Origin of the sequence: Rossellomorea sp. FS2 (assembly GCF_047915635.1) — a bacterium.
Classification (GTDB): Bacteria; Bacillota; Bacilli; order Bacillales; family Bacillaceae_B; genus Rossellomorea; species Rossellomorea marisflavi_A.
On sequence record NZ_JBLRVS010000004.1, the window covers coordinates 684561 to 740727 of the forward strand.

Here is a 56167-nt window from a genome sequence, read left to right on the forward strand (position 1 = left end):
GCAGTTCGCTTTCTTTCACCACATCCGGATTGTACGCCACTACGCGTGAGCGGGCAAGCAATCCGACCCATGTGCCGTCCGGATCTTCGTATTGGTCGTCCATGTTATCAAGTGCTTTGGAATCGATCTTCTCAAGAAGTCCCTTCTCGCTCAGCATGACGAGTGGAGCCGTTTCTTCCGTGAAGATGATATCGGCAGGAGACTTGTCCCCTTCTTCTGCCACCTGATGAGCCAATTCATTGCTGGAACCTTCACGAACATCGACCTTGATGCCGGTTTCCTTCGTGAATTCCTTCGTCAACGCTTCGGTCACTTCGGTGTGCTGACCGCTGTAGATGGTCAACGCTTTTTCCTTATCGCCGTCCTTCGCGTTATCGCCGCCGTTCCCACAAGCCGCCAACGCACCGACGACCATGACGGACGCTGCCGCCACTGCTGCCTTCTTCGCATATGTATGAAGCTTCATCATGTTGATTTCCTCCCCAAGACTGAATGGTTTGTCATATATGGTAGTTCATTTATTGACGATGCAAGTGATAATCATTATCACTACCTTAGTATAAGCAAGAGGACAAACAACGTCAATGTCTTTAGTGAAAAAAGTTCTCAATTAGCCGAAAATGTGAAAAAAGAATGACGTTTCCATCATTCTTTCACCAGTAAGGACCATATGAAGGATGTCACAAGGCCTCTCATGGATGCTATCAACATCATCATGGCAAGGGCACTGTACCCCATTCCCCTCCATCCCCCGATTGCAAATCCCACCACCCATCCTGCAGCTGACAGGAAAATCAGGATTAAAAACAGGATCAAGCCTTCATGGGAGTGTCGCTTTGTATAGCGGAGGATCACATGCAGGACGAGTGCGGCGACCACACCGAAGATAGCCATTGTCAGTGGGGGCAAACGGATCACCTCTTTGACTTTTATATATTCTGTTTATATACGTTCCTTTTGCTGTTACCCCTTTTCTTTCCAAAAAACCATTTACAAATTCCACCTGTACAGTATAATAGTTTTATGATTATTGAACAAAGAAACCTAGATGAAATCAGAGTAGATATTTTTAAGGCATTGGCTGATCCGACACGGCTGGAAATTCTGAGGTTGCTAAAAAACCATGGGGACGAAATGAGTTGTGGAGAGGTGGGTAATCGCATTCATTTAACAAAGTCCACGGCTTCCTATCACTTTAAGATTCTCAGGGAAGCGGGATTGACCACGACCCGTAAAGAAGCCAAGCACAAATACGTGCAGATTTATCCTGATACGTTCTCTACGTATTTACCTGGGTTCCTGGACTCACTATGAGGGTCCAGGAATATTTTTCATCTAACAGTTCAATAGTTTTAAAACTGACAAACAAAGGAGCACACACATGAAAATCATATCATTCTTATTCTTCTCTATTATGTTTGTGATTGGTACCGATACCTTCCTTATTTCGCCTTTGCTTCCCACCTTGACCAGTCTGTATGAAGTGTCTACGGACGTTTCGGGATTTATGGTTAGCTCTTATGCACTGGGCTATGCAGTTTTCGCCTTTCTCGCTGGGCCCCTTTCAGACCGTTTGGATCGTAAGAAGGTCATGCTGATGGGTTTCATTGGGTTTATTATTTCCACCTTCTTATGCGGTGTTGCCCCATCGTTTTCCTTCATGCTTCTGTTTCGGTTTGCTGCGGGAGTAAGTGCCGCGTTCGTCACTCCTCAGGTTTGGGCATCGATTCCAGTTCTTGTCCAACCACAACACATAGTGAAGACGATGGGTTTTGCAACGGCGGGACTTGCCATTTCCCAACTGATCGGAATCCCGATCGGCAGCTACCTTGCCCACATATCGTGGCATATGCCCTTTTACTTCCTATCTTTCTTGGCACTCATACTTCTTATCGTCATTCAACTCGTGTACCCATCATTGCCACCAGTAAAACAAAACGAATCAGCATCATTTTGGAAACCGTATAAAACATTGTTCATGGCAGTGAATGCAAAATCATACATACTTGCTTATTTCATCTTTCAGGTTGGGAACTTTGCTGCCTTTTCATTTATCGGCTCTTGGTTGAGTCAAGATTTCTCACTTGACGTGGCTTCAGTCGGAACGGCGATGATGGCGATTGGTCTGGGGAATGCCATCGGTTCCCTCTTTGGAAGTCATCTGATCCAAAAAATGGGGCAGTCCCGTTCCTTACTGCTCTCCTTCATCTTGTTTATCGGTCTCTACGGTATCCTGCCTTTATCAACCAACCTTTTAACAGCGGAAATCATTCTCGCTGTCGCCTTCCTTGTTGCAGGATTTGTTTTTCCCGTGTTCATGAGCATCTTCCAAAGCTTGACCACCTCTGCACGTGGAACGATTTCATCGGTGTCCAATGCGGCCATGTATATTGGAACGACAGTGGGTTCGATGACAGGCGGAGTTTTATTCGCCCGATTCGATGGCTTCTGGGGGGTGTCGATTTTTGCAGTAGGGATGTTCATTCTTTCTCTCCTTATCTATAGTAAGACTGGTGTATTTAAAAGACAGGAGGCTGTCATAACGAATGAAGCCTGATTGCGCCATTTGACAACGCTTCTATTTGTAACTATTATGGTTACGAAGGAGGGAGATCATGATTAACACCCGCTTATCGGTCGCAATTCATATCCTGTCTCTTGTGGCGATGGATCCGAAGCAATCGTCCGATCAGATCGCCCAGAGCGTCACCACGAATCCCGTCGTCATCAGGAGACTATCCGGTGACCTGAAGAAAGCCGGACTATTGACGTCCCAAGCCGGAGTACCAGGCTTCAACCTGACACGTGATCCCAAGGACATTACCTTGCTTGATATCTATAAAGCCGTGAATATGGAGAAAGAGTTATTCTCAATACACGATAAACCGAATCCGAAATGCCCCGTCGGCAAACGGATCCAAGGTACACTGGATGAAACATTCAAAAGCGTCCAGGCAGCCATGGAAAAAGAACTGAATGAACAAACGCTGAAGGACATCATGAATCATCTCTTCCAATAAGAGGTGATTTTTTCATGGTTGACAGACTCACCTGTAACATATATAGTTACATGTAGAACAACTCATTCACCCGACTCAATCGGGATTTATTTTTAAACAACCTGTAACAAAAATAGTTACAAAACAATAGGAGGAATACACTATGAACATCGCCATCATCGGAGCAACAGGAAAAGCAGGATCATTGATTACAGAGGAAGCCATTCAACGGGGCCATGACGTGACCGCCATCGTGCGCAGCGCATCAAAAGTGAACGCAAACGTAAACATCGTTGAAAAGGATCTCTTTGATCTGACAGGAGAAGACTTGAAAGGATTCGACGTCGTCGTGAACGCCTTCAATGCCCCCGAAGGAAAAGAGCATCTCCACATTGAAGCTGGCAGGGTTCTTACCAACGCCCTGAAAGACGCTCCGAAAACCAGACTCGTTGTCATCGGCGGAGCCGGAAGCCTGTTTGTAGACGAAGACAAAACCGTTCAGCTCTTGGAAACACCTGACTTCCCGAAAGCCTATTATGCCACTGCCTACAATGCGAGCCTCAGCCTGAAAGAGCTGCAAAACACCGAAGGCCTCAACTGGACGTACATCAGCCCAGCAGCCTTCTTCGACCCTGAAGGTCCCAAAACGGGAACCTACCAAACCGGCAAGGATCACTTCATCGTCAACGCAGAAGGTCAGAGCTACATCAGCTATGCCGACTATGCCGCAGCACTCCTTGACGAAGTGGAACAACCGAAACATAAGAACGAACGATTTGCCGTTGTATCGAAATAAGGAAAAAGAGAAGGCAGGGAGCCGATCCCTGCCTTCTTTTACTGTGCGTTATCATCGCCAAACACCCCGATGGTCTTTAGGTTATTCTTTTCTGAAAAACGATAGGTTACATATGTAACCAAAGAAGACAACTCCAATCAGGCTGACATGCACAACCTTTGGAGATTACTGCCTTACACGCCCTTGAATCTTCTCATGCCCTTCCTTTTCAATGAGATCTTTCAACTCCGTCAGGAAGCTGTCAAACTCCACATGCCTTCCCATGGCGTAGGTCATGTCCACCTCGACATCCAGCCACGTAGAAAGATCGGCCTCATTATGCTGGATCTGCACCTCGAGCTTGTCTAGGGCATTCGCCACCTTCGCCTCATACGTCTCTTTTGCCTCGAACTCATGCCACAGCGTGTATAGCTCAAGTCCTACTTCTCCCGGAATCATGTCCCGGATGTTCTCGATTGCCCGTTCCTCACGCTGCTGCTTCAATGCCTTCATCTCCGCATTCCCCATCGTATCAAATGCCGGGACATCCCCCGCTTCCGCCTCCACTAGGTCATGGATGATGATCATCTTCAACAGTTTTTCCATCTCCACTGATTTGTCTAAATACGGCTCTACGAGAATGGCAATGAGGGATACTCTCCACGTATGCTCCGCCACACTCTCCTGACGTCCATCCGACAGCCAGCTGTGTCGCATTTCCATTTTCAGCTTTTGGGATAGGTGGATGAGGTTCATGATGCCGTTTAAATGATTCATCTCTCTCACTTCCTTTCTTCTTAAAACAACATTATCGTTAAAGCGATAATAGAGTAAAGTGTTTTTATACTTTTGGAAATATTGGTTGTACGAGAGTAAAGGGCTCCAATCATAAAATGATTGGAGCCCTTTTCAGTTACTGAACAATGGCTTTTTTTATCGGGTATACTTTTAACGAGTTAAGAGTAGCGTTCCCATTCGATACGAATGTTGATAATCCATTACTGCTTAGTTGAGGGAAGATTTGATCAGTAAGAACCACTTGACCATCATTCCCATAAACCTCAATGGATGAACGATCTATGATCACCCTCATTTTGATTTTATTATCCTTAGGGTTCATCCTTGCCTCGTGCACAGACTCAAATGTAGTGCTAAAGCTACCATCTCCGGATTTTGTCCGGTCATGTACGAGTTTTTGATCAGTCTTATTGTATTTAATGGTGGTTTGTTCACCTTTTCCAGTACGCACATTAAATCCAAACTCCGTTGCTGTTGTTGTGTCCGTTTGGAATTCAGCTATAATCTCCACTGCTTCTCCTTTAACTTCAGACATTAGATTGGTACTAGGTGAGAGTGTTTGGTTTTCCCAATTCGTCACGCCATCACGTAATGTTTGAAACTCTTGAACAGGATTTTGTGTCAGGCGTATTCCTTGCCCAGGTAAATCCACTAGTTTTAACTCCCTCGGAAGAGTCATTTTACTTCGCCAAATAGAAGTTGGAATACTCTGTCCATAACTCCAATTGTTCATCCACCCCATCGCAATTCTTCTTCCGTCAGTTTCCGGTATGTTATTAAATGTTAAAGGCGCATAGTAATCAGCTCCGTAGTCTGCATATAAGACCTTATTCGGTTCATTTTCATTGGTAAAGGTCTCACCATTGAAATCACCTATAAAATATTGAACACCTGATCCTCCCGCAGGCATTCCATCGCTCAGACTAACCTGTAGCACCCAGCGCTTATTAGTAGGGTTCCCATCTACGGGAAGCTCAAATAGGTCAGGGACTTCCCAAACTCCAGCATGGGACCCTTCATTCTTTCCAAATTCACTTGCGAGAGACCACTGCTTCATATTGTTTGATGTATAAATTCTTACAAATTGTTCTCTTTGTGCATTTTCAGCAGCAATCACCATCACCCATTTATTGGACTGTTCATGCCAGAATACCTTGGGGTCTCTAAAAACAGGCAGGTTATCTTGATTTTCAATAACAGGATTCCCACTATGTTTTTTCCATGTCCGCCCTTTATCCAGACTGTAGGCCAAACTCTGAACTTGAGCTCCGCCTTTCTCATGTGTAAACATAGCGACCATGGCGTTGTTTCCGAAGCCCGCACTATTATTCTTGTCGATTACTACGCTACCAGACCAGATAAATCCAATTCCATCATTCTCCAGTGCAATAGGGAGTTCTTCCCAATGAATGAGGTCTTTGCTTACTGCATGACCCCAGTTCATAGGTCCCCATGTAGTACCAGTAGGATTATGTTGATAAAACAGGTGATATTCACCTTCAAAGAAGACTAACCCGTTCGGATCGTTCATCCAATTTTTCTTAGGAGTGTAGTGAAATTGAGAACGATATTGTTCATATCGATCACTTGTGGTGATGGTTTCCTCTGTATTGTAAACGTGGAAGTCGTCTACATTCACATGTCCCCACCCTCCAGTTGCCTTATCTACTATTTTGATATACACCTCTTCACCAACGTAAGAGGATGCATCCCAATAGACTCTCCTATATGTTTCATCATCCGCTCCTGTTGCTTTGAATAATTCCTTGCCATCTTTAGATCTAACTAACGCTGCATAAAGAGTGTCCTCATTCTTCCCACCACTAATGAGAAAATCAACCCATCCGCTTCCATGAAGAGTAAATGGTTCAGAATGGATTTCACCCACTTGGTCGTCCCCTCCATCTTTAAAGCTCCAGAGGTGGTACTGACCCTGCTGATTAAAGCAACATCCCCATGACCATTCTTCTTCATCCGTGACATCTCCCGGGCTAAATGCATTTCCGCTTTTTACATTCCACCCCGTAAGATCACCAGTTTCGAAATCGGGATTTGTAATCGTCATTTTCGCGGGCTTCTGAACTGGCGCATTGACATCATCAATATTGATGTGGCCCCATGGTCCAGTGTTGTCATCCACCACTTTTATATACAGCCGCTCCCCTATATAATCAGATGCATCCCACTTCACACGAGAATATCCCTCTTGGTTCCCTCCACTGGCTTTCATTAGCTCTTTCCCGTCTGACTCTCGGACGAGTGCCACATAAAGGTTATAAATATTGTTTCCACCGGATACTAAGAAGTCGATTTGGCCATTTCCTCCAAGGATAAACTTTTGGGAACGGATAACGCCTTTCTGACCATCGTTTCCTTCATTCACCCCGAACAAATGATAGTTCCCCTGATGATTGAAAGGTCCACCCCATCCCCAATCTTTCGCTGCCGTCACATCTAGATCGGTAAAGGCATCTCCACTCATGACGGTCCATCCCGATAGATTTGGAGTCTCGAAGTCATGGTTAACTAGTTCATCATGAGGCGGTTCGGCTTTTACTTCAATGCTTTTGGTTGCGGTAAATCCGCCTTCCCTTGTTACTGCTTTAATTGTGGCAGTACCAACAGATTTCCCAATGACTTTTCCATTTGTCACTGTTGCAACGGAAGGGTTACTCGAGGTCCATATCACGGATTTATTAGAGGCGTCTGCCGGTTTAATATCTGGTGTGATATACTCACTGCCCCCTTTGATTATTTCTAAGGTACCTGGATTAAATGAAATGTCCGTCGGTTTCACAGGAGTGTATGCCGATTTCATCTCCCATACCTTCAACGACTTCACTTTGACAGAACCGCTATTTTCATTTGCCCACAGTTTCACTCCAAGTGCATCATCCCGAGTTGGATAAGCTCTTGTTGTTAAGCTTTTCACACCATTTAGATATGCATTGATTTCAGATCGATCAACATACATATGGAGCTTCACGCTTTCATTTCCAATATCAACCTTTCCTCCTTGATACCACTTCTCCACATCAGGATCCAGGCTGGATTTAAGACGATTAACCCAAAACTCTTTTTCACTCGCCTTATAATATATCGACGTTTCTTCTTCCCCATTAGGAGACCTTCTAACGCTTAAGCCCAATTCATTGGCTTCACCTTTATCAAGTTCCACTTCAATCTCCAGCATGTCACCTTGTACAGATGATAATGTTTGGTTGGCGCTTTCAAATGATGTTTCATTTGTTATATTGACAAGTTGGTTTCCTCTTAATTCTTTAAGCTCTTCAATTGGCTCTACTCCAAGCTTTCCATCTTGCCGGTATGATACCTCAACAGGTAATCCGTAATTATGGGCGTATCCGGCAGCGTAATCGTCATCGGCTGGCCGTCTACCTTGAGTGATGCTATGAATGACTGTACGACCATCCTGGGTAACCATGCCTGCAGGACCGGTAAAGTGATCTCCTACATCAAGTAGTGTAGGCTTTTTCTCATCAGGTATAAATCTTGTGGTATCCGGATTCCATTCCCCTATCCAATAATACGTATATCTTGATTGGTACTCATCTCTTGAAGTTTTAGCGGGATTGATGAGGAAAATATATTTTCCACTTTCCCCTAACGGGAGTAAAATCGGAAGTTCCCAAACCCTTCCTGTTTTTGGGTATTGATCATAATCCCCGATAAAAAGCTCTCCACGATAGTCCCAATCTTTGAACGTTGAATCTTTCGTTGAATAAACCAAAGCCGTTCCACCAACCTGTTTTCCACTTCCATCTTCTTTTCCGGATGTAACAAGCATGAACCAGGTATCTCCATCCTTGAAAACAAATGGATCCCTGAATTCACCCTTAATTCCTTGCCCATTTTCTTGATCAAGCACGACCTCTGAATTCTTTTCCCATCGATTCAGGTCATTATCTCCATCCTTTTCATAGGTACTTCTAGCAATATTGATGCGTTGATTCGGCGAATCTCGATCGTCGCCCGCTGTGTAGAAAATAACTGGTACTCCATCATCCCCTACAACCGCTCCACCTGCCCATGCCCCTTCTGGATCTACATCATGCTTCCCTGGAATTACTGCGTCATCCACATCACGCCAATGAACCATATCATCGCTCACAAGATGCCCCCAACGGATGTGATTCCAGAAAGGTCCTCTCGGATTACTCTGATAAAAGGTGTGATACTGACCATTAAAATAGATTGGGCCTCCAGGTTCATTCCCCCAATGATTGGGAGGAGACATGTGAAACTGTGGTCTATGCTTATCCTGGGCCAGAATACTTCTATCTATCTGCATGTCGGGAGTTGGCAGGTTCCCTTCAAGAGAATCAATTGTTAATTGGTATGACTCTTTTATCGTTTCCGCGTCCATGGATTTGTTATAGATTTTCACTTCATCCATCAGGCCACTGAACATATTCATATTGAATCCATAAAGCCACATTCCATCGTTGTTTTTACCAATCATTAGATCCTTAACGCTCGGCTTTATCTTTTTCCCGGGAGTAAAATTACGTGAAGCCACTTTTTTACCGTTCTGATAAAGAACAGCTTCCCCCGTCTTACTATCATAGGTCGCTGCTATATGGGACCATTCATTTAAAGGGAGAACGGTGTCAGAGAGCACTTCATTCCATTCCGATCCAGTCCCAAAATTCATTCCCCATGTGCCATGTCGATAGTTACCCAGGATAAATCCTTCTTTCTTTTCTCGATCATGCTGATTCACGATGGCTGAAAGCCTTCCCTCGTCACCATGTTCGAAATTTCGCGGGGCCACCCAGGCTTCAATGGTGAGAGCGTCGGTAAGAGCCGGAGTCTGATCAGGTGACTGACTCACCCATGTCGAGTATCCATCAAATAAAAGCGTGCCATTTGATATCCCATCTTTTCTCCAAAGCGGGTCCTGTTTAGCTTGGAATTTCCCATCATTTAAATGGTACTCTACCAGATTCGTCTTACCGGTCACTTGATCTTTGGTTTCGCCTCCTTTTCCTTCATCAAAGCTCAGATGAGTAACTAAACTATCAGAATAAACAGAATTACCCACATGGAAATCATCCACATTTATATGGCCAAATCCACCCGTAGCTTGATCCACTACTTTGATATAAACGGATTCACCTAGATACGCAGATGCATCCCAAAAAACCCTTTGATATTTTTCTGAATTGCGACCGGTCTCTTTAAATAATTCTTTCCCATCTGATTCCCTTACAAGGGCCACATACAATTTATTCAGATCTTCACCGCCACCAATCAGGAAATCGATTCCTCCCGCTCCGCTCATGGTAAAGGATTCAGAATGCAACTCACCGGTTTGTCCATCCCCTCCCGATTTATGAGACCACAAGTGATAGTCACCTTGATGATCAAACTCATCCCCCTCACTCCAAAGATTCTCGTGTACAAGACTATTGGCACCAAACGCGTCTCCACTTACTACTTCCCATCCTTTGACTTCAGAGGGGACCAATGCAGTATACTCAAAATCATGATTATAAATGGAAGGTTCGGTATGTTCATGAAGAGACGCTGTTGGTGGGACATTGACATCATCTAAATTGATATTTCCTGTAGTCGATTTGTCTACTATTTTTATTCTGACAACTGAACCGATATGTTCTGAAGCATCCCATTCAACCTTAGAATACGTATCGGTACCTGTACCCGTAGCTTTCATCAGTTCCTTACCGTCTGTCTCACGCACTAATGATACATATAGATTTTCGAGATCCTCGTTCCCTCCTGTGAGGAAGTCGATTTTGCCGTCTCCCCCTAAAGTAAAAGTTTCTGACTGCATCACGCCAACCTTGGAATTGTCACCTCTACCACCCCAAATGTGCCAAAAATTACGTTGCTTAAATTCTTGTCTATTCCAAAACGTTGAATCCGTGGTAACATCTGATTGGCTGAAAGCGTCCCCGCTAATGACGTTCCATCCACTAAGGTCTCCTGTTTCAAAACCTGGATTGGAAAGGGTACTCGCTGCCTGAACGGATGTACTGAGAGGCGTATTCATAAAGCCGGACGAAATAAGCAATAGCAAAGACAGAAAGACGATCGTTCCTTTCCTATACAAATCTCTTTTTATCATTCCTTTTAGCTCCTCTACCTGATTATTGGATTAACAAAAAATAACATAAATAGCCCATGACAAAATCTCCAACGCTATAGAGGTTTTCATCATGGACTATCTGTTAATCTAATGAATTTTTACGATCTGTTGATGACTCCTATCGTACGATCTCCCACTTCGTCAGCCCCTCAACCAACACACTTCCTTCAGATGACAGTACCACCCCATCTGATTGGTCATGTGGATAGAACAAAGACGTGAAGACCCGCTCTCCATCATTCACAAAAACCTCCATGGACGAAACATCCAAGAAGATGGAAAGTTTAACTTTTCCGGCCAGGTCAACCGTGGCACTTCTGGTGTAATCATTCTTTGTTCCCATGTTTTCAATCCGGTTCTCAGAGTGGCTGCGGTCCAGAGTGAGCTCGTTTCGTTCTCGATCCAGGATCAGTTTCAGATTGTCTCTTAATCCTTTGAACAAGCTTACTGTTACACGCTTGCTCTCTCTCATATCAATCTGCACATCTATACGTTGGCTTTTGCCGTTCAAATATTCGATGGAATATTCTCCGTCCAGGGAAAAGCCACCTAGATCGACCCGATTTTTTTGATACGCCGTGATGGTTTGACTTGGGCTCTGGACTAAGTTGCCATTCCTTAGGGATAACTCCCTCGGCAACGTCATAGAGCCATTCCAGCCATGTCCCTGTTTATGCAGGGGATCATTCATATCCCACATTTTCATCCATGCCATCATGATCCTTTTCCCATCCGGGGTCAAAAGCGTCTGTGGTGCATAAAAATCGAATCCTTGATCCAATTCCTGTTCACTTTCAATTGAGAACGTCCCGCTTGAATGGTCGAATGACCCGATCAATGCCATAGAAGAGTGAATGTTTTCATATCGGTTACCGACACGATATTTTTCCTGGGGAGAAAACAACAGGACGTACTTTCCGTCCAGTTCAAAGAGATCAGGACACTCCCACACAGTGCCATACTCCCTGCCAAGGGTCAGCTTATTCAGATAGGTCCACGTCGCGCCATCATCTGATTCGTAGAATAATACATATCCGACATGCCCTTCACTTTTCGCCCCCACTACCATATAAAAGCGTCCATCATATTGCCAAACCTTTGGATCCCTGAAATCCTCCAGCCTGATACCCAATGGAACCTGATCGGTGTTTATGACAGGGTTGCCGCTATATTTGATATAGGTCAGTCCGTCGGAGGATTTTGCAAGGCATTGGACCTGTCTTATATGAGGTTCCCCCTCTACCTCATTGACCGGATCGATTTTTTTCAATTCTTTATCATAGTGGGCATCAAGATGGCTGTCCACGTGTCCGGTGTAATAGAGCCAATGCTCTTCTCCTACCTGCAGAGCCGATCCAGAGAACACGCCGTTACGGTCATAAGCCTCACTTGGTCTAAGCGCCACCGGAAGATGGTTCCATGTAATGAGGTCTGTGCTGACAGCATGTGCCCAGTGCATCGGCCCCCATTGGGTATCGTATGGATAGTGTTGATAGAATAGATGGTAGGACCCTTTAAAATATGAAAATCCATTCGGATCATTCATCCAGCCCCTTTCCGGCATAAGATGGTACTGATGTCGATACGTTTGGTTGATATCTATATCAATGGTCATTGTCTTCACCCGCTTCTTTTGGTTTCCAAATGGATTTGAGTTCATATACTTTTATGGAAGCAATACGTGTTTCATCCCTACCGATCAAAGAGATATGGTCACTCTCAGGTAAACTCGGATAAGCCCTGGTAGAGATCATTCTTTTATTCTGGATGAAACATTCAATGGCTGAGTGGTCGACAAAAAGGTGGACGCGCAGTCCTCCCTCAACCACCACTTCCCCTCCGTGCCAATCCCCGTCCTTATCCAGACATGTGTTGCGCCTATCCATACTCACCACTGCTGCGGATGGATCAAAGAGCAACCGGGTCACTTCTAACCCCTCGGGATCTTTTTTCAGCTCAACACCGACCTTTTCATCCGTTTCTTCAAATTCCACCAGTACTTCAATCATCTTATGACGGAGCGACTCAAGCTTCTGGTTAATGGACTTTATCGATTGATTCACTTCATCCACAAGAAGCCGCGCTCTGAGGGATTGGAGATTCTCAAGCGGTCTTACGATGAGCTCCCCTTCATGAAGGGAAAGTTCAATGGGAAGACCAGCATTATGTGCCCAGCCTGAATCGTATTCCTCCTGTTCCGTTCGATTACCTTGCAGTATGGAGAACACCACGGATTTCCCGCTTACAGGATCGACAAATCCACTGGGACCGCTGAACTTGAATCTCCCATAATCAAGGAGCCGGGGAGTAGGAGTATCTGGTATGAACGTATGTGAACCCCGATGGAACTCTCCAATGTAATAATACGTGTCCACTTGCTGACTTGGACCTGAGTGAAAATAACTCATGAAAAGAAACACGAACTTCCGATTGCCTTTTTCATCGGATATCGGCAGGAATACCGGAAGCTCCCAGTTCGTCCCCAGGTGAGGGTATTCCTTGTGGTCGACAGAGAAAAATTCGCCTTTAAACGTCCAATCTCTACAGTCATTGGATGTATATAGCCAGGCAACAGGTCCCTGATCCTCGATTCCACCACCATTAATGAGGTACCACTGATCCTCCTCTTCATCCTTCCACACGAAAGGGTCCCTGAACTGCGATGGGATCCCCTGATCAGCTGTCTGTTCTATGACCACGTTTTCCCCTAAATCCCACTCTAACAATCTTCCATCATGAACGTCTTTTGGGTTTGCCACGCCCACGCCTTGATTGTACGTCTTGGAAAAATCCGCTGACGTATAAAAAAGGAGGGGGCTGCCATCCGGACCGATTGTCGCCGATCCCGACCAAACGCCCGATGGAGAAACCTTTTTTTCAGGAATCAATGCGGTGGGTTCATTTTCCCAGAACACCATGTCGTCACTCGTCCAATGACCCCAATGGAGATGTGAGAAGTAGGGGCCCGATGCATTTTTCTGATAGAAAAGATGATACTTCCCCTGATAATAGAAAGGGGCATGAGGTTCATTCATCCAATGCTGAGGAGGAATCGCGTGAAATTGGGGGCGGTGGGGATCATCCAGGAGTCTGGCTTCATCCAGCTCAATATCCCTGCTCACAAGGGTCAGACTATTTACTGCACTCGCCTCTTTCCAGATCGCATCGTCTCCCAGTGCCTCACCCAGCATGCAGATGGAATCAATTACTCCTGAAAACATACCGCCGCTAAAATAGTTCCCAATCTTGAATGGCGCACTGCTTTTCCCGATGGATAAAGAGGTCTCGGAAGGTGCAAAGGTTGCCGTCATCTCTGTCTCTCTTACTCCATTTATAAAGATGGCTATTCGCTGTTGATCTTCATCGTAAACTGCTGACACCTGGGACCAAGCTGCTAATCGTAATGATTTATCCGTCCTGATCAGCTGAATCTCTTCTCCGTTCCCGATCTCAAGCTGCACAATTCCGTGCTCAAATAATCCAAGGGCGAACCCTGTTTTGGCATCACGATCCAACTGATCAATCAGTGCTGTTGCGACCTCCCCGTGGCATGCTTCAAAGCATCGTGGGGCCAGAATGATCGAAATCGTGAATGAGGCATTATGGATAATGCCTTCATCCTCAATCCAAGTAGAATATCCGTCAAAATCCAAGGCATACCTTAAAATGGATGAACGAATCCATCTTGGTGCTACACTTGCTTTATATTTAGCTTCGTTGAACACATAATGGACGTGAAGATTTTTCTCCCGTACACATTCCCACACCGTGTTTCCCTTTCCTTCACTAAAGTCAATCTGATAAAGTTGCTTCATCTTCCACCTCTATTGATGAATTATTTAATCCCTGAAGATGTGTTCTGCGGCATGATGTATTTCTGCCCGAATATATACACGAGAAGAATCGGGATGGTCGTAACCGTTAAGCCCGCCATGACTTGGTTCAGGAAGACCGGCTTCGTCTCATTCATGATATTGACCGCGACCGACAGAGGATACTTCTCCGTTTCCGTGAAAATCATGAGCGGCCATACGTAGTCATTCCAAGAACCCACGAATACGAGAATTCCAATCGTCATGAAAATCGGCTTGGAAATCGGCACGACGATTCTCGTGAAAATCTGCCACTCTGACGCTCCGTCCATAAAGGCCGATTCCCTCAGCTCATTCGGGATTTTTTTGAAGAACACCATAAACAAAAAGATATTAAAGGCGCTTCCGATATGCGGTAGGGCTAATCCCCATACGGTATTGATCAATTTCATTTCATTGATAATGATGAAGATCTGGATAAGGACGGATTGAAAAGGAAAAATGATCAAAATGATCAACAGTCCGGTGACATATTTCTTAAACGGTACATTGAAGCAGGCAAGGGCATATCCAGCCAATGAATTGACGAACAGGCTCCCTGCAACGATGACAAAACTGTAAAAGACGCTGTTTAAAAAATGAACCGAGAAATTAAATCTGCTGAACAATTCTTTATAAGGATCCAACCAAGTATCCACTTGCCCCAAATGGGGAAGAAAGCTTTGGATCGTGCCCAGTTCATTCGTGATATCAGCAACAGATTTTGTACTATTGACGAACATCCAAACGGTGGGGAATACAAATAGCAGTGTAAAACCCACCAGTAGGAGGATCTTCAACCCTTTCATAAATGCCTTCATACCTACTCCTCCTTGACCAGCTTACGTTGAATAAATGCGATCAGAATCAGGATCAGTGCAAATACGACGGTGATGGCGCTTGAGTATCCGATCTGCCTGTATCGCGTTCCCTGCTCGAACATATACAAAAGAATGCTGGACGTACTGCCCTGAGGGCCTCCATTGGTTAAAACGAGCGGTTCGATGATGATTTTAAATGTTCCCGTGGTCACAACGATCAACACAAACACCAGCTGACCCTTTATACTCGGAACGGTGATATATCTGAACTTTTGCCATCCATTTGCCCCTTCAAGGTCAGCCGCTTCATAAAGAGCGGACGGGATATCCTGCAATGCGGCCATGATGATGAGCATCTGAAAACTGATCCCCTGCCAGAGTATAATGAACGAAATCGTCGGAAGGGCAAGGGCAGGATCTGAAAAGAATTCCTGTTTAGCAAACCCAAGCTCAGCCAGTAGCATGTTGACAATCCCCGTCTTGGGATCGAGGATGTTTTTCCAAAGAAGGGATACGACAATGATGGATAAGATATAAGGTGAGAAGAAGGCCGTCCTGAAGAACGTATTCACTCTTGATTTCTTGGCAATCAAAATCGCCAGAAAAAGGGAAAGGGCAACCTGAAGAGGTACGATGTAAATGACATATTTTGTAGAGTTGAAGAATGCTTGCTTGGCATACTTATCATCTTTGATTTCCAAGTAATTATCGAGCCCTACAAAGGAAACATCATTTGGCTTTAAAAGATAATAGTCGGTGAAGGAGTACCATACCGCAAGACATAATGGATAAATAACAAATATGCTGATTAAAGCGAGGGCTGGCAATAAAAATAGGAACTTCCCGCTGAAGATGAATGGGAGTAATTGTTTAGTATCACTTCTCTTGACCATATCGCTGCTCCTTAATAGAACAGAAAGTGCACGATACTCCGTACACTTTCTATTTTATTATTTTTCAATTACTTGAATCTTGCACTCTCTCGATCTGCTTTTTCGATTGCATCGTCCACCAGATCTTCAACTGATCCGTTCTCCAGGGCGATCCCTTCAACGATATCCCCCAGGACATCCTCGAGAACCGGGAAAATTGGAGATTTCGGTTTGACATGATTCGTTTCGACCAGTTGATCAAGCATCAATTTCCTCGGATACTCATTGTAAAGCTTAGAAGATTCCAACAGTTCTTTATGACCTGGGATAAGGCCTGAAGCCTCTTCCATCGCTTTGGCACTCTCTTCATTGGTCATATGTGCGACCAACTCAGCAGCTAAATCCGGATATTCCGTGTTATTCGTTGCGGCAACGTACCAGCTTCCATGAGGAGCAGACTGCTCACCCTTCTTGCCATACGGGTAAGGCATCAGTGACCAATTCAGATCAGGATAATCCTTTTTGAACACATCGATCATCCACGGTCCTTCAAAACTGATGGCCGCTTTCTCAAGGGCAAATGCATTTTCTCTCGCAGTTGGGGATACATAGCCTTTCCTGAACATCGTTTCCATGAACTTGAAGGCGCCAATGGTTTCTTCACTGTCAAGATATCCTTTTGTTTCAAGGCCATCATCCCCTACAAGCTTTCCTCCATTAGAGAAAATGAGCGGGGAATGGGCATACATCTGCCAGCCGCTGTTGTCCGGGAACATATGAACAGGCTCTTCCTTCATATACTTCTTAAGCTTTTCCGCATTACTCAAAAACTCCTCAAAGCTCCACGCCTGGTCCAATGTCCAATTACCATTTTCATCTGCCGGAATGTCGATGCCAGCCTTCTTGAATAAATCGACATTATAGAAAACCGGTGATGAAAGGTCGAACGATTGAAGAGCATATAGATTATCCCCTACGCTTCCTGCTTCCACGATGGTGTCGAGATAGAAATCAATTGTCCCTTGATCCAAATGCTCATTTAAAGGAAGCAACAATTCCGAATCCGCATATGATGCAGCATATACACTTTCAAGTGTGATGACATCCGGGAGATCTCCAGTGGTGATGGCTGCGTTGAGACGATCATTATACCCGCTGCCTTCACCTGTCTTTACGATGTGTTCCACTGTTACCTTTACATCTTTGTGCTTTTCTTCAAATTCTTTAGCTCTCTCGTCGTAGTTTTTCCCCTCTTGCTCTTCAGCCGGGACATGAACCCACACTTTCAATTCTTTCTTTCCATCTTTTGCTTTTTGACCACCCGTAGAAGAAGAACATGCCGTACATACTAAAAGCAATACTGTAAAAACAATAAGACCGATCGATTTCTTCATCCCTATCCCTCCTCACAGTATGGAAATGTTTCCACAAAGATTAATAAGAAAAGGGCAAGGCCCCGTTCTGTCATATGGAAATGTTTCCATCTATACGTTTAGTATAGTAAACGCTTTCTTTTCAGTCAATCATTTTTTTTACGATTTTGTTGTCTCTCCGTTTAAGTATTCTACAGGATGGACGGCCGGCGTCACTTGAATTCCTTTCATCCGTTTGATGACAAGGTCTACAAGGCTCCTCCCCATCAGCTCTACAGGCTGTCTGATGGTTGATAAACGCGGCGTGAACGTAGCATAAGTCTGAAGTCCATCGTATCCGATGACTGAAAGTTCTTCTGGAATGTTGATCCCCTTCTCACGTGCAATTTGAACCAATTCCATAGCCATCATATCATTTTCTACCAGCACCCCGTCGACGTCCGGATGCTTCTTCAGGAATTGATGGAGAAAGGCTGTTTGATTCTTAATCGGATCCTGTTCGATGAATATAACAGGATCTATGCCACTTTCAGCCGCTCCATCCTGAAATCCACTCCTTCTTTTTTCCACTTCTGTCACAATGGTTTTAGAGTAAGTCCCGATGAAAGCTGGCTTGGTGCATCCGGAATCACGCAAGATCCGAAACGCCATTTTCCCACCACCATAGTTATCACTTGAAACATAAGGAATGTCACCAATATGCCGATCGACAAACACCAGCGGCATGGAACTCGTAATTTCTTCTTCGATGCGGTTATACGAAATCCCAATGATCCCCGAAACCTTATTTTGCTTCAACATATTGATGTACCTGATTTCTTTATCGATTTTACCCGTTGAATTACAGAGGACCAGTCGATATCCTCTCTTATCCAGCTCATCTTCGATATAGAAAGCAAGTTCTGAAAAAAATGCATGGTGGATGGACGGAAGGAATAATGCTACAAGCTTACTGTCCTGGGCAACAAACGCCCTGGCCGTTTCATTTGGAACATAACCAAGCTTCTGAATAGCATCTTCAACCTTTTTTACTGTCTCTTCACTGGCATATCCGGATTTATTGATCACACGCGAAGCTGTCCCGATGCCGACACCGGCCAATTTCGCTACATCTTTAATCGTTGCCAATTCTATCACCTCACCCACAAGCATATCATATGTGGAAACGTTTCTCTATAGATGTATATACTCAGGTAGTTCTGGGTAATTATTTTCATTATTCCAAAGTCGATGATATAAAGTGTGCTCACCGTCACGGAGTCATATGCCTTTAAAGATCTCATTGCCTGATGCTCATGTCAAAGAGATCTATGCTGTGCCGCACCTCCATTTTCTGCTTTTGGGGTAGGTGTAAGAGGCTCATGATGCCTTTCCTCCCCCTTTTCTATAAATCTTCATGTGTTTTTACCAAAATATGTTATAATCATTCCAACACACCCTCATGTAAAGGAAGTGACCACAATGGAAACACAAGCCCCTTCACCAAAAACGTATGGCTTCATCAGCTGGCTTTCCCTCATCATCGGCGTAACATCCTTCTTCCTCGTGTTCGTCACCCCGACACGGGTAGCCAATACCGGTTCTGCCATTGGGGATTCCATCACCCTCAGCCTGATGGTCATGGGCATTTTGATCTCGATTTTTGGACTCCTCAAAAAAACGGAGAAAAAAGCTCTCTCCGTCATCGGTTTACTTCTATCCCTATCCTTCATCTTCTTCTGGATCATGATTATCGTTCTTATGGTCACCGGGCAGATTCCTTTTGCACCTTAAGAATTACTGCGTCAGATTTTCCATCTCAACCACTTTACCGTCAGCCCGCTCGACCGTATAGCGGACAGAAGGATTTTGAGGATAGGACGCATTGCCGTTGTATTCCGTGATTTCAACACGATCGCCGTGGCTCACAAACTTGGTGAAGCTCCCCCCGGCTCCGCTGATATTGCTGAAATGCAGAAGCATGGTATCACCTGAGGTGCCTTCCTCCACCACTTCCCATAGATCACGCTCATAGTTCTCCCAGAAAATATTCTTGGAAACCTCATTTGCTTTGTTCTTATGAACCAATTCCCACAGGTCCACGGCTTCGTCCATACTATCCCAGGCAGCGCCGTCCCTCTGGAATTCGATCACCTGGCCATCAGGCACTGTGCCATCTGTAAAGTACTGATCGAACGAATCGTCCTCTAACGTCAGGGCTTCCAAGGAATCTCCCTCACCTTTCAACAGCAAAGCAGTCATATTGTTATCATCACGTATAATCTTCACCACCGTATAGCCATGGCGATCCTTATACTTCTCAACCTTATACACATAGTCGTACTTTTCGTTCACCGCGAGCTCGCCATTGTTAAAGAACCACTTACTCTTCACTCCATCGTCCTTCCCCTTTGCCACCCAGGAACCGGAGATGTCGAGGGTCGCTTCTTCTACTCCATCAGAAGTGGCTTCCTCTTCTTCACTTTTTTCCTCTTGTTCAGCCGTCGCACTCTCATCCGATGTGGTTTCTTCATCCTCAGCCTCAACCGGCTCCGACTGTTTCTCCTTCTGCTTTTGTTCCTCCTTCACTTCCGGTTTATCCTCGGTCTGAGCCTTTTCTTCCTTGCCGCAACCCGCTACCACCATGGCAGCAAGGATGGCGGATATCATCCAACTGTAGCTTTTCATAATGATTAAACACCCTTTACCCTCTAATGTTTGGAAGCAATATTCCATCCATGACTATTCGACAATTATTTCAAATAATCCTTTATATGGGAGGTTTTTTTAAATATTTTCCAATATGATATTTAGAAACCGCCATTATTCCCTCCTGATACTCTTTTGGCTTGGTCATACTTTTGCTCGTTTTGAACCAACTACTATAAGTATCAGACTTTCTTTGGAATAGGTTCATAGCACACACAAAAAGCAGAGAGTTCGGTATACTCATCTGCTTTTTGTGTGCTATGGATTTTTTCTATACACCAGTACAGATTCCACTAAGGCTACGAATGCTATGAACAGAAGCCCCCAGTGGATACTCCCCGGCCCCGTCAATCCCCTATAGGAGAACGCCAATGCCAATCAACAAAATAAATATCATGCAATTCTTCATCAAATCTACAACCCTTACTACATTACCCTGAACATCCCAGTCATGTTAGGCGAATGATTCATGAAATCATACTTCTCGTAAAATGATTCTTTTCCACCGGATGCAAACAATCCGACAAATGCTTTATCAGGGGCATGATCCTTCAAGTAGTCGACAAGGCTGCCCATGATCTCCTGCCCAAGGCCCTTCCCCTGATGATCAGGGTGCACGACGATATCCTGTATGTAAAAATAGATCGCTCCGTCCCCAATGATCCGCCCCATTCCGATTGCCTGTTCATGGTCCATGATGACAACAGAGAACAATGAGTTCTCCAGAGACGTTTCCGCTGCATCGTAATTCATAAAATCCGTCCAGCCGACGGAATCACACAGACGTATGTATTCTTGCAAGGTGGGTGTGCGTTGTTCCAATTTGTATGTCTTCACCATTCTTCCTCCTCACTTGCTCACCTATGTTATTCGACACATCCGCTCCGTATCCTTCTCACTCCCAAATGAGTCGATCAAATGCATACCCCAGGCTCATGCCTGTCACTTTATTATCGACATGCACGAAGGATAACAGGAGATTGTTCTCATGATCTACGTACCCGATCTCTTGCATTCCCTGGTTTGAATCTATATATGAAAAATAATCCTCCCCATAGGCCGAAGTGACTTCATCCAGTGTTGAACCTAGCACGATATGAGCTGTCGTTGAACCCGTACCGCTTTCGATCACCCCGACAGCAAGGATTTCATCCGTTTTCTTATCCACACTTACATCAAGCTTTCCGTTTGTATACTGATTGTAATTCCTGTCGTATTCACCGTTTGATTCATACCCCTTGAATCCCGGCTCTTCCCGGAGAAAAGTCCCCACTTTCAGTCCACCGATGGATTCGTCTGAAAGATTGGTAGAATCAACTTCCTTCATGGATTGCTCCAGGGTTTGGGTGCTGCAGGCTGACAGCATTAAGAGGAGGAACAAACATAAAGCTGATAACTTTTTCATATAGGAACTCCCCGATCAAATTCTTTTCCTTAAAGCTATCACAAAAGTAAGTATTTTACATTATAAAACGTCATTCTTTCTTTCCATCAAACAGATCCCTCAATCGGATCTCCTCTGTTCGACCGTCATAACGGACTGTGACCTTATCGTCATCCGTCAGTTTAATCTTCTTTCCGTCGTTGAGGATCAGGGTATCTTTGTCGGCGAATGTATACGTGACAGAAACCCCATCTCTGAATTGATCAGAAATCTCACCATATGGAAGCCAAGACGGTGGCGGGATAAGATCCCAGCTTTCATAGATGATGATCTCATCTGTATAAGGCTGATTCAGTTCATTTTGTATCGCAAGGAGGTAGCGGTCATCTTTTTTTGACTTAAAGGTCATGGTGATGCTTGATTGATCCTTCTGGATGGTGGTGTCAACATTCCCCTGATCCGCAATCCACATTGAGACAAACAGGATATGGTTCACCACTGCCAAAATCACGAACAAACCCAGCATGGATGCAATCACAACGATGATCCTCTTCTTATTCTTCGAACGTACCGTCTTGAGATAATCAATCTGCTTTCGTTCGGCGGTGCGCTGTTCCACCTGATGTTCCATGCCCTCTTCCTTCATGTCCTCCATATACTCCCTGCACTCAGGGCATGATTCCATATGGACCTCCATCAGTCGCCGGGTCTCATCGCTCGTCAAGTGTTCCAAATAGTTTGGCACAAGATCCTTGAATACCTCATGATTCATCTCGTTTCACTTCCTTTCTCATCTCTTGTTTCGCCCGATAAAAGGTGACGCGCGCCCAATTTTCCGATTCACCGAAGACGGTCCCGATTTCCTTGAACGATAACTCTCCCAGAAGTCTGAGATAGAGGATTTCACGCTTCTTCTCATCCAGCCCCCGTACCCGCTTGAAGAATTCGACCTTCGCCTCTCCCTTCAGGAGTTCCTCCTCCACATGATGGAAGCCGGCCTCCTCCACTTTCAGCCGGTCTGCCAAGCGTATCCGCTTCTTCTCCCGGTTGACTTCCTGAAGCCATACATTGCGGGCAATTGCGCATAACCAGGTCGACAACTTCGACTTGCTTTCATCAAACGAATCAAGCGACTTCATCGCTTGATAGAATGTTTCCTGGGTCAATTCCTCAGCTGCATGGCTATTATGTGTCAGCGTCATGATGTACCGATAAATAAAATCTGCGTAGTTTCCGTAAATGTCCTCCCGTTCCACCATGTCCCCCCTTTTTGCCTGCTCCTTCATGTATCCAAGATCACACCGATTCGTTACACATCTCGCTGAATTTTTTTCGCATATAAAAAGAATCACTCACTGGAGTGATCCTTCTCGGTCCCATTTATGTCACCCGGACCACGTAGTGCTCCATCCGGTGAACTACCTCAAACCCTGCTCTCCCATAAAGACGAATGGCTTGCTCATGCCCAGCATCCACCGTCATGCTGACCGTTTGGATTCCAAGCTCGTCTTGCAAAAATGCCAGGGCCGCCTTCGTCAGAGCCGTCCCGATCCCTTGTTGCCTTTCAGCCGGATCGACTGCGATGAATTCAATCGTTCCTTCATTATAAGTGGGTTTGCCCTTCACATAGGCGTATCCCTTTATTCCGGCTTCCGATTCCACTGCGAACACTTTATGCTCGTGATCAAGGCGTTTGAGAATATCGAGACCGCTCATGTACGTTTCCGGAAACGCTTCGTCATGCAGCTTGATGAAGGACATATGCCGTTCCGGACCCAATTCTCCGACCCGGGAATCAACCTTCACACCTTTTTGCTTTGAGGCATGCATGATCAAGTGCTGACTTCCCTTACAGGCTCCCACCCTACACAAGAAATTCCTCGCCAGGGTGTTCTGTTCATTATAGAACCCATAGTAGGTGTGGACCTTGTCACCTAACCGCATTGTAAGGTCCTCCCACAGTTCCAAAGCAAGCTCAACTGGCTGCCCTTCTTTTACAAACGGACCCCAAAGCTCTGCTGTTCCGTCCCCCAGATCAACATCCGCCCCCAGCACCCCGATGATGGTGCCGGCTTCATGTATGACAGCAAAGGATTCTCCTGCCGGCAGGTCAGAAAATTCATGAGAAAGCGTATGGAGGATCTCTTCCTGCATATCCCCACAATAACCTACGTGGTGTTCAGCTTTTTGGTTGGCAAGGGCAATGAAAGTTGAAATAGCTTCGAGGAACTTTTGCATCAGCACACACCCCTAAGGATTGGTTTCGTACACATGGGTAACCTCTTTTGATCCTATCTTAAAATGAAAATCAGCCTGTTCCAACTCACTGAACCCTTCCCCTTCCGATACTAGGACAATGGAGTAGCGCTCTCCGCTCTTGATGGTATACGGGAGGTCAGCAAGTTTTGTTCTTTCATAACTCTCAGGCCAGTTCTTTCCTTCATCGTTGATGATATAGGCTCTCGCCGTCTCCATATGATTCACCTGGACAGAATCCAGGGTGGCCTCCTTTTTAGGATGTTGGAGTTCGAAGTTGATCTTCATATAAGTAGGGTACGATGTTTCCTCGAATTGAACTGTTTCCCACACCCACAATTCTCCTTCACGATCACCGCAACCGCTCAGGATCCATGTGTTAAATAGGAAAAAGATGAGTATGAGCTTTTTCACCTCTCCACCCCGTTTCCGTTTTCAATAAAGATATGCTTCCAATCACCATTTTTTACTTAATTATACAGTTCGACACATTTCCTCACATTCCTTTGAAACTTGATCATATCTCTTTCCTAAATGAATAACTCCGCCTTGTATATCCCATTCTCTCTTCATAAAAGCGGTGAGCATCCTTCCTCTTCACCCCTGATTCCAACGCCACCAATGCTGCTCCCTGTTCACGCCCATAGTCATGGATGTACGTGAGCAGTCTCTCCCCGTAGCCGTGGGACCGGTGATCGGGACGGGTGACCAGGTCATAGATGAACACGTGACGACCATTGTAAAAATTGGTGCAAAGCTTGATTCCCGCAAGACAGACAAGCTCACCTTCTGCATAGAGACCGAATAGCTGATAGCCCTCCTGGGTCATGACCTGTCTAAGACTCAGATAGCTCTCTAGCGTCAGATCTGTCCTCAATGCCTTCATCACCTCAAATGAGTGCGTCCATTCTTCCACAGTGTGAAGTTCCCTTATGTTGATATCCATGTTTGTTCCTCCTTCATCTGTTTTTCTTTTAACGCCATAAAGGCACCTGCACATGACAAACTGCATCCGATCACAAGGTACGGGGTCAGGGGAGATTCACCGATTATGACCGATGCAATCCCTCCAATCGCAGGAAACAGGGCCACCATGTATCCGCTTCTCGCCCCGCCGATCTCCTTGACCAGTTTCAAATAAAACAGCCAGGCAAAGAATGACGCGCATACGGATAGGTACAGAAGGGCAGACCAATAGTGAATGGAGGGCGGCAGGGACACGGGGACCCCTTTGCCCCATACAAATCCTCCCATCACGACGCCTGCCACAAGGAACCCGAACGCATTGGCGTAGACCGGGTCGACTCCCCTGTCGGCATTGATGGCAGAGCACACATCGCCGATGGATGTAATGATGGTCCCTGCAAGAGCGAGCCCCAAGCCACTCATCGACAGGGATTCCGGATGGTGGACAAGCGTCGGATACAACAGGACGAACACCGACCCGATCCCCATTGCGCCACCCACGGCAATCCGACCCGATACAGATTCCCTCCCAACAATGGCAAGAGCCAGTGGAGTGAATACGACCTTCAGGGAGAAGATCATCGTCACTACGGCCGCGGAGCTTTGCAACGTTCCGTAGTAAAGACAAAGATAGCTCAGGGCAAAATTGCACACCCCGAACAGCAAGACCGTCACCCTGCGCCCACCTCCCAACGGTTTATCCGGCTGTCTCCATAGAAGAAGGGCTCCGAACATCAGACAGGTGAGCGCCAGCCGATAAAACAGCGATAGCTCCGGCGCGACAAGGTCCCCCTGGATCTTGACGGCGATGAAATTCACCCCCCACACCAACGTACAAAACCAATAATACATTCGAATCATAGATATCCTCCTCTTACACACCCATTATCCGAAACAACTGTCATTTCAAAAAGATACAGTTTACACTAAACGTAAATGACAGATTAGGAGACTCTTCATGGCCGAATTGATTTTTTCCATTGAACGAAATAGCCAGATCCCCATGTATCATCAGGTATATCAGTATATCCGCACGCAGATCGCCTCAGGAAAACTTCCGCACGGAACCAGGCTTCCTTCCATCAGGGAGCTTGCCCGTCAGCTTGATGTGAGCCGGAACACCACGCAGCTCGCTTATGAGCAGCTTCTTTCAGAGGGATACGTCCGCAGTGAACATAAAAAAGGCTTCTTTGTGGAAGCCAAAATGTCAGATAGCGTATTTGCCTATGAACGGATTCCGGATACTGCTGACCCTGTGGTTCCAACCAACAGGCACCACGTCGACTTCCGTACCGGGACGGTGGATCAGGACAGCTTCCCCCTCGCCAAGTGGCGGAGCTATTCCAATAAAATCATGAATGACCCTTCCCTGTACTCTTATGGCGACAAGGAGGGGGACACGGAGCTCAGACGCGAACTGGAGAACTATCTTTTTCAATCACGGGGCGTGCAGGCAGCTGCGGACCAGATCATCATAGGCGCAGGCACGAAGTCGTTGCTCCTCATGCTTCTCCTGATGTTGAGGTCCCAACATGCGATTGCCGTGGAGGATCCGGGGTACGACCTGTCCAGAAACCTCTTCTCCCTCATGGGGTTTGAGGTTCATCCGATCCCAGTCACATCGTCAGGCATCCATACAGGGGAACTCAGGCAGTCACCGGCCACCCTTCTCTATACCACGCCGACTCACCACTACCCGACAGGCGTGACCATGCCCGTGAATCAGAGGCTCGATCTCCTTCGCTGGGCACATGAGGTCGACGGCTACATCATCGAGGATGACTATGACAGCGAATTCCGCTACATCCACCAGCCTGTCCCCTCTCTTCAAAGCATGGACCATAGCGGACGCACCATCTTCATGGGAACCTTCTCAAAAGCCCTTCTTCCTTCGATCAGGATCAGCTATATGGTCCTACCGCCAAGCTTGCTGGCGCTGTACCGGGAAAACGCAGGGCTATTTGAACAATCCGCTTCCCCCATCCACCAGAAGACGCTGGCCCATTTCATGAAGGATGGCCACTGGTATCCACACCTCAGGAAATTGAAAGCTTTATATCGAAATCGGATGAACGTACTGGTGAGGGAGCTTCGACAGGCGTTCTACACCGATATTGACATCAAGGGCGAGCATTCGGGGATCTTTGTCATGGTTGAAGTGAAGACCGATCAGACCGAGAAGGAATTGATTGAAAGAGCACGCAAACATGATGTTGGCGTATATGGATGTTCGAAGTATTTTGTGGAGGCACAGCCCCGGTACCCTCACCTGCAGCTTGGGCTGGGGAAGCTGACGGAGGAGGAGATTGTGGAGGGAGTGGCGCGGTTGAGTCGGGCGTGGGAAAGGCCACCAGAATAAGAAGAACCGCTTTCGTTCTTGAGCTTTTTCTCCATACAAAGAGGTTCTATCTCTACTTTTAGAGATAGAACCTTTTTGTACTATGTCTCCGATTAGGAAATTAGTTCTTAAGATTTGGTCCTCCCGTGGGAGAGATTTCCTCTCCTTTTTCCCCGGCAACAAAGGGTCTGGGATCAATCGTTCCCCCACTCTCTTCATAGGTCATGAGGTCAGTATATTTCCGAATCACTATGATTTCTTGTTCCTCCTCTGTTACGGTATTCATCCCCCTACTATCTTTGATGCGTTCTCCAGATGAGCCAAGGAGCTCCTGCACTTTCTTATTTTGGTTACGTGGATCAATGATTGCTTCCAACCGGAACCTTTCATCGAGTTCAGGAACGCTTCGCAAAAAGACTACGGGGCCAAATTGCCCCTGACTATCCACTTCTACTTCTTCTTTTTCCTTTACTTCATCTGTAGGTTCCGCACCTCCATTCACAATACTCATATAATTGTCCTTAGGATCGAAAGGTCTCAGCTGTATAGTCACGATGGTCCCTTCCGGAAGTGTGGTTTCCCCCCGGATGATCATTCTTCGTTTAGACAGCATCAATGTAGGATTAAGGTCCACCATCACCGCTTTCGGCTTACGCACTTCATTGCTCTTAGGTCCCTTATCCTTCAGCCCCTCAAACGCCACCACCCTGCATCCTGCCAAAACAACAAGCATACACAGTATGAGAATCGTTAAAACCAGCCGTTTACTTCTCATCATTTCCCACCTTTTCGAGGAATCTGGAATCATTTATGAAAAAATATCTATAAACAATTTCCTAAATTACAATTTAATGGTAGTATGTTACCAAAAGATTGTCAATTAAATTCAGAATGTTTTGATTACAGAAAAAGATAAGGGGGAAATGATGAAAAAGATATCGTCAGGGCTTCTCTACACCTTTTTTATTTTCATAGGTTTCTTGTTGGTCAGCAGTGCGAGTGCCATTTTGCAGTATGACCATGAACTAGTGATCAATCTGGACAACTTCGTTTTGTCCATGAAGTCGACGCTCACGCAGATCGGGGACTTCTCGACTCTCCGCATCCCTTTGGGGGAATCCGATAGAACGTATCCTGTAACGGAAGTGTTTGCCGAGTCTTACGGGTACTCCTTCCTGATTTTGCTTGGTGCCTTTCTTTTGGCGATTGTCGTCGCCATTGTACTCAGCTACTGCTTCATGTTGCTTCCGCGGAAGGCGGGCCGGATCGTCAGCCGTTTTCTGGATGGACTTGATGCCTTGCCGGATGTGTTCATCGTCGTCCTGCTTCAGCTCTTCATTATCTGGCTCTTCAAGAATACCGGATTTCTTCTCTTCGATATCTACACCCTCGGGGAGGACAAGATTTATGTTTTGCCCATCGTCTGTCTCGCCGTTTTGCCTGTAACTTACCTCATCAAGAACTTCATCTTCCAGCTGCGGGAGGAAGAGTCCAAGCCGTATATCGAATTCTCGTATTCCAAAGGATTCTCAAAGTCTTATACGCTATGGGTTCATCTCTTCCGGAACGTATGGATCCATTTCTTCTATCACTCCAAGCCTGTGTTCCTGCTCATGCTCTCGAATCTATTGATCATCGAACTCATGTTCAACATCCATGGCTTCATGAAAGCCCTGCTGTTTGCTTCCACCGCTTCTCCCCCTGCCTTCCTGGTGGGGATGGTCCTGCTTGTCCTGCCGTTCTACGCAATTTATGCAATCGGCTCACTTTGTTTGAAAACCTGGTTAAAGGAGGGGACGACTGTTGAATAAAAAGTGGATATTCGGTCTCTACCTTCCCCTTTCCTTTATCGCCATTCTCATACTGGCCAGTTTCCTCCTGCCCGTCCTCAATCCAGGGTTCGACGAGGACACGGTGAAATACTTGAAGGACGCTTCAGGAAAGATTTATGCTGCTCCACCCTACTCACCGCTTGAAATGCCACCGCTCGGAAGTGAAAAAACCGGTCTGAACCTGTTCTGGCTCCTCATTGCCGGTGCAAAATACACCATCCTGGCGACCATCGCCATCGCATTCCTCAGGATGGTATTCGGGTTCATCTCGGGTCTGATCTATACCTTCCTTCCAAAGCTCTTGGTGAAACATGTGAAAGGACTTGCCGAAGTGTTCCAATTCATCCCGCTCGTCATCATCGTGTACGCCCTTTTGCACTACGTGGATCAGGCGTATCAGTCGGCGGCACTTGAGTCCAACACCTATATCATCATCCAGGTCATCGCCATCGCGATCGTCATCATCCCCTCCCTCGGCATCTATATGGGGGAAGAAATGAAGCTGTTCATGCACAACGAATTCATCGAGGCGTCCCGGACACTCGGAGGGACCAACCGGCACCTGATCCGGACCCATCTGTGGCCTCAGTTCCTGCGTCACTCCATCGTTCTGTTCTCGGAGCAGATCTCCCAGACCCTTGCCCTGCTCATCCAGCTCGGCATTCTGACCCTGACCCTGGGCGGCCTCCGGTATCTACCGGGAGGAGAAGACTCCGAACCGCTCTACTTCAACGTCAATTATGAATGGGCATCCATGATCAGCATGAACACCAACGCCATCTTCGTCACCCCGTGGCTCCTGGTGGCACCACTCCTCTTCTTTGCGATCCTGATCTTCCTATTCAACACGATCAGCTCGAACCTGAAAAGGATGCTTCTCGAAACGAATGAAGAAGGCCAAGGAAGGAAGAAGAAAGTAGACAAACGTGTCAAACCAGGCAAAACCTATTCTCAGCAGGACTTTGATATGATCAGGCTTGAAAAAAAGAGCGGGTAAAAACAGAACCCCTGAGGCTCCAATGCCCTAGGGGTTCCTTTCATTTCATACCTTCTCAATCACAATAAAGCACGTACTATCCGGCAAGCCCTCTATCCCGTCTTCATCCCGCACCGTCACCTTCGGAGCGAGGAACTCCTCATACCCGTCCTGAAGATAATGCTTGAACGCAACGATTTTCGCCTTATCTCCCAAGGCTTCCTTGATGGCCCCCTTGAACTCGGATGGCGTGTAGTAGCCGAATTGCTCCTGCACTTCATGGGGATAGGCTTCTTCGCCCCACGTATACGTGTAGAGGAATTCCATGGCATCATTGACCGGGAGCTTGATCCTTCCGTCTTGGAGGAATTCGTAATCCAGCTTCCTTCCCTTGAAATCATGGGCGTACCTCTTGAAGAATGCGTGCCCGTTTCCGTCCTTGAATTCGATGGTGCGGTAAATATCCTTCGGCTCCGTCATGATCCCATCCCTGATGATGATTCGTCCGCCTTCGCCGAGCACTTCGAACGAACTTCTCAGCGCCTGGATGATCACGTCATGATTGAACTTCTTCCCCTCGTACGGGATATACGAGAACATTTCATGGAGGATCGAGGAGAAGACGATGGTGTCGACGGACCCCGGCTCGTAATGGGCCCTCAGCTCAAGGGCATCGGCCTGCTGCACGGTCCATCGCTTGTTCTCACGGTTTTTCCGTCTCGTCAGTTCTTCGATGACGTTGGTGGAGACATCGATTCCGACCACATCTGCTTCGGGATGATCGTCCGACAGCACATCAAGCATGACACCGCCACCCGCTCCGATGTCGAGCATCAGCGTTCCCGTGGCAAAATCGGAAATAATGCGCTTATGATCCTGACCGCTATTCATGTCGGACAGATAGGTGTGTTCGTTCTGCAGGCGATCGAAGGCATCCTTCCTGAAGCCGAAGAAATCATACAGGAGGATCGTCGCCCGCTCATAGTGAGGGGACTTTTCTGCTTCCTGACAGAATTCAATCAGCTTCTCCCCTGCTGCCGAATATCGGAATCGGACCCCGATGATCTGACCCAAGAGGTCCATGGGCTCAGCCTCTAGCTCCACATGCTCATTGACCGGCTTCTCCCCATGAAGGAGATCTTCAAGGGAGAATTCTTTCAGATACGATTCTATGATCCTCTTTTTATACAGATTGATGGTTTTCCGGCCTTTGTAATCATAGTAGATGTCTTTCATGAACGCCTCGAAGCTCACATGCTGTATGGAGAGGGGGTTCACCTTTTGATAGATCAAGAGGAAGATCTTCAGGAACTCTTCCAGCGTAAACTCCTTCAGGGCGGATTCGACGTACCACAGATCGGTCTTCTTGAAGAAGCTATCCACATAGCCGTTCAACCTGGCATCCGCCATATATCGGTCATACTCATGGTCAACATTCTCGCCATTTTCGATCGAAGACCGCCGAAGCCGCTCGATCCGTGCTTTCAGCGTCATTTCCACTGAACGTTCTCCGTCAATCAGGAAAGAAACAATCTGATCTGCTTCGTCCTTCACCACTTCCCAAATCTCATTCGATACCCCCTGGATGATGCACTGATTGAGTTTCTTCAGGACCACTTCCATATCCACACCGATTCCATTGTGCTCATCCATCCACTGAATGAGGGGGTGCAGCTGCTTGTAGCGCACCTCTCCTCGGATAAATTGACCGATCAGCCCATGGGTCAGGATCAGGGTGTAGAGGAGCTCCTCCCGCTCCAGATCCCGCAGGTGAAGAGGAAGACTCATCTGCTCCGCAGCATAGATCTGTGCTGATCCTATATTGTGGATATCGAGCTGGAAGCCCTTCTTCCCCCAGACGTTCCGCTGATGCTTCGTACCGCCCTTGGCCACTTCCGACCACACCAGCACTTCCTCGATGATTCCCTTCTCCTTCTCCGGCAGATCCATTTCATTCAGCACGAGCAAGGTACGTTCCACATAAGGAAGGACCGGGTTCACCGGCATCCTCTCAAGGGAGGTGATCTGCTCCAGATTGATGTGCTGCTCTCTCGTCAGGTAAAGGTACTGCAGCCACCTATGCTCCCTCAGGACAGTCCGGTCCCCCGACCTCGCTTTGTCGATAAGCTCCAATGATTTCATGATGGATCCTCCCTTTCGCTACCGTTCTTCATATGGAAAATTGTATCATAATTCATCCAGATGAAATGCCGCCGGCTCTCTGAAAAAACAAAAAAACCGAGGCGTCCTCCACCTCAGCTTGTACGTGGGACGGGATCCCACAACCTCTCTACCTCAATCAGCTCTTCCCCGTCAAAGGTCAGTTTGTAAATATCCGGCTTCGATGTCCCCTGCAGAAAGTCCAGTCCAACCCTCTCGTCGAAGTACTGCATCATGAGCGTCATCACTGCCCCGTGGGTACCGACGGCGATTTTGCCGCCCTGATGAAGGAGCAATAGCTCTCTGATAATTTCAACGGCCCGCACCTGACAACCGGCATTCGATTCTGCACCAGGCAGGGAGTAATGAGGATTCTTGAACGACTTCTCAAGAAGGGGATACAGCTCCGCATCAGCCATCCGGTTCACCCCGGAAGAAAACATCCTTTCTTTCAATTCCTCATAGAGCAGTACGTCCTTTCCAGACAGGGTAGCCAGCTCCTTGATCGTCAGGACGGCCCGCTTATACGGACTGGAGACGAATACATCGATCCCCTCGTCCTTCAGGAGCTCCGTCACCCGTTCGGCATCTGCCTGTCCTTTTTCGCTCAGCCCCCTGAGGCGTTCGACTTCTCCCGTCTTCGGGGAATCGCCATGTCTGATCAAATAGATAATGGTATTCATCGTGCACCTCGGATCTCTTTAGTCGAATTACGGCAACCACGCAATGATGTTCCAAAAAAGTCCTGCTATCCCCATGGAGAGCCCCAACCCACTCATCAAACCCGTTGCACTCCTAAGGGCATTGGTACTGGTTCTCCACCGTTTGAGCTGAGTCCACCCATCCAGCACCATGGGAACCTGCAGGACAAACCCGATGTAGATGGGCAGGGGGTAAATCAGGAAAAGGGGGAGAAACAGCATGCCGATCAGGATGAACAGGCATCTGGAACAGATCGGCATGGCTTCCCCTCCGATATGAAAACATCGCTCTTCCCTCCGATGACAGGGCACCGTGCGGAAGAACCCGTAGAGCGTGGATTTAAGGTGTGCAGTCAAATCCACAGCAATCGCCTCCACCCACATGCTTCCCTACTCCCCTTGGTACCGGCACACAGTCACCAAGATACGCACAATCCACGCAGTCCCAATAAGTAGAATCCTTTTTGGATGTTCTCTTAGAGTTTGAGTGATAACGCCGGACCGTCGCCCCCAGGATGATGATGGAGAATACCCCGAATATCGCACAGTACACCCATTCCCCTTGGTAGCCTGTATATCCGGTTAAAAGAGAGAATAATAGAAAGGACGAAATCAATACAAAATACATGCTATCACCTTCATCAAGGTCCTTTCCCTGAAGTTTCCTATGATATGAGATTTACTATTTTCCATGAGTGATCTTACCCTTTCTTAACTGAACATGATCATATGTTTATTCAATCTGCCCCTGCTTCTCCTATGGGAGAATATGCAATGGCATAATCCACGATGGTCGCCCCTGCGGGCAGCGTCAAAGTGTTCCAATCTGGCGTGTAGATGGTGATGGTCTCCTGGAACAGTGCATGGGAAACCACCGCTTCAAACTCGAATACATCTTCTGCAATCTCCGTGGCGTTGTGGATGTCCCCACCGAGACATTCATGGCTCAATCTCTGAATGGACACTGAAGACTTTTCCTCTCTCAGTAGGGCCAATACCCCTTGATCGGAGAGTGCTTTCCCTTCCCTCGTTTGCAGAATGATTCTCACCGTGTCGTTCCCGACCCATACCTTTGTTTGGAGTTTTTGATTGAAGGGGGAGACTGGCAGGGCAAGATGATCGACAAAGGCATTTGCCACCGGCTTGAACACCTGATGGACGCTCCCCATGACGGAGTAGCAGTCCAGCACTGAATCCGTGGTGATCCGGATGGAATAAAGATCGGATACTTCCACATCATCCTGCAGTAGGGAATAACTCTGATAGAGTGGCTCCCTTATTCCTTCAAAAGTGACGGTCCCCCCTACCTTTTCCCTGACCTGCTGGAATCCATGATCAAACTGCGCGGAATACGATTCCACTGCCCCTACCACTTCACTGCACCGCACCGGATTCAAAAATGGGAAACTGATTTCCTCCAGCTCCGCCCTCATCTTCCTCAGTCCGAGCTTTCCGGCAAGGGGGGCGAAGAAGATCAAGGCCTCATTCGCATACGGGATCTGTTTCTCTACCGGTTTGACGTCAAGGGTCCTCATATTATGGAGTCGGTCGGCAATCTTCACCACGGCGACCCTGACGTCATCCGCTGTAGCAGAGAGAAGCTTCTGCATATTGGTGGCGTGATGTTCTTCCTTGCTCATCATTCCCCTCTCCACCTTGGTCAAGCCATCCACGATCCTTGAGACTTCCTGTCCGAACTGCTTCTCCACTTCATCGATCGTCACGTCCGTATCTTCGACCACATCATGAAGCAGGGCAGACATAAGGGTAGGGAGGTCTGCTTGTTCCTTCATCAGGATCGAACAGACCGCTACCGGATGCGTCATATACGGTTCTCCTGTCGCCCGCTTCTGACCGTCGTGGGCCCGGGATGCAAATTCAAATGCCTTCTCTAAAGAAATCAAGTCACTTTGGCCCAGATAGTGTGCCCGCTTCCACCAAGCTTCCTTCATCTCACCCATCCCCCTACTCAATGTATGTACCGCTCATCAATCTCTCCAAAATACGATCTTCGCTTCTCCAATCCAGGTACCTTCTTCTGTTCCCGCTCGCTCAGCTTATAGGATTCCTGATCAATATAAGCAAGCCACTCTTCCTCAAGCTCTGCCGCGTCCTTCCCATAGACCTCTTTCATCTGCTGTAGCGAATCTTTTTCATTAAAGACCTTCTCGAACTCTTCCATCCCGTACTCATCGATGAGATAGGAAACAAAGGAAGCCGACTCGATATAGGAGATCCACTGCAGGGACCGAGATGCTCCATCACTTTCCAAGGAAGGTTGAAATAGCATCCGGCTCATGGACGTTCCGCAAAGCTTCGTCAGGGGAATCAGCATCCCTTCTTCTTTCACCACATTCATAATCGCGTGGGGGGAAACGTCATAATTCGGATACACCGGGTCACCGTATTCCGTTTGAAGATGGATGGCAAGTCCCTCAAGTGCCCAATAGCCCCGGTCATCCTGCTCTTCCTTCCCCCACAGAAGCGCATGGGAGAGCTCATGGACCGTCAGGAAATGGCCCTGATCCTTGAACAGCACCACCTCGTCCCGTGTGGAAAAAGAGATATCCTTCTGATTGTAAAACTCCAGGGAAATGGGAGAGGCAGGATCGTAGTCCCCCTTCACCGCTCCCATAATCGCTTCATAGGCATGGGTCACCTCGTCCTGGATGGAACTCCGGCTGGCAGTCGAATGGTTCTCTACGGCAAACTCCACCTGTCCGACCCGGAAGGTGAACCGATCTTCTTTAAAATAGAACCAATAGATCATCAGTCCAGCGATGAGAACACTAAGAGCACTAGCTATGATCATCACTGTCTTCTTGCTAGTAATCTCCCATCACCTGCCCTGCCAACTCCATTCTCAACCACTCCACAGGTGCCTTCTTCACAAAGTGCTTCTCTACAAACGCGAGCACCACATCGTTCCCGGGCAGCGTCGCCCGCTCCATAGCATCGGGGAAACGGAGCCACTCATACTCACTATGCTCCCTGTTCAGCATCACGTCCTGATCGTCCTCCACAAACCCGACGAACACCGGCGCCATGTAAATGTCATTCGTCGCGGGCGAGTAGAACTGATCGAATGTATTCCCTGTATACAACGTCCGGATGTCGATCCCCGTCTCTTCCCAGATCTCGCGCTTTGCCGCCTGCCATGCCTTTTCACCCGGCTCGATTCCGCCGCCGATGTAGCACCACGCTCCATTCAAGGTCCGGGATGCCCGCTTCAGGAGGAGAACGCGAGCTTCCCCATCCACTTTCTTTACTAAAACAGCCGCAATCCCACTGCGGCGTATAGGTAGCTCCGTCGTTTCACTCATCATCTACTGCACATCCCTACTATTTTGTTTGCCGGGAGAGTGAAGGATAGCTTGACTCTCCAAGAATAGCTAAAGATATTTTCCATCCACCATATTCGGATTTCCTCTTTGGGATTTTAATCCATTTTACCATTAGGATCAGAAATTTCAATCAAATCTATAAATCAAATAAACAGAAAAAGGGTGCGCCGTCTTCAATGGCACACCCCTGGAATTTAGTTGTTCACGCTAATATCAAAAGGCTTCAACTCTTTAGCCGAAACAAAACTGGAGAAATCAAACTGAAGGACCGTATTCTCCAGTGTAAAATCCTTGAACGGCTCTTCTCCATCCAACTCAAATGTGGATTGGAAGTGGACGGTCTCCCCATCGATCATTTTCACTGTGTTCTTGCGGATGCTGTTATGTTTAGGCGGTACAGGATTGTCAGGATCAATCTTATCAAGATAATCCTGATCCACTAACAGCAGCTCATATTGAAGATTGTTTTCCAGCAGTTCAAGTCGGTCTTTGCTCAAGTCTGCAGGAAGACCGAGCAGCTGATAATCCAAGATCACCTGATTACCGCGCTCTGTTATTTCGTTCACCTGCAGCTTCAGCCCAAGACGTTCACTCTCGAGTGTGAAGCCGTCTTGATCCAGCAGCTGCTCCACCTTCGGATCGGCTACATCCACCTGAGGATAGAACGTAAGGGACTCGATTGCCGAAGCCGGTTTCGTCATCTCCACGCGAAGCGTCCGGTGGTACCCGTCTTCTTCCTGGGACTCGCTCAGTACGGTCGGATTGCCGAAACCGTATACCTTACCGTCTTCATCCCTTGCCTTTTTAATCCGCACATCATCGTCTTTATATTTCTGAACCGTTTCATATACAAGGGACGAACTCGCCTTGCCCGTCAGGATTTCTTTCAGATGGAAGGTGACGCCATCCTGTTTGGACTCATGACTCTGGTCAAGTGCCGTCCGCGTAATCTCCTCCTGCTGAAGAGGCACGTCGAACGTCCACTCTCCTTTGACGCCATTGATGGAATGGATCGTGACGGGAAGAATCTCATTCTCGTCGATGGTTTCGTACGGATAGTTCATCTTCCACTGGAAGTCATACCCGCCCTTCACTTTCTTGACGGTACTGGAACGATCGCTCAACCACGCATCACGATCCCCCTGCCCGTCACCGTAGTTGACATCAAAGCTCACTTCCCCGGGCTCATTCTGCCCCTTCTCCACGCCATCATCCACAAATCCCGTAATCGATACCGCTACACCGTCAAAATAGGCGCTAGTCAGCTTCACTGTTACCCCGTTCTTCGTCATCGACTGATCAAGCTCCGTCACGGCCTGCTGATGAGCAAGTTCCATTCCAGTTTTATCATTGAACTGCTGGAAGATCCCCCCGATGAGCGGCGCACTGGCCAACACGCTATTCATCGTCGGATTCACGAACCCGGATCCCAGTGTGATCCCCACAAGAGCCACTGCAGCCGTCAACCCGGTCGCTACCTTTCGCTTCTTCTTTGGCCGGGCTTGGTTCAACCCTTCCGAAATGGCACTGAACACCTTCTCCTTCGGCACCGGAATCTGATCAATCGCTGATTTCACCTGCTTGTTATCCATGGCACTTGACCTCCTCATCCTGATAGAACTTCTTCAGTTCTGCTCGGCCCCTGCTCAGATTCGTCTTCACCGTATTCTCCGGAATGTCCATCATCTCGCTGATCAACTTGATCGGGTAATCGTGATAATAGAAAAGAATGATAGCTGTTCGATAACCCTCTCGTAAATGACCGATCGCATCAAGAAGCTGTTCGGACTCTTCAAGATCTGGGTCTGCGTGACCCGGCAGATTGGATAGAATCTCATCACTCAACGGAACCACTTTCTTCTTCCGCCGATGCAGATCACCGGCACACCGGATGACGATCCTCGTGAACCAGGTAAGGAAATACTCCGGCTGCTTCAAGGAATGAATCGACGTAAACGCCTTGAATGACGCCTCCTGCACCGCATCCAGCGCATCCTCTTCATTATTCACATACAAAAACGCCGTCCGGTAAATCCGTTCATAATGCTGCTGAAGCAGCCTCTCAAAGGCAGCCTTATTACCCTTGATCGCCTTCTTGACCAGCCGCTGGTCTTTTGCATCCATCTGGTTTGCCCCCTTTATACTTATTAGTGGGATGGTTGGGGGAGGAAAGTTTCAGGTTGGGGGAGTTTTTATTTATACGATATCATTTACGGGTTGAATTGGAGTAAAAAAATAACAAGAACCGGTTTGGGTTCTTGTTATTTAAAAAAGTTATTTTAATGTTAGTTTTGCTACTACCTCAACATGCGCCGTCTGCGGGAACATATCAACCGGCTGCAAATACTCAACGCGATAGTCACGCTTCAAATAGTCGATGTCCTTCGCAAGAGTAGACGGATTACACGACACATACACAAATCGCTTCGGTTTGACTTCCTTGATGGTATCAAGGAATTTGCGGTCGCAGCCGACCCTTGGGGGGTCGACGACGACGACGTCGGGGCGCCAGCCTTCTTGTTTCCATTTGGGCATTAGGTCTTCAGCGCTGCCCACGTAGTAGTCGGCGTGGTTAACGCGTGAGGCTTTGGCGTTCTTTTTGGCGTCGTCGATTCCTTCTTTGATGACGTCCATGCCGCGGATTTCTTTGGCGCCGTCTGCGAGCCAGAGGCCGATGGTGCCGACGCCGCAGTATGCATCGACGACTTTTTCGTTGCCGGTGAGGGCTGCGGCTTTCTTGGCTTCGCCGTAAAGCTTGCTCGTCTGGATCGGGTTGAGCTGGAAGAAGGCGCGGGCTGAGAGTTCATACGTGAACTCGTCCAGGCGTTCTTTGATGCTATCCTTACCTTGAAGGTTGATCGTCTGATCTCCGAAGATCAGGGACGTCTTCTTCGGATTGATATTTTGGACGATGGAGACGACTTCCGGCAGGCGCTTGCTGATTTCTTGGACGAGGAGATCCTTTTGCGGGACCTTCTTTTCTGTGGTAACAAGTACGACCTGAACCTGTCCCGTTTCGAATCCTACGCGTGTGACGATCGTCTTGATGATCTGGCGCTTCTGCTTTTCGTCATAGACGGGGATCTTGAAATCATTGATGATGCGGATGATTTCCGTTGTGACCTTATTCGTCAGCGGATGCTGAACGATGCACTCGTCGATGTCGATGAGCTTGTTGGAATTCATGCTGTAGAGGCCGGCGATGGCTTTGCCGTTTTGGGTGCCGACCTGGAACTGGCTTTTGTTGCGGTAGTGCCACGGATTATCCATCCCGATTGTCGGGCGGATATCGAGCTCATCGAGATTGAGCTTCGTGTAGCGCTCGAGGGACTGGATCAGGATATCGCGTTTGGCGTCCAGCTGTCCTTGATATTCAAGGTGCTGAAGCTGGCATCCACCGCACTGTTCATAGACTGGGCATGGTGCTTTCGTTCTCTGGGGTGACGCTTTGCGGATCTTTTTCACGCGGGCTTCGGTGAATTTCGGATGGACCTTGGTGACTTCCACCACAACTTCTTCGCCTGGCAGGGCACCGGGTACGAAGACGATCTTCCGTTTAAAGAAGCCGACCCCTTCCCCGTTGATCCCGATTCGTTTTATGGTCAGAGGAAACTGCTGTTTCAACTCGATGCGTACTTGGTTTGACTGTTGTTTATTCATCTATTCACGTCCGTTCTACTCAATACTTCTCCACAGATACAGGGAGGCATAGCTCAGGTAAGGGTCCCATGCGGCGCTCATGCGTTCCATTTCCTCGCGCGTCGGCTTCTGTTCCATCCCGAACAGCTTCTTGATGGCGTTCTGGATGCCGATATCCGCCATGGGGAACAGATTCGGCCGCCCGAGTCCAAAGAGGAGGAAGCTCTGGGCGGTCCACGGTCCGATGCCGCGGATCTTCGTAAGCTCCTTGATGATCACTTCATCGGACTCGCGGGCAAGTTCTTCGAGGTTGAGCTCACCGCTTGCCACCTTCTCCCCGACGCCGATCACATACTCCGCCTTCCGCTGGGAAAATTGGAGCTCCCGCAGTTCGTCCACGGTGAGGGTCGCGATCTTCTCCGGTGACGGATAGAACCAGACGCCGTCTTTCTCGGTCCCGTAGCGGGTAACGAAACGGTGGGTCAGGGTGAAGGCGAACTTCAGGTTGAGCTGCTGATGGATGATGCTCTTCACGATGGTGGCAAATGGGTTGAAATCAAGGACGATCGGCGTACCGACATGCTCCTCGAAGATCGGCTTCAGATCCGTTGCGAGAAAGTGGGCTTGGATCTCATGAAGTCCCGTGTGCCACTGGAAGATGCGGGCGATATGGGCCTGTTTTTCTTCCGATTTGTCGTCTTGCTCGAATGATAGGACGAACGCAGGCTCATCCTTTGTCCCAACGCCTTTGACCGTGATGACTTCCCCTGTCGGATAATACGGGACCTTTACAAGTCTCGCCTCTCGATCCACGGCATGGAGCGGGTCGATGGACAACCGCTCCAGCACGCGGTCGAAGTCATACGGCCCCGGTACCTCGATCCTCGTTTCACTCATTTGCCTCCCCCTTTCTACATATGCGTATTATAGCACACACCAGTATCCCCTCGCCTGCTCTGTGAAATACCTCTCAATCCCCACCTAAATTCATGTTATACTGTCAAACATAGGAATCTAGCAAGGAGGTCATCGCGTGAAGAAATCAACCTGGATCCTCGCTGTCGGTATCAGCGCCCTCATCATCCTGTCAGGATCTTTCCGAATCTACCAGATCAAAGAAAACTCCAAGCAAAATCAGAAAAAAGCAGCCGAATGCGTAGACGGAGGCGGTACCGTCCTTCTCTATGAAGGCTCCATCTTCTCCCTCAGCTCCGTGTCTTGTGAACAGTAAAAGGATCGCCCCATGGACGGGGCGATCCTTTTGTTATGATGTTTTCTTCAGTTGATGGGCATATTTCAAGGAAAAGCTGACGATCGCGATGATCCACGCAACGATGGCCAACCCGACCGGAACATAGGTCAGCGTGCGGATAAGGCTTTCCGGCATGAAATACGTTTCGCCCTGCGGCATGAAGAAGCTCGCAATCTCAACGTTGTACATACCGGCTGTCATGAGTGCGACACCGGCGAACCCCGACCAAATTGACAGGGGATACGGCTTGATTGTTTTCATGAACCGTGAAGCACTGTCGTTGACCTTCTCTGACAAGATCTTTTCCCCTGGTGGATAAGTGGTGCCGTCTTTCTTTCCACTCATCTAGTTATCTCCTTTTTTCAGCTGATGGGCATACTGGACGGTGCAGGTCGATATGGCAAGCAGGATACAAGCTAAGCCAAGGACCGATGGGATGTATGTATTGGTCAACAGGAAGCCCGCTCCCGGTAATGGTGAGGTGAACAGGGAATTCGCTATTTCAACTCCGTTTATGCTGATGATCAAGAGGAAAATTCCAATCAGAGCGCTCCAGATGGAAAAGCGATACGGCTTTAAGCGGATCATTGCTCCCTCGTTTTCGTCTTGGAGTACCTTTTCCTCAAGTTCTACCCGAACATCTTTCTCCATTTTCATCTCCCTTTCTCTATTTTTCTCCATGCAAGATCCAATATATCCTGATGCAACGGCATCCACCCTTTATAATGATCCGGTGCCTTCGCAGGTTCCATGAAAAGGCGCGCACCTGACTCATGCTCCCCTTCAAACGGATGGATGTTCGTGACATCCATGACGAAATACACCTGATAGCCGATCTTTGGATACGGTCCGTCTTCGGTCCATGAGTCGTTCTCACTATGATCCACCGTGATGTGACCGAGCATCGTGCAGTCGCCTTCCACATATCCTTCTTCCATGGCTTCACGCCTGAAGCATTCTTCCGGCGTCTCCCCCGCTTCCAAATGCCCTCCGGGAATATCCCACCCTCTTGAATGGAGATTAACGAGAAGCAGCTTCCCTTCGTAAAAGCAGAACCCGTGGGCGCTTGTAATGCGTTCGGGATCCGGCAAGGCATCCGATTCTGTCCATGACAGCTTGATCCGCGCACCGCCCCATGTGACATATGTCATAGCACGCCCCCCTTTCATTCTTTCTACTTATACTAATTCCATATTATTCTTTTAAATTCCTTTTTATCCCTTAAATTATGCTAGGATGAATATGTAGGAAAAACTCATGAAATGGGGAATGTGTATGATGGTCAACACGGGAATCCTAGGGATCGGTGTCGATATTCCCGACCGCGTGGTGAATAATGAAGAACTCGGTGCCCGCTTTGGCATGAAAGCCTCGGACATCGAACGAAAGACCGGCATCATCGAGCGCCGCTACCTAAGCAAGGAAGAAACGCTCACAGAGCTGTGCGAGCGGGCCGGGAAACGGGCCATTGAGAACGCCGGCGTCAATGCAGAAGAGATCGACCTTGTCATCATCGCCACGAATACCCACGACACCCATATCACCGCCGCCCTCGTCCAGGACCGGATCGGTGCCAGGAAATGCGCCGGACTCGACCTTCACTCGGGATGTTCAAGCTTCATCACAGGGCTCGCCACCGCCGTTCAGTTCGTGAAGACCGGCATGTATAAGAAATCACTCGTCGTCGCCGTGGACAAGTGCTCCTCCCTCCTCAATCCCGATGACTATAAAACCTCCCTTATCTTCGGGGACGGCGCTGCCGCCGTCATCGTAGGAGAAGTCCCGGAAGGCAGAGGGATCCTCGGCATCACCATGCAGATGGACGGAAGCGGCGGTCACCACCTCCACTTAGACGAGAACAAACATATCAAGATGAACGGCCGGGCCGTCTTCGATTTCGCCGTCGAGAAGTTCCCGGAAGCCGTGAACGAAATCCTTGCCCAGACTGGCCACACCTTAGACGACGTCCACTTCATCATCCCGCACCAGTCCAATCTCCGCATCATCGAAACGAGCATCGCGTCCCTCGGCTACCCGATGGAACAAGTCCACACTCACACGATCCGCTACTACGGCAATTCATCCGCACCCACGATTCCCATAGGACTTCACAAGGAAGTCACCGAAGGCAAAATAAAAGACGGCGACCTCGTCATCCTCGTCGGCTACGGAGCCGGACTCGGATGGGGGGCCGTCGCCATTCGCTGGGGGAGTTGATCACTCCCCGCGATACGCCTGATACCAATGATACGGCTGGATCTCATCCAGTCGCTTGAACTCTACATGCCCGTCTGCCGTATAGATCCCGGCCTTCACCTGGGGTCCCCAGTAAAACAAACGCTCCTGGCATACCCCGCATGGAGTCAGGATCTGATACGGTGCATGCTCATCCTCACGGGCCACACAGATCGTATGCGTCACCTCATCGGCAAACTTATGCGCTTCTAGGATTGCGCCCGTCTCCATGCAAAGCTCCGTCGACGCATTGATCACCTCAGGAGCCACGCTCGTCAACAAGCGCCCGCCCTTCGTCATCATCGCCGCTGCCCCGCCCCATCCGGTCGGGTAGCGGGTGTTGATGAGGTCGATGGCTGCTTCGTATAGTTGTTGTTCGGTTGTCATGATGGTAGCTCCTTTTCTCTTGGTGGTTTTTTAAGTCGATTGACTTCATTATTTTTATCCCAGAAGGACCCTCGCCCTTTCGTTCAAATCATTCAGGTAAAAGATGACCTCATCCAAGTATTTCTCCTCATCGTTATCTTCCACGATGATGATTTTCCTTGTGCCTTCCACCTCGAATAGCACTTCGATTTTAGTTGGAAAGAGACGGCAGTGCATCTCACCGAGTTTTGAGGATTGCTCCCTGTGAACCGGGTAATGGATCGCAAAGCTTTTTTGATTTTGAGTTGAGGTTGTTCGCGTAATGGTGAGATAGACTTTGAAATCCCTCACGTATCTCATCGTCACAAGCCGATCGATGTCCTCCCACATGGCGGCGATGGTCTCATTCATAAGCCGCGAAACTCTTCCCTCAAAATCGAATACTGCTTCAAATCCATCTGCGTCCCCTTCAGATTAATCGCCTGCCGCAGCGTCCCTTCATACGTCATGCCGAGCTTCTGCATCACCCGCTCCGACCCGATGTTTTCCGGGAAGCATCTAGCCTGGATGCGAAGGAGATCCATATGCTCGAATCCAAACTTTAAGAGTTGCCGGGCTGCTTCCGTCATATACCCTTTCCCCCAATAGGGGCGGCCGATGGTATAGCCGAGCTCTGCTGTACGATGTCGCTCGCTCCATGACACAAAATCAATTGTCCCGATGAATTTTCCGTTCTCTTTGCACTCGATCCCCCACGGCGACACGTCCTCATTCCGGTACGCCTCCAGCGCATAATCAATGAATTGTCGCGTATCTTCAAGGGTCTGATGGGTATCCCACAGCACGTACTTCGTCACCTCGGGGTCAGATGCATACCGGAACATGTCATCAAGATCGGTCGCTGCGATCTTCCTGAGGAGCAGTCGCTCCGTTTCGAAGATGGGCGGGTTGCTGTAGATGGATTGGATTGTGGTCATGGGTTTTCCTCCTTTTTGATTTACATTAGCATGTTTTCTTGTTCACGAACAAGAAATTTATGGAATTTATATCTTATTTTCATATGTATAGTTTTGTATAATAAAGGTTAGCTAGAACCATCTGAAACACTTCTAAAAAGGGGGAAAAGAGATATGAAAAAATTCGATCTGAATATTGAAAAAGTACTCGAACATTGGACAATCCCTCATGCTTTAAGAGAAATTATTGCTAACGCCCTAGACGAGGCTATCCTTAGTAACTCCAAACAACCCAAAGTATTCAAGGATCACAATGGGACTTGGCACATTCAAGATTACGGAAGGGGTTTAAAATATGAGCACTTAACTCAAAATGAGAACGTTGAAAAAACCGAAAATCCAGATAGGGTTATTGGAAAATTCGGGGTAGGATTGAAGGATGCATTAGCCACATTTGATAGAAGAAATATTGAAGTTCTTATTCAATCCAAATTCTGTGATATAACAATTGAAAAACACATTAAAGGAGATTTCAAAGATGTAATCACACTTCACGCTATTGTAAGTGAACCATCTCACCATGATATGGTGGGAACTGATTTTGCATTTAAGGGGTTATCCGATCAAGACATAAAAGATGCTAAAGATTTTTTCTTACTTTACTCAGGAGAAAAAGTCCTAGAAGAAACAAAATACGGCCAGCTAGTAGAAAATAAACAAGAACGTTCTAGAATATACGTAAATGGCATTTGTGTGGCAGAAGAAGATAATTTCCTTTTTTCTTATAACATTACATCTACCACAAAAAAACTTAGACAATCTTTAAATCGTGAGCGAACAAATGTTGGGAGAAACGCGTATTCAGATCGCCTAAAGTCAATTTTGCTCGAGTGTAAAAGCAATAAGTTTGCAAAGAGATTAGTAGATGATCTCCAAACTATTCAAAGTGGAAATGCTCATGATGAGTTACAGTGGATTGATGTCCAATTACACGCTTGCAAAATACTTAATAGTCAGGAAAAAGTTTTATTCCTAACAGCCTATGATTTATTGGATGGAGGCAAATACTTAAAATACGCTAAAGATGAGGGTTTAAAAATCATTACTGTACCTGATACTCTTGCAGAAAAACTCCAAACCACTACAGACTTAAAAGGGGAACAATTTAGGAACCTTGAAGTTTATGCTCAAGAATGGAATGAACAATTTGAATTCAAGATTATTCCTTATAAACAATTAACAAGTAAAGAAAGAGAAATTCTTAAACACAAAGAAATTATTGAGAGTTGGTTTTCAACACGCAAAAGTCCTGTTAAGGAAGTTGTCATATCCGAAACCATGAGACCGGATCAGTACACAGGAGGGGACGCCTTAGGATTATGGGAACCATCTAGTAAAAGGATAATTATTAAACGAAGCCAACTTAAGAGCCTGGAATCTTTTTCAGGTACTCTCGTGCATGAGTACATCCACGCTTACACTAAAACAGATGACAATACAATTGAATTTGAAAATGAATTAACTAATATCATCGGTAGGCTTTCAATAAAAGTCTTTGAGCAACCTACTCCAATGACATTAAAAGATAAAGTAAAAGGATTATTTGTTAAGTAATTACTATAATAATTTTATATTTTTCACTAAATATTTTTTAGACGATTCCAACGTTTATAGCTAGGGGGATCGTCTTTACTATGGCTTTCATACCTTTTTCATGGTCAAAATCCCTTCATGTTAGGTGGTTTTGGTTCTGGACGGGTCTTGTGTGGTCACATTTTCGGGAAAACAGGATGAAATGGCATACTTTCTTCATTTTTTAATTCCTTATATATCCAATTATATCATTCCACCACCATTTTCTACCGACTTTTAAACTTTTTCTATCAACTTTAAGAAATTTATTATCAACTTTCGAGATTTTACTTCCAACTTTTTTTGGACAGATTTTTTTATTTTCAACTCTAGCTTTTTACATTCAACTCTGGAACGTTACTCCCGACTCTCGACGTTTATTACCAACTCCCGCGCCTGCCCCCTGTCCAACACACCACAAACCGCCACCCATCTTCCAAACAAAAAAAGCCCCGGCCGCTTCATAAAAAAATGAAGCACCGGAACCGTCACCATGCACCTATTCGATATACGTCACTCTGGCCACATACCCATCATCCACTTCTTCCGCCTTCAGCACCCAGTTGCTTGAGAGCAGCTTCTTCAGCTGAATCAGCTCTTCCACGCTGAGGTGCAGCCCTTCAATCCCGTTGTCCAAGTCGGTAAACGGCTTGCGGAATTTCATGCGAAGAAGGTTACGAAGGCCGTTGTAGGTGACGAATTTGATCTGGTAGCCATCATTCAGGATGCTTTCCAGCGCGTCCCGATCCTCGGCGAGTTTAAGCAAAGCATCGAAGTTCCCTTCTGGATCGGCTTCCAACAGTCGCGTTGTATCTCCACTTGCTGCGGCCGCAAGCAGTACCTCGTTGGTGATGCCTTTTTCGCGGAGCGATTCGATGGCGTAGGCGTCCATCATCGTGATTTTGTAGGTTGTCATCTATGTATCTCCTATTCTACTGTTAAGTTAAAAAACGTAGTGCTCGGCCAGTTTGATGAAGGCTTTGCCCGTGTGAACGAGTGCGCGTTCGTCGATGTCGAAGCGCGGGTGGTGATGGGAGTACTGGGTTGCCAGGTCATCCGTCCGGGATCCGACTCGGAAGAAGGTACCAGGCTTTTCCTGAAGGTAATAGGCGAAGTCTTCAGCGCCCATGGTCGGCTCTGACTCGGCCACAGGTCCAAGATCAGCGAAGAGGCGACGGGCAATTTCCGTTTCCTCCGGATGGTTATAGAGGGCCGGGTAGCCACGCAGATAGTCGATGCTGTGCGTCGCCTTGAATCCGGATGTGATGCCGGCGACAATCGAATGGATCTCTTCCTGGACCTGGTCGCGCACTTCGCCTTCGAACGTACGCACTGTGCCTTCGATGGTGACGTTGTCGGGGATGACGTTGAAGGCGGTGCCGGCTTTGAAGATGCCGATGGTGACGACGGCGGATTTCAGGGGATCGACCTTCCTGCTCACGATCTGCTGGAGGGCGTTGACGACGGTCGTGCCGATCACGAGTGGATCGATCGTCGTGTGCGGCCTTGCGCCGTGACCTCCGAGGCCATTGATGTGAATGGCGAACTTATCGACGGCTGCCATGCGGAAGCCTTCTCCGACGCCGTAAGACCCGAGTGGCAAATCCGATGCAAGATGGGCTCCGAATACGTGGTCCACTCCTTCAAGCACGCCTTCTTCAACCATGAATTTGGCTCCGCCCGGCGGGGTTTCTTCTGCCGGCTGGAAGAGGAAGATGAGTGTGCCGTTGAGGGCTTGTCCATATTGACTCAGCACCTTGGCAACAGACAACAGGGCGGACGTATGCCCGTCATGGCCACATGCGTGCATCACCCCGGGATTCTTGGATTTGTACGGTGCATCTTTTTCATCCGTGATCGGCAAGGCATCGAAGTCGGCCCGGAAGGCGATCGTCTTACCCGGCTTCGCCCCGCGGAGGGTACCGGTGATGCCGTTGCCGCCGATACCGGTCTTCACCTCAAGGCCGAACTCACGCAGCTTCCCTTCGATGAAGCGGGCGGTTTCGGTTTCCTGGAAGGATAGCTCCGGATTTTCGTGGAGATGCCTCCTCCAGCTTCGTGTTTCTTCAAAGTTTCCTTCAAGTTCTGTATACATCTCTTGTCTCGTCATGCTCTTCCTCCTTCTCTTCATAAAAAAAGACCTCTCCAAGAGGCCTCTTTCATCAGCCTCTTATCGTTCAGACGCACTGTCTGCTGGATTTGGCACCGTGGATCCGGTTGCCGAGGCTTCATGGGGCCAGTCCCTCCGCCTCTCTTCATAAGAGCATTGCACTATTCAGTTGAGTTCTTTCAGGACCCGGTCGATCGCATCCCTCAGCTTTGAAAGGGTCGGGTAGACTTCCAGTTTCATATAGAAGGTTTTTGAGAAGGTCTTCACATTGAAAAACAGGGTCCAGTAGGCCTCTTCCTCAAGTTCGGCTTTCTGCTTCTCAAGCATTTCCGGAAGTTTTTCCACCAGCGTTATGACTTCCCTCTCGTCCATCCCCTGCCAGATCATCTGGAGGATCGGGACGACGAGCCGTTCATCTTCATCATGGATATAGGCATGGTGTGACACCAACACCTTTTCCCATAGTGCTTTCAGCAGGACCGGGAACATATCCTGATCCACTTTCGGGTTCAGCACGAGCTCATCCACCATATCGGCTGCGTGGGCGACGCTGTGTGCCCATCCCTTTTCCTCGACGAAGCCGCGCACGTCCTGTTCCTGCTCCAGGTACTCCACCGTGATATCGGCTGCTTCCTGGATCTTATCCTCTGATAAGAAATCGGCCTCTTTGTCCCGTCCAAGGACGAGTGCCATGAGGAGGGTCGTGAAGGCGCGCGTGAAGACGGAATCCGTCCCTTCCTCACCGATCCCCTTCATAAGAAGATGATCCATGGAAAGGTCGAGGAGATCCTTCAGGACTTCGGTATGGAGTCTGTCTTCCTCAATGATCAATCGGTAAAAGGTGGTGTAAATCAATTTGTCTCGGAGTACGGGATCCGGTGTCCCGATATGCTCCACCATGGCCAGTAGTACGTCCAGTTGTTTCCCTTCTTCGACATCCCCTTGTTGCAGGAGTGACTTCAACTCCGCTTCAGGTAAGAAGGTTTGACCTGTTACATCGCTCATTCGATTCTCTTGCCCCTTTGTGATTGTATTGCAGTCGAAGGACTGTTCTCTCTCTACTTATCTTTCCATACAATACCCAGGACATGTTCCGTTGAAACTGTTCCGCGTCTGTATGTGCCATTACTATTATTCATCGGCTAATCATCACAGGTGTTTAGCAGAACGATGGAAAATTCACACAAATTCATTCACAGCATCCTCTTCCGACCAAACCTTGATTCCATTCCTTTTTAAAAGTGCGGTCGTAACACCTTCCCCCGGGATCTTCTCTCCGGAAAAATCCCCATTGTAGATCATGGAGCTGCCACAGGAAGGACTGTTTTCCTTCAAGACGATGTCCGTCGCCCCCATCTTCCGGCAGATGGCGAGGGTCTCGATTGCTCCGGCAATATAATGCTCCGTCACATCCGCTCCGGAACGGTCCACGACACGCGCCGTACCATCCAGTACGTCCTCACCAGTGCCACCTTGGATCTCGGCAGGCTCACGCGGGGTTTGGAATCCACCCAGAATCTCAGGGCAGACCGTGACGGCCTTACCCGACCTGACCATCTCTCCGATCACGTCTTCGAGGCAATCCGTTCCGTTGTACCGTACCTTCATGCCTGCGAGACATGCGCTTACCACCAGCATGCCTGAACGCCCCCTTATGAACAACTATTCAATTCTTATTATTTCAAATTTTCAACCTTTGTACAACAAAAATAAAACTTTTGCCAATATCAGTCATAATGTCTCATGATGGGTGCGGAATCGACATGCCCCTTCACTTGCTAAACCTTCCGACCCGCGTTATACTTGCACCTTTGATTCTTTAACGACAACTCAGAGGAGGATGACAATATGGAAAACTTTATGTACCATAATCCAACGAAACTGATCTTCGGGAAAGATCAGGTCAATGCATTGACGGACTTGATCCCCCAGTACGGAAAGAACGTCCTGCTTGTATACGGAGGCGGAAGCATCAAGCGCAACGGCCTGTATGATCAGGTGCTGGACATCTTGAAGAACCTTGACGTGAACGTTTCCGAGCTTGCAGGGGTCGAACCGAACCCGCGTCTATCCACGGTCAGGATAGGGATCGACATCTGCCGTGAGGACAACATCGACTTCATGCTCGCTGTCGGCGGAGGCAGCGTCATTGACTGCACGAAAGCCATCGCTGCGGGTGCAAAGTATGACGGCGACGTCTGGGACATCATCAATAAGCAGGTCATCGCTCAGGATGCCCTTCCGTTCGGGACCGTGCTGACCCTTGCCGCAACCGGATCTGAAATGAACCCGGACTCTGTCATCACAAACTGGGAGACGAACGAGAAGTATGTATGGGGCAGCCCTGTCGTGACTCACCCTGCCTTCTCCATCCTTGATCCGGTCAATACGATGTCGGTTCCACGCGACCAGACGATCTATGGCATGGTGGACATGATGAGCCACGTGTTCGAACAGTACTTCCACAATGTAGCGAACACGCCGCTCCAGGACAATCTATGCTATTCGGTCCTTCAGACTGTGATCGAAACAGCGCCGAAACTCCTTGACGACCTCGAGAGCTACGAGAACCGCGAAACGATCCTGTACTCAGGTACCATCGCCCTGAACGGTACCCTTCAAATGGGCTACTTCGGCGACTGGGCGTCCCATACGATCGAGCACGCCGTCTCGGCTGTATATGACATCCCTCATGCCGGCGGACTGGCAATCCTGTTCCCGAACTGGATGCGCCACGTCATCGACCATGATCCGGTCCGCATGAAGCGCCTCATGCTCAGCATGTTCGATATCGAGACGGAAGGACGCAGCGACAAAGATATCGCCCTTGAAGGTGTCGAGAAACTGAGCGCGTTCTGGACCAGCCTCGGAGCACCATCCCGACTCGCCGACTACAACATCGGTGACGACCGCCTCGACGAAATCGCCGGCATCGCCGCCCGCGAAATGGAGTACGGAGGCTTCGGTAACTTCAAGAAACTCGGAAAAGAAGACATCCTCTCCATCCTGAAGGCTTCCCTATAAAACAACGAAAGCCCTGTCCTCGTGTGGACAGGGCTTTTTGTCAGGAAATCCAGAAAAAATCCGTGACGTACAGGATCATCATGAAGGATAGCAAATACGCTACGCTCAGCAGTACGCGGATATATTCCTTTCGTTGCTCGGAATACTTCCATTCCATATACGCGCGACACAACTCAGGAATCGTAATGCCCGCAAAAATCGCAAACAGCAGCACGAACCATAACGACTCATCACCGCCCCGAAGGATCATCACCCATATGAACGAGGACATGAGAATACCCAAGCTGACCCAGCACATTATCCTATGCCATTTCCAGTGCGTCTCGTTGTAAAAAGTGGGAAACTTCCTCCGATTCTCGAGATGGAGCCATTTCCCCAGCGCCCACTGTAACACCATGTACAGCGCCGCAAATACGAACAACACGAGCAGTACCAAAGCCATACTCGCCATCGAACAGCCTCCTTGATCAACACATGATGAGCTCAACCAAGAAGCATCCTACCAAAATGGATGAGCAGTGAAACTCCATCCATGTATATTCGCCTGCCCCTTGCCTCGCCACGGCACCCGTCAAATTAGCCGAGACCCGTTATGGCTCAAGGTTGATGAACGGTATTGAAAAAGAGTACATGTCCGACAGCTTCCATAGCCTTCATACCAGCCCGAAGAGGTTGGTGACGTAACTTATGAACAGGAATACCAGTACATACCCTGTTGATGCCAGCACCCGGATATATTCCCTTCGCTGCTCTGAGTATTTCCATTCCATATAGGCTCTGCATAGCTCTTGAAGGATCACCCCACTACCGAGCGTGAGAAAATGGACGTTCCAATAGGACCCAATGAAGCCATTATCCATAACCCACAAGTAACCCACTACAATAATCAACGCAGATACCAAACGCATCCTCACATCCCACTTTTTATGCGTTTCATTATGATAGGTCCGGTAATGCCGCCTCTTACCAAGATGAAGCCATTTTCCCAACGCCCATTGCAGAAGATAATACACCCCTAAAAACACTCCCAATATGACGATAAGCCAGATCCATGTAGTCATATCTTTCCCCTTCTCCCTTTGATGGATCGTTCTTCACGATCTAGCGAACCGCCCAGTAAAAGTTCGTGGCGAATGCCGTGATAAAGAATACTACCATATAGCTCATGGTAATGATCATACGGATATACTCTTTACTCCCATCAGAATATTTCCATTCCCAGTACACCCGTAATGTGTTCTGAAGGATGATACAGACGATGAAGACGTAAGGCAGCACATCTCGCATCATCCCACCATCCACAGACATCATAAAACTGATCAGAATGATGAACATCAACACACCACTTGTTTTGATTTCCCAATCCTTATGCTGTTCGTTGTGATACCCCTTCTTCTTTTTTTCAATCTTAAGCCATTTACCCAATACCCATTCCAAAAGGATATAAGTTGCTATGAATACGCCAAGGACAATGAGCATCCTTGTACCGTTTTCCATTTGTAACACTCCTTACATGAAGCTTGTAGATAGAACCGTAAAGAAAAAGGTCAGGCCGAGAGCCATATACCCTGTTTCGATCAGTGCCCGTACGTATTCGTTGCGCTTCTCGGAATACCTCCAATCCATAAACGCCTGGAACAACTCTTGAAAAAGAAGGCCGATTACCGATGAAATATACACGTACATAGGACTGAAATCGTGATAATAACAGACACCCAATAGGATCAACAACAGGACGAGTAACATCACTCTGACTCGCTTATCCCATCGACGATGGTTTTCATTATGATGTTCGCGCGTCCGCTTACCTAGACGCAACTTCCTTCTCAGGATCTTTGACAGAATAATTGAGCCTATAAAGTACAGTGCGATAAACGCAACAAAAAACAGTATTCCGTTCATTCTCTCTCCTCCTACCCCAGAAAAACCCCTATAGCCGTTGCAGCCAGCAGGCTCACAAACACCGACACGCCCCAGTCCACTCCCCGTCGCATGTTGAGCAGCATATTCAACGTCCCACTTATGGCAAAACAAATGACAAATCCGAGTAGAAATGCCATCACACTTCACCGACCGTAAGCGGCTTCCCGGGAACTGGGGATGACAGATTCATCATCGTATAGGGCTCGCCGTATTCCATGGCAGCATCGATGAAATCTTCGAGTTCTGCATTGGTTCCCGTGACCAGCTTCACGAGGTAACTGTATTCCCCTGTAAGCCGGTGGCATTCCATCACATCGGCGTGCTCCCTGCAAAAGGAGCGGAACGCTTTGCAGCGATGGGTCTTCATAAGGATGAACGCCTTGACGGTCTTGCCTACCCGGTCAGGATCGACCTTTGCATGATATCCCGTGATGACGCCCTGCTCCTCAAGGCGCATCACCCTCTCCTTCACCGCCGGTACCGACAGCGACACCCGCCTACCGAGTTCGGTCATCGACAGCCGCCCGTCCTGCTGCAGTTCTTCCATGATCTGACGATTGATTTCGTCCATGATTCGATCCCACCTTATCTTTTAAGTCCGATCGCCACTTCTTCCGTCGTTTTTACGGCGTTCCGACGTATTTTCCTTCATGATAGCATAGTTCCGCCTATCTTTTTCCAATAAACTGAATACTAGAATCAAAGAAAAGGAGTGATGGAACATGGAACATTGTTTAGCGTGTGAGAAGAAGATCGATGAGGGAGCTTACCATTGCTCCCATGACTGCACATTTTGCAGCGAATGTGCGGATAGCTTCAAAAGCGTCTGTCCGAACTGCGGTGGAACGCTGGTGCCGAAGGTGAAGCGTGCCCTGCTCCTTATCGATGTGCAGCAGGCGTTCCTCCACCCGCAGTGGGGACCGCGGAATAACCCCCATGCGGAGGAAGAGATGCTGTTTGTTTTGAATGAATGGAGGCGCCTCGGCTGGGAGGTCATCCACATCCGGCACCGGTCGCTTCATCCGGAGTCCATTTTCCATTCTTCGAAGGAAGGCTTCCGCTTTAAAGAAGGCTTCGACCCGATCCCCGGTGAGACCGTGCTCGAGAAGGGTGTGAACAGTGCCTTCATCGGAACGGGACTTGAGGAACACCTTAGTCACCTCGGAATCACAGAAGTGGTGATCGCCGGCTTGACGACACCACACTGCATCTCCACGTCGGCAAGGATGAGCGGCAATCTTGGATTCACGACCTTCGTGCTATCCGATGCAACGGCTGCCTTCGATCTTGTCGATCCCGAGGGCCGCACCCTGGATGCCACCCTCGTTCACGACGTATCCCTCGCCACCCTTCACGGTGAGTTTGCCACCGTAGTAAAGACAACCGATTATGTTAGAGCTCTTTTTCCAGACAATAGTGGGGCTTCCCTCCAATGTCCACTTCCTTAAAGGAGTGAAAGCCCTTCTTCATCCAAAATGCCAGTCCCGCCTCGTTCGAAGCGTGGACGGCCAAACGGAGGCGGCTCCTGCCGCTTCTCCCGACAAGCGCTTCCAATTCCCCGTACGCTTCATGGGCGACCCCCGTCCCCTGATGGGCACGGTGGACGACGAAGAGGCTGATCCAAGCTTGTGAATCGGACGGATTCTGGAGGCAATAATCAATGACCGCCACGTATCGGCGGTCTTTTTTCACCAGAAGGCGCCTCACTCCCCGGCGTTCGCATTCCTGGAACTCTGATTCCACTTCATCAAACCCGATTGTTTCCCGGTCCCTGGCCAGAAAATTGAAGGCGGGATTGGAATTCATGATCTCCACCTCGGCCTTCATCTTCTTCCGCATCCGACTGTTCGGCTCAAACTCGAGCATGCTGCTCCATCTCTTTGATGACACGGATCAGCTTCTGGGCAGCCTGAGCAAGATCCTCTTCTTGCGCCGGCTCTCCCTCCTCAGAGAAGAACTCGGCAAAATCCTGTCCTTCAAAACGAGGGATCACATGCATATGATAATGGTCGAGGTCGTTGAATCCCCCGCCGTTTTGGATGATCGTGATGCCATCAGGATTGAACGCCGCCTTCACGACCTTAGATAGGAAGCGTGATGCCTCCATGATGTCGATGGCAATCCTCGGATCAAGCTCCTCGACTTCTGTAGCATGCTGCTTAGGGAGAATCAGAACATGCCCCGGATTGAATGGCATATAGTCAAGGATGCATGTAAGGGTGGCTGTTTCGTACACCACATGGACGTTCTCTTGTTTCTTGGCCAATCTGCAGCCTATACAATTCATGGTCGTTCACTCCTTTTTAGGTTTATTTTACCATATGAGTGGAATAAGACTCTAGGATAGATTTGTACTCAAGTGAAACCAGCGTGTATGTTCACCCGTATCGATTACGAGAGGTGTTTAGCATGGACCTGCAAAAATATGAACATGATCCCGTTTTTATATTCCATAAGTCGTGGTGGACCGATGAAGGATATGTGCAAAGGGGCTTGGATCGTGAAACCAATGAAAAAATTGAGCGTCTGGTTCCCTTCAGTGATATAAAAGAAGTCCTGATTGGGCCAGCCTGGATCAGGATGCACGCGAGATCAAGGGATAGTTCGGGAAAGAAAAAAAATCTGTACAGGCAAGGACTTCGACTGGTATTCAGAGTGGAAAGCAACGGGGATATTACCTACCTTTCCTTTCTGTCGGAAACCAAAAAAGACGTTGACTCCTGGATCCAACGTATACATACTCACGCTATTCCAGCTTATGTG

63 protein-coding genes and 1 riboswitch (2 of these 64 only partly in view) are annotated in these 56167 nt (G+C 47.9%); of the genes, 14 read left to right on the top strand and 49 right to left on the bottom strand.

Annotated features, from left to right (window positions below; all coding sequences use genetic code 11):
* Positions 1-469: the 5' end (the start) of an extracellular solute-binding protein gene (locus tag ACNA6I_RS14555; protein WP_231579088.1), read on the bottom strand. The gene continues 581 nt to the left of window position 1, outside the view; 469 of the gene's 1050 nt are visible here — the first part of the coding sequence; its start codon is at positions 467-469; its stop codon lies beyond the left edge, outside the window.
* 176 nt (positions 470-645) lie between these two features.
* On the bottom strand, positions 646-894 hold the full coding sequence (locus ACNA6I_RS14560; RefSeq protein WP_416313659.1) for a YesK family protein: 249 nt from the start codon (positions 892-894) through the stop codon (positions 646-648).
* 129 nt (positions 895-1023) lie between these two features.
* Between ACNA6I_RS14560 and ACNA6I_RS14565 the strand changes: the two genes are divergently transcribed.
* The 4 genes from ACNA6I_RS14565 to ACNA6I_RS14580 all read left to right on the top strand — a co-directional run bounded on the left by ACNA6I_RS14565 (position 1024) and on the right by ACNA6I_RS14580 (position 3795).
* Positions 1024-1314, top strand: coding sequence for an ArsR/SmtB family transcription factor (locus tag ACNA6I_RS14565; protein WP_416313660.1), 291 nt, complete (start codon positions 1024-1026; stop codon positions 1312-1314).
* Positions 1315-1381: 67 nt separating this feature from the next.
* Positions 1382-2557 carry an MFS transporter gene (locus ACNA6I_RS14570; RefSeq protein ID WP_416313661.1) on the top strand — a complete coding sequence of 392 codons (1176 nt, stop codon included), beginning with the start codon at positions 1382-1384 and terminating at the stop codon, positions 2555-2557.
* Between the two features lie 58 nt (positions 2558-2615).
* Entirely contained in the window at positions 2616-3020 is a 405-nt protein-coding gene (locus ACNA6I_RS14575) for an Rrf2 family transcriptional regulator (protein ID WP_416313662.1), read from the top strand.
* Between the two features lie 142 nt (positions 3021-3162).
* A complete protein-coding gene (locus ACNA6I_RS14580; RefSeq protein WP_367037675.1) occupies positions 3163-3795 on the top strand; it encodes an NAD(P)-dependent oxidoreductase in 633 nt (210 codons plus the stop codon).
* Positions 3796-3960: 165 nt separating this feature from the next.
* Here ACNA6I_RS14580 and ACNA6I_RS14585 read toward each other — a convergent pair whose 3' ends face one another.
* The 8 genes from ACNA6I_RS14585 to ACNA6I_RS14620 form a co-directional block, all read right to left on the bottom strand.
* A complete protein-coding gene (locus ACNA6I_RS14585) occupies positions 3961-4551 on the bottom strand; it encodes an HD domain-containing protein (RefSeq protein ID WP_416313663.1) in 591 nt (196 codons plus the stop codon).
* Between the two features lie 136 nt (positions 4552-4687).
* Positions 4688-10684 (bottom strand): GH32 C-terminal domain-containing protein, encoded by a 5997-nt coding sequence (locus ACNA6I_RS14590; RefSeq protein WP_416313664.1) that lies wholly within the window; start codon positions 10682-10684, stop codon positions 4688-4690.
* Positions 10685-10823: 139 nt separating this feature from the next.
* The gene (locus ACNA6I_RS14595; protein WP_416313665.1) at positions 10824-12320 is read right to left on the bottom strand and encodes a glycoside hydrolase family 32 protein; all 1497 of its coding nucleotides are present in this window, start codon (positions 12318-12320) and stop codon (positions 10824-10826) included.
* Positions 12310-14520 carry a GH32 C-terminal domain-containing protein gene (locus ACNA6I_RS14600; protein WP_416313666.1) on the bottom strand — a complete coding sequence of 737 codons (2211 nt, stop codon included), beginning with the start codon at positions 14518-14520 and terminating at the stop codon, positions 12310-12312. Before ACNA6I_RS14600 ends, ACNA6I_RS14595 begins: the two co-directional genes overlap by 11 nt.
* Before the next feature lie 20 nt (positions 14521-14540).
* The gene (locus ACNA6I_RS14605) at positions 14541-15377 is read right to left on the bottom strand and encodes a carbohydrate ABC transporter permease (protein ID WP_159129233.1); all 837 of its coding nucleotides are present in this window, start codon (positions 15375-15377) and stop codon (positions 14541-14543) included.
* A gap of 2 nt (positions 15378-15379) precedes the next feature.
* On the bottom strand, positions 15380-16270 hold the full coding sequence (locus ACNA6I_RS14610; RefSeq protein ID WP_416313667.1) for a carbohydrate ABC transporter permease: 891 nt from the start codon (positions 16268-16270) through the stop codon (positions 15380-15382).
* A gap of 68 nt (positions 16271-16338) precedes the next feature.
* A complete protein-coding gene (locus tag ACNA6I_RS14615; protein WP_416313668.1) occupies positions 16339-17643 on the bottom strand; it encodes an ABC transporter substrate-binding protein in 1305 nt (434 codons plus the stop codon).
* A gap of 138 nt (positions 17644-17781) precedes the next feature.
* Positions 17782-18750: a LacI family DNA-binding transcriptional regulator gene (locus ACNA6I_RS14620; protein ID WP_142126627.1), complete on the bottom strand. Its 969-nt coding sequence runs from the start codon at positions 18748-18750 to the stop codon at positions 17782-17784.
* A gap of 333 nt (positions 18751-19083) precedes the next feature.
* Here ACNA6I_RS14620 and ACNA6I_RS14625 point away from each other — a divergent pair, with 333 nt between their 5' ends.
* Positions 19084-19395: a hypothetical protein gene (locus tag ACNA6I_RS14625; protein WP_416313669.1), complete on the top strand. Its 312-nt coding sequence runs from the start codon at positions 19084-19086 to the stop codon at positions 19393-19395.
* A 3-nt stretch (positions 19396-19398) separates the two neighbouring features.
* Here ACNA6I_RS14625 and ACNA6I_RS14630 read toward each other — a convergent pair whose 3' ends face one another.
* The 9 genes from ACNA6I_RS14630 to ACNA6I_RS14670 form a co-directional block, all read right to left on the bottom strand.
* The gene (locus ACNA6I_RS14630) at positions 19399-20289 is read right to left on the bottom strand and encodes a hypothetical protein (protein WP_416313670.1); all 891 of its coding nucleotides are present in this window, start codon (positions 20287-20289) and stop codon (positions 19399-19401) included.
* A gap of 447 nt (positions 20290-20736) precedes the next feature.
* Positions 20737-21147, bottom strand: a complete 411-nt coding sequence (locus tag ACNA6I_RS14635; protein WP_416313776.1) for a GNAT family N-acetyltransferase — start codon at positions 21145-21147, stop codon at positions 20737-20739.
* A 58-nt stretch (positions 21148-21205) separates the two neighbouring features.
* A complete protein-coding gene (locus ACNA6I_RS14640; protein ID WP_416313671.1) occupies positions 21206-21715 on the bottom strand; it encodes a hypothetical protein in 510 nt (169 codons plus the stop codon).
* 70 nt (positions 21716-21785) lie between these two features.
* Entirely contained in the window at positions 21786-22466 is a 681-nt protein-coding gene (locus ACNA6I_RS14645; protein ID WP_416313672.1) for a zf-HC2 domain-containing protein, read from the bottom strand.
* On the bottom strand, positions 22456-22953 hold the full coding sequence (locus ACNA6I_RS14650; protein ID WP_416313673.1) for an RNA polymerase sigma factor: 498 nt from the start codon (positions 22951-22953) through the stop codon (positions 22456-22458). Before ACNA6I_RS14650 ends, ACNA6I_RS14645 begins: the two co-directional genes overlap by 11 nt.
* A 121-nt stretch (positions 22954-23074) precedes the next feature.
* Positions 23075-23932 carry a GNAT family N-acetyltransferase gene (locus ACNA6I_RS14655; protein ID WP_416313674.1) on the bottom strand — a complete coding sequence of 286 codons (858 nt, stop codon included), beginning with the start codon at positions 23930-23932 and terminating at the stop codon, positions 23075-23077.
* A gap of 12 nt (positions 23933-23944) precedes the next feature.
* Positions 23945-24364, bottom strand: coding sequence for a hypothetical protein (locus ACNA6I_RS14660; protein ID WP_048012318.1), 420 nt, complete (start codon positions 24362-24364; stop codon positions 23945-23947).
* A 103-nt stretch (positions 24365-24467) separates the two neighbouring features.
* On the bottom strand, positions 24468-24896 hold the full coding sequence (locus tag ACNA6I_RS14665; protein WP_048012317.1) for a GNAT family N-acetyltransferase: 429 nt from the start codon (positions 24894-24896) through the stop codon (positions 24468-24470).
* Complete coding sequence (locus tag ACNA6I_RS14670) at positions 24881-25777, bottom strand: DMT family transporter (protein WP_416313675.1); 897 nt, start codon at positions 25775-25777, stop codon at positions 24881-24883. The genes ACNA6I_RS14665 and ACNA6I_RS14670 overlap by 16 nt, the downstream gene beginning before the upstream one ends.
* 97 nt (positions 25778-25874) lie before the next feature.
* Here ACNA6I_RS14670 and ACNA6I_RS14675 point away from each other — a divergent pair, with 97 nt between their 5' ends.
* Positions 25875-27275 carry a PLP-dependent aminotransferase family protein gene (locus ACNA6I_RS14675; protein ID WP_416313676.1) on the top strand — a complete coding sequence of 467 codons (1401 nt, stop codon included), beginning with the start codon at positions 25875-25877 and terminating at the stop codon, positions 27273-27275.
* 100 nt (positions 27276-27375) lie between these two features.
* Here ACNA6I_RS14675 and ACNA6I_RS14680 read toward each other — a convergent pair whose 3' ends face one another.
* Positions 27376-27987: a hypothetical protein gene (locus tag ACNA6I_RS14680; protein WP_416313677.1), complete on the bottom strand. Its 612-nt coding sequence runs from the start codon at positions 27985-27987 to the stop codon at positions 27376-27378.
* A gap of 190 nt (positions 27988-28177) precedes the next feature.
* On the opposite strand from ACNA6I_RS14680, the gene ACNA6I_RS14685 reads away from it, so the two are divergent.
* Complete coding sequence (locus ACNA6I_RS14685; RefSeq protein ID WP_416313678.1) at positions 28178-29065, top strand: ABC transporter permease subunit; 888 nt, start codon at positions 28178-28180, stop codon at positions 29063-29065.
* On the top strand, positions 29058-30083 hold the full coding sequence (locus tag ACNA6I_RS14690) for a hypothetical protein (protein ID WP_416313679.1): 1026 nt from the start codon (positions 29058-29060) through the stop codon (positions 30081-30083). The genes ACNA6I_RS14685 and ACNA6I_RS14690 overlap by 8 nt, the downstream gene beginning before the upstream one ends.
* A 45-nt stretch (positions 30084-30128) precedes the next feature.
* On the opposite strand, the gene ACNA6I_RS14695 is transcribed toward ACNA6I_RS14690, so the two are convergent.
* The 11 genes from ACNA6I_RS14695 to ACNA6I_RS14745 form a co-directional block, all read right to left on the bottom strand.
* On the bottom strand, positions 30129-32204 hold the full coding sequence (locus tag ACNA6I_RS14695; protein ID WP_416313680.1) for a class I SAM-dependent methyltransferase: 2076 nt from the start codon (positions 32202-32204) through the stop codon (positions 30129-30131).
* A 113-nt stretch (positions 32205-32317) separates the two neighbouring features.
* The gene (locus ACNA6I_RS14700; protein ID WP_416313681.1) at positions 32318-32905 is read right to left on the bottom strand and encodes a histidine phosphatase family protein; all 588 of its coding nucleotides are present in this window, start codon (positions 32903-32905) and stop codon (positions 32318-32320) included.
* A gap of 27 nt (positions 32906-32932) precedes the next feature.
* The gene (locus tag ACNA6I_RS14705; protein WP_416313682.1) at positions 32933-33286 is read right to left on the bottom strand and encodes a DUF2085 domain-containing protein; all 354 of its coding nucleotides are present in this window, start codon (positions 33284-33286) and stop codon (positions 32933-32935) included.
* Positions 33264-33551, bottom strand: coding sequence for a hypothetical protein (locus tag ACNA6I_RS14710; protein WP_197470330.1), 288 nt, complete (start codon positions 33549-33551; stop codon positions 33264-33266). Before ACNA6I_RS14710 ends, ACNA6I_RS14705 begins: the two co-directional genes overlap by 23 nt.
* A 109-nt stretch (positions 33552-33660) precedes the next feature.
* A complete protein-coding gene (locus ACNA6I_RS14715) occupies positions 33661-34875 on the bottom strand; it encodes an HD domain-containing protein (RefSeq protein ID WP_416313683.1) in 1215 nt (404 codons plus the stop codon).
* A gap of 17 nt (positions 34876-34892) precedes the next feature.
* Positions 34893-35735 carry a hypothetical protein gene (locus ACNA6I_RS14720; RefSeq protein ID WP_416313684.1) on the bottom strand — a complete coding sequence of 281 codons (843 nt, stop codon included), beginning with the start codon at positions 35733-35735 and terminating at the stop codon, positions 34893-34895.
* A 13-nt stretch (positions 35736-35748) separates the two neighbouring features.
* On the bottom strand, positions 35749-36249 hold the full coding sequence (locus ACNA6I_RS14725) for an NUDIX hydrolase (RefSeq protein WP_416313685.1): 501 nt from the start codon (positions 36247-36249) through the stop codon (positions 35749-35751).
* 212 nt (positions 36250-36461) lie between these two features.
* Entirely contained in the window at positions 36462-37859 is a 1398-nt protein-coding gene (locus ACNA6I_RS14730) for a DUF4179 domain-containing protein (RefSeq protein WP_416313686.1), read from the bottom strand.
* Positions 37852-38391, bottom strand: a complete 540-nt coding sequence (locus ACNA6I_RS14735; protein WP_416313687.1) for a sigma-70 family RNA polymerase sigma factor — start codon at positions 38389-38391, stop codon at positions 37852-37854. The genes ACNA6I_RS14730 and ACNA6I_RS14735 overlap by 8 nt, the downstream gene beginning before the upstream one ends.
* A 150-nt stretch (positions 38392-38541) precedes the next feature.
* The gene (gene rlmD, locus ACNA6I_RS14740) at positions 38542-39927 is read right to left on the bottom strand and encodes a 23S rRNA (uracil(1939)-C(5))-methyltransferase RlmD (RefSeq protein WP_416313688.1); all 1386 of its coding nucleotides are present in this window, start codon (positions 39925-39927) and stop codon (positions 38542-38544) included.
* A gap of 15 nt (positions 39928-39942) precedes the next feature.
* Positions 39943-40803 carry a DNA-3-methyladenine glycosylase family protein gene (locus ACNA6I_RS14745; protein WP_416313689.1) on the bottom strand — a complete coding sequence of 287 codons (861 nt, stop codon included), beginning with the start codon at positions 40801-40803 and terminating at the stop codon, positions 39943-39945.
* Positions 40804-40939: 136 nt separating this feature from the next.
* On the opposite strand from ACNA6I_RS14745, the gene ACNA6I_RS14750 reads away from it, so the two are divergent.
* Positions 40940-41137 (top strand): hypothetical protein, encoded by a 198-nt coding sequence (locus tag ACNA6I_RS14750; protein ID WP_048016059.1) that lies wholly within the window; start codon positions 40940-40942, stop codon positions 41135-41137.
* Positions 41138-41170: 33 nt separating this feature from the next.
* Here the strand turns inward: ACNA6I_RS14750 and ACNA6I_RS14755 are convergent, their stop codons facing one another.
* The 3 genes from ACNA6I_RS14755 to ACNA6I_RS14765 are packed head-to-tail and all read right to left on the bottom strand — an operon-like array spanning position 41171 to position 42309.
* Positions 41171-41503, bottom strand: a complete 333-nt coding sequence (locus ACNA6I_RS14755) for a hypothetical protein (RefSeq protein WP_416313690.1) — start codon at positions 41501-41503, stop codon at positions 41171-41173.
* Complete coding sequence (locus ACNA6I_RS14760; RefSeq protein WP_148796971.1) at positions 41504-41809, bottom strand: hypothetical protein; 306 nt, start codon at positions 41807-41809, stop codon at positions 41504-41506.
* A gap of 2 nt (positions 41810-41811) precedes the next feature.
* Positions 41812-42309, bottom strand: a complete 498-nt coding sequence (locus ACNA6I_RS14765) for an NUDIX hydrolase (RefSeq protein WP_048016062.1) — start codon at positions 42307-42309, stop codon at positions 41812-41814.
* A gap of 124 nt (positions 42310-42433) precedes the next feature.
* Here ACNA6I_RS14765 and ACNA6I_RS14770 point away from each other — a divergent pair, with 124 nt between their 5' ends.
* On the top strand, positions 42434-43375 hold the full coding sequence (locus ACNA6I_RS14770; protein ID WP_416313691.1) for a 3-oxoacyl-ACP synthase III family protein: 942 nt from the start codon (positions 42434-42436) through the stop codon (positions 43373-43375).
* Here the strand turns inward: ACNA6I_RS14770 and ACNA6I_RS14775 are convergent, their stop codons facing one another.
* Genes ACNA6I_RS14775 through ACNA6I_RS14785 form a run of 3 tightly spaced genes read right to left on the bottom strand, consistent with a single transcriptional unit; the run spans position 43376 to position 44736 of the window.
* On the bottom strand, positions 43376-43780 hold the full coding sequence (locus ACNA6I_RS14775; protein ID WP_159129210.1) for a cytidine deaminase: 405 nt from the start codon (positions 43778-43780) through the stop codon (positions 43376-43378). It lies immediately after the preceding gene.
* 54 nt (positions 43781-43834) lie between these two features.
* Complete coding sequence (locus tag ACNA6I_RS14780; protein ID WP_416313692.1) at positions 43835-44170, bottom strand: hypothetical protein; 336 nt, start codon at positions 44168-44170, stop codon at positions 43835-43837.
* Complete coding sequence (locus ACNA6I_RS14785; RefSeq protein ID WP_416313693.1) at positions 44167-44736, bottom strand: GNAT family N-acetyltransferase; 570 nt, start codon at positions 44734-44736, stop codon at positions 44167-44169. The genes ACNA6I_RS14780 and ACNA6I_RS14785 overlap by 4 nt, the downstream gene beginning before the upstream one ends.
* Positions 44737-44889: 153 nt before the next feature.
* Here ACNA6I_RS14785 and ACNA6I_RS14790 point away from each other — a divergent pair, with 153 nt between their 5' ends.
* Positions 44890-46329 (top strand): ATP-binding protein, encoded by a 1440-nt coding sequence (locus ACNA6I_RS14790; RefSeq protein WP_416313694.1) that lies wholly within the window; start codon positions 44890-44892, stop codon positions 46327-46329.
* 517 nt (positions 46330-46846) lie between these two features.
* Here the strand turns inward: ACNA6I_RS14790 and ACNA6I_RS14795 are convergent.
* The 4 genes from ACNA6I_RS14795 to ACNA6I_RS14810 form a co-directional block, all read right to left on the bottom strand.
* Positions 46847-47263 carry a hypothetical protein gene (locus tag ACNA6I_RS14795; RefSeq protein ID WP_367259056.1) on the bottom strand — a complete coding sequence of 139 codons (417 nt, stop codon included), beginning with the start codon at positions 47261-47263 and terminating at the stop codon, positions 46847-46849.
* A gap of 27 nt (positions 47264-47290) precedes the next feature.
* Positions 47291-48457 (bottom strand): M20 metallopeptidase family protein, encoded by a 1167-nt coding sequence (locus ACNA6I_RS14800; RefSeq protein ID WP_416313695.1) that lies wholly within the window; start codon positions 48455-48457, stop codon positions 47291-47293.
* A gap of 57 nt (positions 48458-48514) precedes the next feature.
* A riboswitch (SAM riboswitch) is annotated at positions 48515-48611 on the bottom strand.
* An 11-nt stretch (positions 48612-48622) separates the two neighbouring features.
* Positions 48623-49462 carry a DUF2785 domain-containing protein gene (locus tag ACNA6I_RS14805; RefSeq protein ID WP_416313696.1) on the bottom strand — a complete coding sequence of 280 codons (840 nt, stop codon included), beginning with the start codon at positions 49460-49462 and terminating at the stop codon, positions 48623-48625.
* A 174-nt stretch (positions 49463-49636) separates the two neighbouring features.
* On the bottom strand, positions 49637-50095 hold the full coding sequence (locus ACNA6I_RS14810; protein ID WP_048012295.1) for a DUF523 domain-containing protein: 459 nt from the start codon (positions 50093-50095) through the stop codon (positions 49637-49639).
* A gap of 210 nt (positions 50096-50305) precedes the next feature.
* Between ACNA6I_RS14810 and ACNA6I_RS14815 the strand changes: the two genes are divergently transcribed.
* Positions 50306-51481 (top strand): iron-containing alcohol dehydrogenase, encoded by a 1176-nt coding sequence (locus tag ACNA6I_RS14815; RefSeq protein WP_416313697.1) that lies wholly within the window; start codon positions 50306-50308, stop codon positions 51479-51481.
* A gap of 40 nt (positions 51482-51521) precedes the next feature.
* Here the strand turns inward: ACNA6I_RS14815 and ACNA6I_RS14820 are convergent, their stop codons facing one another.
* From ACNA6I_RS14820 to ACNA6I_RS14845, 6 genes are all read right to left on the bottom strand, one after another.
* Complete coding sequence (locus ACNA6I_RS14820) at positions 51522-51932, bottom strand: DUF4181 domain-containing protein (RefSeq protein WP_048012293.1); 411 nt, start codon at positions 51930-51932, stop codon at positions 51522-51524.
* Positions 51933-52134: 202 nt separating this feature from the next.
* Positions 52135-52542, bottom strand: a complete 408-nt coding sequence (locus ACNA6I_RS14825) for a DUF4181 domain-containing protein (protein ID WP_416313698.1) — start codon at positions 52540-52542, stop codon at positions 52135-52137.
* A 40-nt stretch (positions 52543-52582) separates the two neighbouring features.
* A complete protein-coding gene (locus ACNA6I_RS14830; protein ID WP_416313699.1) occupies positions 52583-52978 on the bottom strand; it encodes a DUF4181 domain-containing protein in 396 nt (131 codons plus the stop codon).
* 12 nt (positions 52979-52990) lie between these two features.
* Positions 52991-53383, bottom strand: coding sequence for a DUF4181 domain-containing protein (locus ACNA6I_RS14835; protein ID WP_416313700.1), 393 nt, complete (start codon positions 53381-53383; stop codon positions 52991-52993).
* Positions 53384-53394: 11 nt separating this feature from the next.
* Positions 53395-53541 (bottom strand): hypothetical protein, encoded by a 147-nt coding sequence (locus tag ACNA6I_RS14840; RefSeq protein WP_187427178.1) that lies wholly within the window; start codon positions 53539-53541, stop codon positions 53395-53397.
* Complete coding sequence (locus ACNA6I_RS14845) at positions 53541-53975, bottom strand: Lrp/AsnC family transcriptional regulator (protein WP_048006910.1); 435 nt, start codon at positions 53973-53975, stop codon at positions 53541-53543. The genes ACNA6I_RS14840 and ACNA6I_RS14845 overlap by 1 nt, the downstream gene beginning before the upstream one ends.
* Before the next feature lie 151 nt (positions 53976-54126).
* Here ACNA6I_RS14845 and ACNA6I_RS14850 point away from each other — a divergent pair, with 151 nt between their 5' ends.
* A complete protein-coding gene (locus ACNA6I_RS14850; RefSeq protein ID WP_082824347.1) occupies positions 54127-54852 on the top strand; it encodes an isochorismatase family protein in 726 nt (241 codons plus the stop codon).
* Here ACNA6I_RS14850 and ACNA6I_RS14855 read toward each other — a convergent pair.
* On the bottom strand, positions 54797-55294 hold the full coding sequence (locus ACNA6I_RS14855) for a GNAT family N-acetyltransferase (protein ID WP_416313701.1): 498 nt from the start codon (positions 55292-55294) through the stop codon (positions 54797-54799). The genes ACNA6I_RS14850 and ACNA6I_RS14855 overlap by 56 nt on opposite strands.
* Positions 55257-55691 carry an HIT family protein gene (locus ACNA6I_RS14860; protein ID WP_159129196.1) on the bottom strand — a complete coding sequence of 145 codons (435 nt, stop codon included), beginning with the start codon at positions 55689-55691 and terminating at the stop codon, positions 55257-55259. The genes ACNA6I_RS14855 and ACNA6I_RS14860 overlap by 38 nt, the downstream gene beginning before the upstream one ends.
* 122 nt (positions 55692-55813) lie before the next feature.
* Between ACNA6I_RS14860 and ACNA6I_RS14865 the strand changes: the two genes are divergently transcribed.
* Positions 55814-56167, top strand: partial view of a hypothetical protein gene (locus tag ACNA6I_RS14865; RefSeq protein WP_416313702.1) — the 5' end (the start) only. The gene runs 564 nt beyond the window's last position; 354 of the gene's 918 nt are visible here — the first part of the coding sequence; its start codon is at positions 55814-55816; its stop codon lies off the right edge, out of view.

Coding starts and splice junctions, on each gene's coding strand:
- ACNA6I_RS14560 (WP_416313659.1), bottom strand. CDS start 894: ATGGCTATCTTCGGTGTGGTCGCCGCACTCGTCCTGCATGTGATCCTC.
- ACNA6I_RS14565 (WP_416313660.1), top strand. CDS start 1,024: ATGATTATTGAACAAAGAAACCTAGATGAAATCAGAGTAGATATTTTT.
- ACNA6I_RS14570 (WP_416313661.1), top strand. CDS start 1,382: ATGAAAATCATATCATTCTTATTCTTCTCTATTATGTTTGTGATTGGT.
- ACNA6I_RS14575 (WP_416313662.1), top strand. CDS start 2,616: ATGATTAACACCCGCTTATCGGTCGCAATTCATATCCTGTCTCTTGTG.
- ACNA6I_RS14580 (WP_367037675.1), top strand. CDS start 3,163: ATGAACATCGCCATCATCGGAGCAACAGGAAAAGCAGGATCATTGATT.
- ACNA6I_RS14585 (WP_416313663.1), bottom strand. CDS start 4,551: ATGAATCATTTAAACGGCATCATGAACCTCATCCACCTATCCCAAAAG.
- ACNA6I_RS14590 (WP_416313664.1), bottom strand. CDS start 10,684: ATGATAAAAAGAGATTTGTATAGGAAAGGAACGATCGTCTTTCTGTCT.
- ACNA6I_RS14595 (WP_416313665.1), bottom strand. CDS start 12,320: ATGACCATTGATATAGATATCAACCAAACGTATCGACATCAGTACCAT.
- ACNA6I_RS14600 (WP_416313666.1), bottom strand. CDS start 14,520: ATGAAGCAACTTTATCAGATTGACTTTAGTGAAGGAAAGGGAAACACG.
- ACNA6I_RS14605 (WP_159129233.1), bottom strand. CDS start 15,377: ATGAAGGCATTTATGAAAGGGTTGAAGATCCTCCTACTGGTGGGTTTT.
- ACNA6I_RS14610 (WP_416313667.1), bottom strand. CDS start 16,270: ATGGTCAAGAGAAGTGATACTAAACAATTACTCCCATTCATCTTCAGC.
- ACNA6I_RS14615 (WP_416313668.1), bottom strand. CDS start 17,643: ATGAAGAAATCGATCGGTCTTATTGTTTTTACAGTATTGCTTTTAGTA.
- ACNA6I_RS14625 (WP_416313669.1), top strand. CDS start 19,084: ATGGAAACACAAGCCCCTTCACCAAAAACGTATGGCTTCATCAGCTGG.
- ACNA6I_RS14630 (WP_416313670.1), bottom strand. CDS start 20,289: ATGAAAAGCTACAGTTGGATGATATCCGCCATCCTTGCTGCCATGGTG.
- ACNA6I_RS14640 (WP_416313671.1), bottom strand. CDS start 21,715: ATGAAAAAGTTATCAGCTTTATGTTTGTTCCTCCTCTTAATGCTGTCA.
- ACNA6I_RS14645 (WP_416313672.1), bottom strand. CDS start 22,466: ATGAATCATGAGGTATTCAAGGATCTTGTGCCAAACTATTTGGAACAC.
- ACNA6I_RS14650 (WP_416313673.1), bottom strand. CDS start 22,953: ATGGTGGAACGGGAGGACATTTACGGAAACTACGCAGATTTTATTTAT.
- ACNA6I_RS14655 (WP_416313674.1), bottom strand. CDS start 23,932: ATGCAAAAGTTCCTCGAAGCTATTTCAACTTTCATTGCCCTTGCCAAC.
- ACNA6I_RS14665 (WP_048012317.1), bottom strand. CDS start 24,896: ATGGATATCAACATAAGGGAACTTCACACTGTGGAAGAATGGACGCAC.
- ACNA6I_RS14670 (WP_416313675.1), bottom strand. CDS start 25,777: ATGATTCGAATGTATTATTGGTTTTGTACGTTGGTGTGGGGGGTGAAT.
- ACNA6I_RS14675 (WP_416313676.1), top strand. CDS start 25,875: ATGGCCGAATTGATTTTTTCCATTGAACGAAATAGCCAGATCCCCATG.
- ACNA6I_RS14680 (WP_416313677.1), bottom strand. CDS start 27,987: ATGCTTGTTGTTTTGGCAGGATGCAGGGTGGTGGCGTTTGAGGGGCTG.
- ACNA6I_RS14685 (WP_416313678.1), top strand. CDS start 28,178: ATGATGAAAAAGATATCGTCAGGGCTTCTCTACACCTTTTTTATTTTC.
- ACNA6I_RS14695 (WP_416313680.1), bottom strand. CDS start 32,204: ATGAAATCATTGGAGCTTATCGACAAAGCGAGGTCGGGGGACCGGACT.
- ACNA6I_RS14700 (WP_416313681.1), bottom strand. CDS start 32,905: ATGAATACCATTATCTATTTGATCAGACATGGCGATTCCCCGAAGACG.
- ACNA6I_RS14710 (WP_197470330.1), bottom strand. CDS start 33,551: ATGTATTTTGTATTGATTTCGTCCTTTCTATTATTCTCTCTTTTAACC.
- ACNA6I_RS14715 (WP_416313683.1), bottom strand. CDS start 34,875: ATGAAGGAAGCTTGGTGGAAGCGGGCACACTATCTGGGCCAAAGTGAC.
- ACNA6I_RS14720 (WP_416313684.1), bottom strand. CDS start 35,735: ATGATCATAGCTAGTGCTCTTAGTGTTCTCATCGCTGGACTGATGATC.
- ACNA6I_RS14725 (WP_416313685.1), bottom strand. CDS start 36,249: ATGATGAGTGAAACGACGGAGCTACCTATACGCCGCAGTGGGATTGCG.
- ACNA6I_RS14730 (WP_416313686.1), bottom strand. CDS start 37,859: ATGGATAACAAGCAGGTGAAATCAGCGATTGATCAGATTCCGGTGCCG.
- ACNA6I_RS14735 (WP_416313687.1), bottom strand. CDS start 38,391: ATGGATGCAAAAGACCAGCGGCTGGTCAAGAAGGCGATCAAGGGTAAT.
- rlmD (WP_416313688.1), bottom strand. CDS start 39,927: ATGAATAAACAACAGTCAAACCAAGTACGCATCGAGTTGAAACAGCAG.
- ACNA6I_RS14745 (WP_416313689.1), bottom strand. CDS start 40,803: ATGAGTGAAACGAGGATCGAGGTACCGGGGCCGTATGACTTCGACCGC.
- ACNA6I_RS14755 (WP_416313690.1), bottom strand. CDS start 41,503: ATGAGTGGAAAGAAAGACGGCACCACTTATCCACCAGGGGAAAAGATC.
- ACNA6I_RS14760 (WP_148796971.1), bottom strand. CDS start 41,809: ATGGAGAAAGATGTTCGGGTAGAACTTGAGGAAAAGGTACTCCAAGAC.
- ACNA6I_RS14765 (WP_048016062.1), bottom strand. CDS start 42,309: ATGACATATGTCACATGGGGCGGTGCGCGGATCAAGCTGTCATGGACA.
- ACNA6I_RS14770 (WP_416313691.1), top strand. CDS start 42,434: ATGATGGTCAACACGGGAATCCTAGGGATCGGTGTCGATATTCCCGAC.
- ACNA6I_RS14775 (WP_159129210.1), bottom strand. CDS start 43,780: ATGACAACCGAACAACAACTATACGAAGCAGCCATCGACCTCATCAAC.
- ACNA6I_RS14780 (WP_416313692.1), bottom strand. CDS start 44,170: ATGAATGAGACCATCGCCGCCATGTGGGAGGACATCGATCGGCTTGTG.
- ACNA6I_RS14785 (WP_416313693.1), bottom strand. CDS start 44,736: ATGACCACAATCCAATCCATCTACAGCAACCCGCCCATCTTCGAAACG.
- ACNA6I_RS14790 (WP_416313694.1), top strand. CDS start 44,890: ATGAAAAAATTCGATCTGAATATTGAAAAAGTACTCGAACATTGGACA.
- ACNA6I_RS14795 (WP_367259056.1), bottom strand. CDS start 47,263: ATGACAACCTACAAAATCACGATGATGGACGCCTACGCCATCGAATCG.
- ACNA6I_RS14800 (WP_416313695.1), bottom strand. CDS start 48,457: ATGACGAGACAAGAGATGTATACAGAACTTGAAGGAAACTTTGAAGAA.
- ACNA6I_RS14805 (WP_416313696.1), bottom strand. CDS start 49,462: ATGAGCGATGTAACAGGTCAAACCTTCTTACCTGAAGCGGAGTTGAAG.
- ACNA6I_RS14810 (WP_048012295.1), bottom strand. CDS start 50,095: ATGCTGGTGGTAAGCGCATGTCTCGCAGGCATGAAGGTACGGTACAAC.
- ACNA6I_RS14815 (WP_416313697.1), top strand. CDS start 50,306: ATGGAAAACTTTATGTACCATAATCCAACGAAACTGATCTTCGGGAAA.
- ACNA6I_RS14820 (WP_048012293.1), bottom strand. CDS start 51,932: ATGGCGAGTATGGCTTTGGTACTGCTCGTGTTGTTCGTATTTGCGGCG.
- ACNA6I_RS14825 (WP_416313698.1), bottom strand. CDS start 52,542: ATGACTACATGGATCTGGCTTATCGTCATATTGGGAGTGTTTTTAGGG.
- ACNA6I_RS14830 (WP_416313699.1), bottom strand. CDS start 52,978: ATGGAAAACGGTACAAGGATGCTCATTGTCCTTGGCGTATTCATAGCA.
- ACNA6I_RS14835 (WP_416313700.1), bottom strand. CDS start 53,383: ATGAACGGAATACTGTTTTTTGTTGCGTTTATCGCACTGTACTTTATA.
- ACNA6I_RS14840 (WP_187427178.1), bottom strand. CDS start 53,541: ATGGCATTTCTACTCGGATTTGTCATTTGTTTTGCCATAAGTGGGACG.
- ACNA6I_RS14845 (WP_048006910.1), bottom strand. CDS start 53,975: ATGGACGAAATCAATCGTCAGATCATGGAAGAACTGCAGCAGGACGGG.
- ACNA6I_RS14850 (WP_082824347.1), top strand. CDS start 54,127: ATGGAACATTGTTTAGCGTGTGAGAAGAAGATCGATGAGGGAGCTTAC.
- ACNA6I_RS14860 (WP_159129196.1), bottom strand. CDS start 55,691: ATGAATTGTATAGGCTGCAGATTGGCCAAGAAACAAGAGAACGTCCAT.